Source organism: Bifidobacterium sp. (assembly GCF_022640935.1).
In the GTDB taxonomy this organism is placed as follows: Bacteria; Actinomycetota; Actinomycetes; order Actinomycetales; family Bifidobacteriaceae; genus Bifidobacterium.
Map to the genome: position 1 here is coordinate 1 of NZ_JALCCV010000017.1, position 43,875 is coordinate 43,875.

Below are 43,875 nucleotides of genomic sequence, written 5' to 3' on the forward strand. Positions count from 1 at the left end.
GTCGCTGGGATGGTTGAAAACCCGGTTCTGCCGGGTTTTTGATTATTCATGGCTCTGTAGCTCAGTTGGTAGAGCGAGCGACTGAAAATCGCTAGGTCAGCGGATCGATGCCGCTCGGAGCCACCACATGAAACCCCTCAGCCCTTGGAAATATCGGCTGAGGGGTTTTCACTATGTATTATGGTGCTGGCCGTTTTCGAATGCTGGTACGGCAGCCGTACCAGTGGAACGGGCAAGGAGACAAGTATGCGACTACTGGGCAATATTCTGTGGATCATTCTGGGAGGTCTGGCGATCGCGCTTGCCTGGGCCATTATCGGGCTGATCTTGTGCGTCAGCATCATCGGCATCCCACTCGCCGTGCAGGCCTTCAAGATGGCTGGGCTCACGCTTACGCCATTCGGCAAACGGGTCGAATACCACGGCGGCGTGGGGTCTGTGCTGGCCAATGTCATCTGGGTCATCATCGCCGGCATTTGGCTCGCCATCGGCTATGTGGTAGTCGGCATCGCGAATATGATCACGATTATCGGCATCCCCTTCGGCATCCAGTCTTTCAAAATGGCAAGACTGGCGCTCATGCCCTTCGGCGCGACCGTCATCGGCTGACGCCGCTCAGATTCAACAAGGCTGTCCTTATCCTGTTTTGCCGTTTCCCCCGAATTCTGCCGCTTGCAGCCTTTCCAAAAATCACGGGAAAATTAGGAGATGCGAAACGGTCCACGATGCTGCCAGCATTTGCGCCCATGTCGCAAGCTCGTCAGCGGCTGCCACGTGATCGCCCGCAGCTGCAGGCTGAACCAGTTGTGATCAGCTACAACTGCCGCTTGACCCAGTCGACGATATAGGGCGCGACCTCTTCGATCTGGTCGATGGCGGTGTCGAAATCCTTGGGGCCGCCGTACCACGGGTCGACCAAGTCGATTATATCCTCGCGGCCGGCCGGCGGCTTGGGCAGATTCGGGTCGAAACTGCGATAGAGATGCACCTGCGAGCGCTTGGCACTGGGAATCTGACGCAACAGGGCGCGCATATGCGAGGCCGTCATGGGCAAGAACAGATCCGTGCGGCTGATCTCATCGCGATTGATGCGGTGCGCGTAATGGTGCGCAGGAATCGCGTAGCCGCGCTGGCGCAGCACGCGCACCGCCCGTGGGTCGATGGGGTGGCTGTCCTCCTCGTCGCTCACGCCGCTGGATTCGACATCCACGCGTCCGCCCAATCCTGCGGCGTCGAATTGCGCGCGCAGGATGATCTCAGCCATCGGGGAACGGCAGATATTGCCGGTGCACACCGTCATCACGGTGTAACGGCGCCGGCCCGGAACCGCGTGCCGGTCGGTCGCATGGTCAGCCTGCTGACGATCGGTCGTAGCTGTCATAGATCCTGTTCATCCTTCTGCATCGTCAGGAAACGATAGCGGCGCACCGATCCCTCGCGTTTTTTCGGCGTGAGCCATTGCGTGGCGTCGGTGACGCGCCATGTGCCGGACTGCGCCAAGGCACCCATGTCAGGCGCATAGGCATCGGCCTCAACTTGCGCGTCGATCTGCGTGATATAGGCTTTGTTGGCGAACGGCAGCATGGTCTGATACAGCTGCGCGCCGCCAATCACCCAGATTTCGCTGCGATCCAACCCGTCGTCCGGAATCGCCTCCTGGCATGCCAAGTCAAGCGCCGATTCGAGATCAGGAACGACAGTAGCGCCCGGAGCACTGTACGACGGGTCGGAAGTCACGACGAAATTGTCACGGTTGGGCAATGGCCTGAACCTCGCGTCAAGCGATTCCCAGGTTTTGCGCCCCATGATGACCGGATGCGAGACGGTCAGCTCCTTGAATCGGCGCATGTCCTCGGCCAAATGCCACGGCATCGCGCCTTTGAACCCGATGGCGCCCGGACGGCCTTCCTTGTCGCTCGCCTGCGCCCAAATAAGGTTCACCGAGACGGTTTTGACGATGTCGTCACCCCACTCTTCGGTGTCTTGCAGCCCGGCAAAACCGGGCTCGGGTTCGTGATAGCCACTACGGCTACTGTCATGCTCCATTTCATCCACTCCTTGGGAATGTAACTGCGACACAGCATAGTGATTGGCTCAGACCGCTCTATGCCTGCAGCTAGCTGAAGGATTTCCCCGTGTTGCCCGCTCCCATGCACCGGCGCCGAGCATCCGCGCAGCCTGCTGCACCAGTTCAGACGGCGATCGGCGCCTTGATGGTTGGATGATGCTGGTATCCCACGATTTCGAAATCCTCGTAATCGTAGTCGAACAACGAGTTCGCCTTGCGAATCCTCAGCTGCGGATACGGGTATGGCTCGCGTCCGAGCTGTTCGAGCACCTGGTCGATGTGGTTGTCGTAGATATGGCAGTCGCCGCCGGTCCACACGAACTCGCCGGGTTCCAAACCGGTCTGCTGGGCCATCATCATGATGAGCAGCGAATACGAGGCGATGTTGAACGGCACGCCCAGGAACATATCGCAGGAACGCTGGTAGAGCTGGCAGGAGAGCTTGCCGTCGGCCACATAGAACTGGAACAGCGTGTGGCATGGCGGCAGCGCCATCTTCTCGACCTCGGCCGGATTCCACGCACTCACGATCATGCGCCGCGAATCAGGCTGGGTCTTGATGAGGTTCATCACATTCGCGATCTGGTCGATCGTGCGGTTGGGGTCGTCAGGCGTAGGCGCGGGCCATCTGCGCCATTGCACGCCATAGACCGGTCCCAGGTCGCCGTTCTCGTCAGCCCATTCATCCCAGATATGCACGTTGTGATCAAGCAAATACTTGATATTATGCGATCCCTTGAGGAACCACAGCAGCTCGTAAGCGATGCCCTTGAAGAACACGGTTTTCGTCGTGAGCAGCGGGAATCCTGCCGACAGATCGAAATGCATCTGCTGTCCGAAGAGCGAAACCGTGCCCGTGCCGGTGCGATCCGATTTGAGCGCGCCATCGGCGAGGATCTTGCGCACCAGATCTTCGTAGGGCGTCGGGATGTCGGTGTTCGGACGCTTGGGGATGCGAGTACGGATGCTTGCGAATTCTTCAGGTGTCAAGGCCATGAGCACCAGTCTAGCCGAAGCTGTTCGTCTCCCGACAAAATGAGATGACGCGATGACGCGCTACATTGGGCTTTGCAAGCGCGATACTGCGTCTGGGCAACGACCTCAGGAGGATGATATGGGCAAACGGCTATGGGTGGAACGTAACAAAGACGGCTCTTGGGATGCTTTCAGCGATGAAGGCGCGCACATCAAATTCGGCAAGGGCCGTGGCCAGTTCACTCCCGGCGATCTGACGAAGATCGCGTTGGCTGCGTGCGGCGCGCTGTCCAGCCGCTTCGCGATCGAGCACACGCTCGGCGAGGGCAAGGGCGCGAAGATCGTCGTGGACGGCACCTATGACGACGAGAGCGATTCCTACTTGAACTTCAGCGAGCAGGTCACAATCGACGCCACAGATGCCGGGTTGAGCGATGAGGAGGCGGCCAAGCTCAAGGAACGCGTCACCCGCCACATCGAAAAAGGCTGCACCGTGATGCACACCTACACGAAGGAGACGCCGGTGCGCATGGAAGTCACGGTGCGTAAATAGATTCCAGCTCATACTTTTTTCAAGCATCATAAAAAAGTATGAGCCACTGCAACGATGCAAAGAGGCTGGCACGGCCGATATGACCGCGCCAGCCTCTTTGCTTGATTCAAATTGCCCCGTGCAGCGCGATTTGCCGCATCCGCCTACTGCATCATCGTGTTGCGGCTTGGCGGCTGATGCATCGGGTCGATGGCCGATTCGATGGTTTCGGCCGCCGCATCGTCTGCGGCCTGCACCGCGATCTCTTCGACGCCCGTGATCTCGGACAGCTTCTGGATACGGGCCTCCTGCGCCTCCACGAACTTGCGCGGCACCACGTAGACAGGTCCGACGGAATGCTGGATCAGCCCTTGGCTCGTGGAGCCCATGATAAGCCCTGTGAAACCGCCGCGTCCGCGCGAGCCCACTACGACGACATCGTGATCGAAACTGGCCTTGGTCAGCGCGTTGACGGCGGTATCCGGCACGATCATCTTGTCGATGTGCAGATCGGGATGAGCCGCCTGCAGCGGCTTGATGCTCTCGTCCAGATCCTCCATGTATGAGTCCGTGACGCCCCGTTCGCCTTCGAGGCCTTTGATATTGGGCACTGCCAAGATCACATCGAGTGATGCACCCCATGTGCTGGCGAAATCCGCAGAGAGCTGCAGGGCCTTCAAGCCCCATTTGCTCTCGTCGATGCCGACGGCCACCCGGGTGATCGTATTGTTCAAGTGCATGACCTTGCCATCGTCATCGGTGTAGGGCACCACGACGATCGGGCAGTAGGCGTATGCCGGCAGCGAGGAACTGGTGGTGCCCAGCAGCCGTTCGGCCAGCCCGCCTTTGCCGCGGTTGCCGATGACAATGAGATTGTAGTTGCGCGAGAGCTCGACGAACACCGAGGCCGGGTCGCCGGTCACGATCAGCGTCGCCGCCTCGACGCCCTGCTCGTCCGCGATGGCCTTGGCCTTGGAGAGTATCTCCTGCGCGTCGCTGTGGGCCGCGTTGTCGTCGCCCATCGCCGTATAGGTCGCATCGAAGGACACTGCAGCATAGCTCGGCAGCGAATAGGCGCATACGATCTGCAAAGTGAGCCCCGCGTGCTTGGCATAGTTCGCCGCCCACCATGTGGCCTTGTAACTGGCATGCGATCCATCGACGCCGACGAGTATGGCTTTTTCGTTGATCATGATGAGACCTCCCTGCATTAACGGCCTGCGCTGCTGCGCGCCCGACCTCGTAACTTCAAGAATACCGCGGAACCCTTGCGCTGGACCAAGGCTCTCGTAACCATCCCGTCACAAACACACTGTGTGCTACCATCCCTCGTCCACGAATGGCCGCGTCCGCACGATGTAACAATTGCGCATCGTGGGGACGCCGTCATGCGAAGTCCCCACGCCGGCCTGCCGTAGCGTTTAGCCCTGCTGCACTCCGGAATTTCCTGTGAAATTGTTGGAATCAGGTCCGATGCAGCCCTATGCAGATCTGCAGATCTCGTTTTTGCCTTCCCGGGATTTTCCCGGACGAAGAGCTTTCAGCTACTCGAAAATAACAAAACACCGAAAAATAATACGGAAAACCACGTTACGCGCGTTGCGACACCCGGGACTAGCCGAGCCGGACGAAGCCTGTTTCGAACGGGCCAATCGGCGAAAACCGGCTACAGCACCCTACGAATGGTATATCCGTTGGGGAAGGCAACAGGGATGCTGGTATACGTTGTTCCCGCGCGGGGATTGAGGGCGTTGACGACCATGCCGTTGCCTACGTAAATGCCCGTATGACCGTTGCTGGCGATGATGTCGCCGGGCCTTGCCTGCGACAGATCGGCGATGGCCGTACCTACGTGGGTCTGAGCGCCCGAAGAGTGCGGCAGCGAAATGCCGACGCTGGCGAATACATACATCACGAATCCCGAGCAATCCCATCCCGATGGGGTGGTGCCGCCATACACGTAAGGAGCCTTGCCTACGAATTGCCCGGCAAAGGACAGTACCGAGGCTGCGCTGCGGCCATTCGGCTCTGCGACCGTGAAGCTTTGGGTCTTGGGGGCGGCTGCCAGCGATTCCCGCTGCGCGGAACGGCTCGCCGCAGCCGCGTCGGCAGCGGCACGCGCAGCCCGTTCGGCTGCCGCTCTGCGTGCAGCGGCATCTTTTTCGGCCTGTGAAGGGGTCTGAGGAACTTTGACTTCTTTGAGACCACCCCAATGGGAGTCTTTATCCACCGTGGTCGATGTAGATTCCTTCAGGAAGTCTTTTCTGGCGCCATACGCCTTGAATGAACGTGACGAAGCCACGGTATTGTCAACCGTCGCGGAGTCACCATTCGAAGACGCCATGGCACTTGGCACGAAGGCAATGAGCATCATGCCGGCCGCAATGGCCGCTACGAGGGCTGAACGAGGCTTCGTTGTTTTCATCAGGCAATACGATAACACACGATCCTTACACATCCGGACAGGTACCGGTCAAACCCCGGTGCCTCATAAGGACACGCCGGACGCGGGAGTTTCACATCACAGTCGGGAAGGACTGCAGGCAGCGTGTTCGCACGCCAACGGAAAACAGCCGGCGATTCAGTAGTGGATGATCTGATGCTGAGAGACCTGCTGCGCGCTATACGTCTTCGAATAGGTTTCGCCCTGGAAGACCGCGCCGCATTCCGATGTCACGACCGAGCCATCCGGGTTGATCTTCTCGATGATCGCCACATGCCCGTACCGTGCGTCTGCGCCATCTTGGCCAGCGGCGAACACCATGATGTCGCCCGCGTGCCGCGCCTGGTTGTCGACCCAATAGCCCAAGGCGCGCGCCGAATTGGCCCACATGTTGCCGTTGCCCATATGCGAGCCAACCGGCAGGCCGAGCTGATGGCGGCGGACATACACCCACCAAGTGCATTGGCTGAATGCATAGCTGTTGCCCGTGTCGCCGGACGCATGGTTGGGGTTGAAGCCGGCCGGAAGCGCCGAGCGATCGCCATCCAACAGCGAGGACACCACCAGGTTGTTGGCGACGGAACGCGTCATGGCGTTCACATCGATCGCGCTGTTGCTGTCATTCAGCTGCCAAGAGCCTTCGCTCTTGGCTGTGTTTTCCGAGGCGTTCGCTTTCGCGATTTCATTCAGCGGGGTGCGGTTCTGCGAACGGGACACAGTGTCGGAGGAGACGCGTTTGATCTGCGTGGTCGTCGTCGGATCTTCGGAAGTCGCGAACGCGACATCGCCAGGCTTGGCGGCAAAAGCCATGGCGGTCGCCGCTGTACCGACCAAAGCCGCTAGAGACATCGAAGCAAGGATGTGCGAGCGCCGCTGTGCGGCACGCGCCGATTCGCGCATCGCCCTGCGGGTAAGCGGAGCCACTTCGTTGATCCTGGCCGCGAGCGCATCATCGAGCTCCACTGCCATTGTTCCGGTTGAAGTCTGAACCACAGCCTGCACTGATGCGGCAGCCTTTGCTGTGTGGGCGCCATGGGCCGAGGAGAACAGCACGTGGGACGCGCCCGTCTGATTCCTCGAGACCTTGGACGCCTTATGCGCAGCATGCTTCATACGTGCCCAGCTCCTTATCGGGTTTTGGATCGCCGATCATGTTCGATGTTCGCAGACGACCCGGTACAAGCTCACACTGCACATTACAATGGGGTCTGCCCCAAGCGCCGGCATCAGCATTCCCCGCCATCGGATAGGCACGAAACCGATATTGTCGCTGCTGCGACGACGAGCCGGTAATTGCCGCATTCGCTGCGGTTCGCCACGGCATATCGGCCATGCCGCAGACCTGTCTCTCGGCGTGTCTTGCCCTGTGAGCGTCTCCGCGCTTCTTAATCCGGCGTCATCGTGCAGCGCCACTGTGGAGCGCCACTGTGCAGCGCCATCGCGGAGCGCCTTATGCATATTTTGTGCAGTTCGCTATTGAATCCCATGTCGTCCGTTGATTCGCCGGCCTTGCTACGCTGGACTGCATGGCTACTTCCATAGCGATCCCGCAATCCATGTTGCCCTCTGACGGCCGCTTCGGCTCTGGCCCGAGCAAGATTCGGTCCGAACAGGTGGACGCACTTCAATCAGCGGGGCGCACCGTGCTCGGGACGTCGCATCGTCAGGCTCCGGTCAGGCAGTTGGTCGCTTCAATTCGCGAAGGACTCGCCGATTTCTTCTCGATGCCCGAAGACTACGAGATCGTACTCGGCGACGGAGGTGCGAGCGCCTTCTGGGATATTGCCTGTGCGAACCTGATCCGACGCACGGCAGCATGCGGATCATACGGATCGTTCAGCGCCAAGTTCGCGCAATCGGTCGCGTCAGCGCCCTTCCTGGACGATCCCGCGATTTTCAAGTCCGACCCCGGCTCCTACCGTCTCCCCGAGCTTACCGAAAATGCGGATGCTTACTGCTGGGCGCAGAACGAGACTTCCACCGGCGTGGCGGCGCCTGTGCAGCGGATTGCGGGAAGCCGCGAACAGGATGCCCTGATCATCGTCGATGCAACGAGCGGCGCGGGATCGTTGCCGGTCGATGTCTCTCAATGCGATGCCTATTACTTCTCGCCGCAGAAAGCCTTCGGCTCCGATGGCGGCCTATGGCTTGCGGCGCTCTCCCCCGCAGCCATCGCACGCGCCACCGGCCTGGCCGATGATGCTGGGTGCGACGGATCGCCGCGTTGGATTCCGCCGTTCCTCTCGCTGCGCTCGGCCATCGAAAATTCTCGCAAAGACCAGACGCTGAACACGCCGGCCATCGCAACGCTCATCATGCTCGCCGAACAGGTGCGTTGGCTCAATGCCAACGGCGGCTTGGCGTGGTCTTCGACGCGTTGCGCACACTCCGCCAACACGTTGTATGCATGGGCGCAGGGCAGCGATTACGCGGCACCGTTTGTGAGCGATCCCGCAGCCCGCTCAAACGCCGTGGTCACGATCGATCTTGACGAGGCTGTCGATGCAAGTCAGGTGATCGCGGCATTACGCGCCAACGGCATCGTCGACACGGCAGGATATCGCAAACTGGGGCGCAACCAACTGCGCATCGGCGTGTTCCCTGCGGTGGAGCCCGATGACGTCGAGGCGCTGACCCACTGCATCGACTACGTCGTGGAGCGTTTGTAGTCCTGCATAGCCGTCTCAGAGCTGCGTCGACGCCATGATGAAGGAGCCGCTGGCGACGGGGCGTCTGCCGCGCGCATTGCGCATGCCGGTCATGCCCGCGGCCATCCAAGCATCCATATCGGCCGCACGCCGATCCGCGTCTACGTCCATATATGCATCGGTTACGGCGCCTGCACCGGCTGTGCCCATTGTGCCATTGTCGGCGTATTCGGCGATGCGAGCGTCCGCGGCGGCATCGACGGTCAGCCGGCCCTCCCGGGCGGGGATGAACACGGACTGCCCGCAGGTGAGCACACATTCGTCTTCGGCGCTGATGCAGTGAATCGCACCTTGCGTGCACAGCAGCACGCGCGGGCCATGATCGCCTGGAATCAGCGGTCCGCTGCCGATCTGCTCGGCCAGTCGGCTGTATCTGCGCACGAGCCGATCCGCCATCGGCCACTGCTGGTGACTCGCATCCACATGACCGTACGAAAGCATGAATTCCTCCAGCTCGGGCTTGTAGACCACTACGTCACGCATCATGAGTGTTACGAGATTGGTCGCCGCCGGGTCGATGGGCGCGGCCGAATGGCAATCGAGCGTATGCAGCAGGTTGGGAATGTCCTTGTGCTTGACGGTCATGCCTGCACGCAGCACGTTGTCCGAATTGGTCATGATTTCAGCAGCCGTCCCATGCAGGTAGGCGTGGGGCGTGCCCGCCGGGATGAACACGGATTCGCCTTCATCGAGCGCGACCGGATTCATCATCAGCAGGCTCAGCACGCTGGCATCTCCCGCAAAGGCCCGGGCCGCGATCAGCGCATAGTCGAACGCGAGACGAGATCGCGCAGTCGTGGCTTTCGCAGCCCCCGCGTGCAAGGCTTCCAGCAGGCCACCGGTGCCATGGGCGACATCATTGGAGCCAGCTGTGGCCACATCAACGTCCCTGCCGGCATCGCCTACGCTGTCCGCGGTGATCGCCGTATAGAAGGCCCGGAACACCTGACGTCTGGACTCCGGCCAGACCTTGGCGGCGATCGGCATCATTGCATCGGCGGCCGCGAAATCGTCTGAGCCGCGGCCGAGCAGGGGAAAATGAGGCTGCAACGCCTGCACCATGCGCGCGGCGATCGGATGGTCAACGAGTTTGAGGTTGCGCAGCATAAAAGGAATCGAGGCGAATCCGACCGATGCACTGAACGGCTCCACGGCGACGACCATCTCGCTTTTCGCCACCGGATCTTTGAACGAGCGCTCGGGAGAGTCGAAGGGCACCGCGGCCGCATTCTGCGCATTGTACCCGGCGCGCGCCTCGAAGCCGACCGGATGCACCTGGAGCGAGAGCGGGATGCGCGCGGATATCATCTTGAGCAAGTAGGGCAGCACCGGCCCGAAACGGTCGGAGTTGCGCTCTCCCACCATCGCCGTCGGATCGCTGCGAATGGCGTCGGGAACGCTGACAAGACCCTGCCCGGGGATGTCGAGCAGCGAAGGCCACTGCGGATGCCCGCTGAACCACATTTCGGCCAGCGGGCCGCTGCACGGCTCGGGCAATCGGCTGGAGAACATCGTCTGCAAACGGTCAAAGGAACCCCACGCGTAGCGTTTGGCGACGGGACGGATCGGGTACACAGACGATTCCTTTCTTCCCGGCGGACAACGGTCTGAATCAAGGTTACCCCTCGCAAGGCCACCATGCGAGCTACAGTGAAGATATGAAAATAGCGCCGATTATCAATCCCGACGTTCGCAAATCCTCTCCCCAGCCAGCCCAAGTGGACCTGCGCAAGGTATTCCTCATCGGCACTGGTCTGTGGGTTTTGGCGACGGCAATCTGCGCGATCCTTATGCTGGTCTTCGATTTCGCGATCCTCAAGCTGCTGATCATCTGCGCAGCCGGCATCGCGACCGGCATCGTGCTGCTGCTCTGGGAACGCTTCGACCGCCGCAATTACCGCCGCCTAGCCGACTAACCGCCTAGGCCGGAGGAACCAGGGGTTCAGCGCGCCAGCGGCAGGGAGAGCGTGAAGGTGCTACCTTGGCCGGGGGCGCTCCATACCGTCGCGCTGCCATGATGGGTGAGCGCCACATGCTTGACGATGGCCAAGCCTAATCCGATGCCCTCCCCAGTGCGCTCATTCTGGTTCGTCCCCCGGTAGAAGCGTTCGAAAACGCGCGACTGCTCGGCCTTGGCGATGCCTTGCCCGCGGTCGATCACCCGGATGACGGCCTGATCTCCTTGGCGCGAAGCCCGAGCGGAGACGCTCACCGTAGCCCCTTTAGGCGAGTACAGCATCGCGTTTTCGACCAGTTTGCGCACCGCCGCGCGAATCTGTTCCCCCTCGCCGTTGATGTTCAACGTAGTGTCGCAGTCAACGACGAGCGGCACGCGCAGTCTGCAGCTCTCCTCGGCCAGCTGGCCTACGATCTGGCCCACCTGCTCGCCCACGTTCAGCCGGTTGGCCCGTGTCGGGGTCACCGGTTCCTGCGCCTTGATGAGCAGGAGCAGATCAGAGACCATATGATTGAGCCGGCGGCTGGAAGACTTTACTTGCCGGGCCTCATGGCGCACCTGGTCAATGTCGAGATCGCCGGCCTCGAGAGTGTCGGCGAGGCGCTCCAAGTCCTGGGTCGGCGCCAGCAGTTGCTCGGACACGTTGACGATGAAGGAGTCGCGCAGCTGGGAGAAACGGATGGACTCGCTCATATCGTCAAGCAGCACGACGACGAAATGCTCGTTGATGCGCCCGACGGTCACTTTGACCCAGTTCGGCCGGCTCACACCCTGCGTATCCTGCATGCCATCGGAGGCGCTGAGGCGCTGTTCTCTGCTATGTCCCGGCGCTTGGGCCATGACGCGGATGAAGCGTTCGGGCGTGTCGGTCGTCAGCTCAAACTGCTGGCGGCCGCCTTTGCTCCGCACGGCGCGCACATGCTCAAGCACGTGATCGTCGACGATCACGTCGTCGCTGACCACGCCGAGGGCGTAGGCGTCCGGATTCGCGCGCACGACTTCGTCGTTGCCGTCGACCACGATCGAAACCGTATCGAGCATGGATATGAGCGCGGCCGTGGAATCGTCCAGGTCGTCATCCTCGTCATCGTCGTCCTGGCGATGGCCGAATCGGCGTCGTATCGCTGCTATTCGATCGCCGAGTCCCGAGTCCGGGCGGGCGAGACGGGTGATCACGGGACGCAACCAGTCCGCCACAGTATAAAGGAGTGCCGCGAGGATGGCGGCGGCGAGCAAGCCGAATACCGCAAAGATCAACACGGACGACACAGAGAAAGGCATGGCTCCATTGTCCCATACCCGGCTGCCTCATGTTCCCTACTCTGGGATTGGCGGTGCGATGCGCGTCTGGCGCTGCCAAAACGCGCCCGGCCATGGCTAATCGCGACCGATGACATGAATGGCGGATGAACGGCCCGGTGAATTCTAGGACAACAACGCGCCGGGCTGGCACGCCCGCCTCGCCAAGAAACGGCGTTGAGAATACACTGGGGGTAGTCGAGAACCTCATATCAGGAAGGCTGAATCATGCGCGTTATTTTCAACGAGGAGTTGAAGGCCGTGGCCGACGACCTCGACCATATGGCACAATCCGTGCGTAAGGCAATTACGTTGTCGGGCGAGGCGCTGATGGACGCCGATCTGGAAGCTGCGCAGAGCGTTATCGACGGCGATATCGAAATCGACGCGTTGGAGTCCAGCATCATCGACCAATGCGTGCGGCTGCTCGCCAAGCAGAATCCGGTGGCCACCGATTTGCGCGTGGTCGTCTCCTCCATGCGTTTGGCATCCACATTCGAGCGCATGGGTGATTTGGCCCGGCATATCGCCGAGGCCGCTCGCCGCACCTATCCGCTCTCCCCGGTGCCACCTGAGGCGCATGATCTGTTCGCGCAGATGCGTGACTTCCTCAACATGACGGCGGACCGCACGGCGACTATGCTCGCCGACCGCGACGCCAAAGTCGCCGAGCAGATCATCCTCGACGACGACACACTGGATGGCCTTCACCACCAGACTTTCGCGATGGTGCTTGACGACTCTTGGAAGGGCACGAAGCAACAGCTCATTGATGTGGTGCTCATCGGACGATTCATGGAGCGGCTGGGCGATCACGCGGTCTCGGCCGCTCGGCGCGTGGTGTTCATCGTCTCCGGATTCGACCCCAGCAAGGAGCCAGAGCGCGACGAAGGCGAAGACATCAGCTGAGTCCTTGGCTAAGGCCTCGGCGTGCCTAGCGAAGGCTGCTTCAGGCATGACGGGCGCAGCCGAAGGCGGACTCTGTTGTATTGGAGTCCGCCTTCGGCGTACCTGTATCTGCGTATCCGCTGAATGAATTCATCTTGCCGGTCGCAGAAAACCGCTGGCGGAGAGAATCAATATGCCCGCTCACCGGAATCAACAAACCGCTGCCGCCTGACCAGCCGGCGTAGATGCCGATTGGTCAGGCGGCAGCGGTTTATCGTCCGTTTGCCCTAAACGTCAGTCCTTTCTCGGACTCACTGCCTGACTCACTTCTTGCTTTGGCCTTGGGCGGCGACTGCGGCGGCGCCTGCGGCGGCGGCCTCGGGGTCGAGGTACTCGCCACGCGGCTTGATCGGCTTGAAGTTCTCATCCAGTTCGTACAGCAGCGGGATGCCGGTCGGAATGTTGACCTTGGAGATCTCCTCTTCGCTCAGACCATCGAGCATCTTGACGATGGCGCGCAGCGAGTTGCCGTGCGCAGCGATCAGGACGGTCTTGCCCGACTTGAGCTCGGGCTCGATCGCGGACTCCCAATACGGGGTGACGCGGGCCACGACGTTGGCCAAGGCTTCGGCCTCGGGCACCGGGTCGCCGACGTAGCGCGGATCCTTGTCCTGCGCATACGGGTCGTCGGGATCGATCTCCGGCGGCGGGGTGGCGTAGGAGCGGCGCCAGATCATGAACTTCTCGTCGCCGTACTCCTGGCGGATCTCGGACTTGTTCTTGCCCTGCAGCGCGCCGTAATGACGCTCGTTGAGACGCCAGCTGCGCTGAACGGGAATCCACAGGCGGTCGGCCTCGTCGAGGGCGATATTGGCCGTGTTGATGGCGCGGCGCAGCAGCGAAGTGAAGACGATGTCGGGAAGGACATTCTTCTCTTTGAGCAGCTGACCGCCGCGCTTGGCCTCTTCCTCGCCCTGCTCGGTCAGCGGGACATCCACCCAGCCGGTGAACTGATTGGTTTTATTCCATGCGCTCTGACCATGTCGGAGCAGTACTAATTTGTAAGACATGTTCCAATCATAAGGGCCATCGGCGACACTGTGGGCCGCATCACACTCGGCGAACGTGCGCGCTCACATTGCGATGGAAGGCATCGGCCGGTCATGCGGACTGGGATTCTTTGACGCACATGCAACACCAGACTGCGTATGCATTGTGGGACAGCGCGCATATCCTACGCATACCCGCCACAAGACGGGTTCCTCCTACATTGCGATGAGATGCAGCGTTCCGAAAGCGAATGCCACAGCCAGCGACAGGAAGCTGCATAACGGCAACGCCGCGCGATGGTTCCTGCGCTGGATGGCGAGCACAGCGCACAGGCACAGCACGCAGGTCACCGCCAGCAACGCACCGGATGCATAGAAAAGATATTGGGCACGCAGCGCAGGGGCATAATTGCACACGATCCGACCCGCGTCGTTCGTGCCGCACGCGTCCTGAGCCATGCCCTGAACATGCTGCCAGGGCACACGGGCCACGAACTCCCCAGCCAGCATCAGCACTGGGACGATAACCATCGCCTCGGCGAACCGCCGTCCCCTGCGCTCCCCCATGCGCACCATCCATGTGCGCTTGCCGTGCGCCGCGTCGTCGTCGACATCGCGCAGATTATTGACGGACAGCACCGCGACGGCAAGCAGGCCCTGCGCGATGCCGACCCAGATGATCAGATACGGCACCGTGTCGGACAACGCATATGCCGTGCCGCAGGCGGCAATAAGCCCGAAGAACACGAAGGCCGACGCCTCGCCCCAGCCGTGATAGCCATATGGATGCTCGCCGCCGACATAGAACCAGCCGGCCACGATGCACGCCAAGCCAAGCGCGGCAAGCCACCAATGGCCGGTGAGCATGATGATCGCCAAACCGCATACGCAGGCGAGCGCCGCGCTGATGCCCGCCGCGGCAAGCACCTTCTTCGGCGCGACGCCCGATGCCACAAGCCGCGATGGGGCCTGCAGGCGCGATGCACCGACTCCTGAACCAATTGGTTCCTTGGCTGGTCGGGATGGGATCTGCGATTGATACTGCGATTGGGCTCGTGACCGGGCTTTGACGCGTGCGCGATGCGCGGAATCTGCGGGGGAAGAGCCTCGCATACCGAGTTCACCATCAACGATGCTTGCGCCGCCGATGCCCCGCCCGCTGTCGACTCCGCGTTTGCCATCCGAGTAGTCATTGGCAAAGTTCGCGGCGATTTGCAGGAAAATCGCAACGCCGGCACACAGCGATGCCACCGCGATATACCAGCCCGGAGCCGTCAGGCACCGGCCGTAATCGCCTACCGGATACGGCGGGCGGCCGCCGAACACCGGGCACGGCCTATGGTCATACGATCCGCCGTATACGCCTGCGAACACGGTCTGCCACATGGTCATGACTGCCGCGATAACCGGGGCCAGCCCCAACGGCAGGGTTTTCGGTCGTGCCCCTCTGAGCCACAATCCAAGTTTCATATTCCCCACCATATACGAGATGCGCCTTCGGGAAGCCGCGCGCTTGCTCGCGCCTAGTGATTGATCGGCTTGACGAGAGGGAAGGTGATGGTTTCGCGGATCGTCGCACCGGTCAGGGCGATGAGCAGACGGTCAATGCCCATGCCCATGCCGCCGGCTGGCGGCATGCCAACGCCGAGCGCCTCCAGAAAGTCCTCGTCAATGTCCATGGCCTCCTCGTCGCCGGCCATCGCATCGCGCGCCTGGGCGACGAGCCGCTCGCGCTGCACGACCGGATCGTTGAGCTCGGAATATCCGGTGGCCAGCTCGAAGCCGCGCACGTAAAGGTCCCATTTCTCGACCATGCCCGGCTTGGAGCGGTGGGTTTTGACCAGCGGGCTGGTCTCGACCGGGAAGTCGCGCACGAAGGTCGGCTCGTAGAGTTTGTCCTCGTAGAAATGCTCCCACAGATGCTCCACGAGCTTGCCGTGGTTCTCCACGTCATCGCGCTCGACGCCGAGCTTTTCGGCGATCGCGCCAAGATGCCCGACCGAGGTGTCGGGCGTGATCTCCTCGCCCAAGGCCTCGGAAAGCGAGCCGTACATGGTGATCTGCTTCCATTCGCCACCAAAATCGTACTCAGTGCCGTCCAGCAGCGTGACGGTCGTGGAGCCGAAGACGTCAACTGCGGTCTTCTGGATGAGCTCCTTGACGAGCTTGCCGATCGTGTCGTAGGTGCCATAGGCCTGATATGCCTCGACCATGGTGAATTCCGGGGCGTGCGTGGCGTCGGCGCCCTCGTTGCGGAAGTCGCGGTTGATCTCGAACACGCGGTCGATGCCGCCCACCAAGCATCGCTTGAGGAACAGTTCGGGCGCGATGCGCAGAAACAGGTCGATGTCAAAAGCGTTCATATGCGTGGTGAACGGGCGGGCCGCAGCGCCGCCATGGATGGTCTGCAGCATCGGAGTCTCGACCTCGATGAAGTCGTGGTCGTCGAAGGTGCGGCGCAGCGAGGTCACGGCCTTGGAGCGGTTGCGCACCATATTGCGCACATTCTCATCGGCGATCATGCCGATGTACGGCTTGCGCGTGCGCGTATCGTCATTGAGCTCTTTGTGCAGCGCCGGCAGCGGCTGCAGGGCCTTGGCAGCGATACTCCATTCAGTGGCGAAAACGGAAAGCTCGCCGGTTTTCGACGCGATGACGCGACCACGAAGGTACAAATGGTCACCCAAGTCAACCAACTGCTTGAACTGCTTAAGCGAATCGGCGCCGATCTCGCGCTTGGCGATCATGCCTTGGATCTTGGTGCCGTCGCCAGCGCACAGCTGCACGAAGCACAGGCCGCCGGCGTTGCGGATGAAGAGCACACGCCCGGCGATGCCGACCATATCCTCGGTCTCCTCGCCCGGCTGCAACGTGCCGTCGTACTTGGCGCGCACATCCTCGATGCGGTCGGTCACGTCGAGATGCACCGGATAAGGCTGCAGGCCTTCCTTGAGTATCAGTGCACGCTTGGCCACGCGCATCTGCACCTGCTCGGGGTGCGCGAGCGGTCCATACGTGACGTTGCCCGGATCGATCGCCTCGTCGAGGCTCGCGCCGCCGTCGATCGCCCTGCGGATGCTCGCGTCCTGCTGCAGCAGCATATGCGCGCGCTCGACGGTGGTCATCGTGGGAGCCTGCTCGTCGGATTCCGCAGCGCTCTCAGTGTTTTCAGTCGTTTCACTCATAACGCACCACTCTAATCAACCGCCGATACACCCGTGGATGCGGCCTAAGTACGCCCGTGGATAATCGCAAAACAATGACGCAGCCTGTTTTCGCCTCGCCATATCCTCATCTACCGTGGTTGTTCATTGTTTTTCTGTTGAGTAAGGAGATTCGGCCTCACTCAGCGTGCTTTCGGGTTTTTCGCCGCGTGAGGCTCAACGGCTATCGGCTTTGCCGGATTCGTTGGTATTCCGGGCTTCTTGACGGCAGCAGGATGTTCAAATCCTCACGTAACGTGAAAAATCTTGTTTTGGCGTTGAGTGAGGCCGAATCCCCTCGCTTAATGTGGTTTCGGATGATTGTCGCGTTTAGTGATAGATGATATGGAGCGTACATATGGCAGTTTCCCCGCAGCGCATCATTGGTGAAGCTACACAGCGTCACACGACGCAAATGAAGCATCGCATCTGACCCGGTGCATCATTTGTGTCAACTGTCGACGATAATTGGCGCCAATGGTGCTGAGCACAAACGCAACCATGAAAGTAAGGCACCGGCTTCGATTTTGGGTCGATTGCGTCCTAATCGGTCAACGCTCTGGTCATAGCCCCGCCTTCACGACTTTAGCGGTCGTTCATCTCAGCTATGAACAGCCCACAGGGCTGTCCGCTTTACAGCTCAGCGCGGCTGTCCGCTTCATGGCTCGACACTCCGTTTTGTCATATCTGACACCCCGAGGTATCATGTCACCTGTTGCCAAAACGGGCTGTAGCGCAGCTTGGTAGCGCGCCTCGTTCGGGACGAGGAGGCCGCGAGTTCAAATCTCGCCAGCCCGACAAGTATGGGGAATCGTTGGAATTTCAACGATTCTCTTTTGTTTTTTTACTCTTGTCCATCATTCTTTATTCGTTATCCGGTTGCTGCGCTGCCTCTTGCCTCCTCGCTCAACTCCTTGTTCGGCACCAGCCATACGATGATGTCGATCATATCCATCCATGGGCAGCCCAGTTAGGCTAGGCCGGACCGCCCAGTTTTCGGGGAGCAGCATTGAAGAAGAGTCTGTTCGCGTTGGCTTGTGGCGCCTTCGTGTTGGGCGCGGCCGAATTCGTGATGATGGGCATCCTGCCACACGCCGCCGCCACGATGATGGTCAGCATCCCCACTGCGGGCAACTTCATCTCGGCATATGCGATCGGGGTGTGCGTGGGCACGCTGATGCTGGTCTTCGGACGCAGGATCGCGCCGAAGAAACTTGTGCTGATTTTCATGGTGCTGGCCTTCGCCGGAAACTTGCTCAGCGCTTTCGCGCTCAACGCACCGATGCTCATCATCGCACGGTTCATTGCGGGCCTTCCGCACGGCGCCTTCTTCGGCACCGCAGTGCTCATCTCCAAAACGCTTGCGAAGCGCGGCAAAGAGGCGCAGGCCGTCTCAATGACAGTGACCGGACAGACGGTCGCGAACATGCTTGGCGTGCCAGCCGGAACACTGGTGGCGGAGCATCTCACGTGGCGGCTGAGCTTCGGCGCGCTGTCGCTGATCGCCGCCGTGGCTTTCGTACTGGTGATCGTATGGGTGCCACGCATCAACCCAGTCAAGGACATCGGCCTACTCGGGCAGTTCCATTTCCTGGGCAGGCCAGGCCCGTGGCTCATTCTCGGCGCGACTTTCGCCGGGAACGCAGGCATATTCTGCTGGTGGAGTTATGTGTCGCCGTGGTTGACCTCAGTGGGCGGTTATGCGACCACAAGCGTGCCGTGGCTGATGATGCTCGCCGGATTCGCCATGGTTGTCGGCGGCATCGCAGGCGGCGCAATATCCGACCTGTGGCGGCACGCTGCCACCGCATCACTCGGCCAGGCGGCTACCTCCATCGGGCTGCTGCTCGTGTTTATCATTCCCGGCTCGCATGCGGACGCGGCGATTCTGACCTTCGTCATCGCCTTCGGGCTCTTCTTCGTTTCTTCGCCGCAGCAGCTGCTGATGACGGAATCCGGCAAGGGCGGCGCCGAACTCTTGGGAGGCGCAGCAATCCAAGTAGCGTTCAATATGGGGAACGCCGTCGGCTCGATGCTTGGAGCTGGCATGCTGAACTTGTCCGGCATGAATTACCACTACCCTGCGCTGGGCGGTCTGTTGCCGTCGCTACTCGCAGTGACGTTGCTCGTGGTCTACTCGCGCAAATATGAAACGGATACCGACGCCTTCGAGCGGCTGCGGGAGATCGAAGTATAGGGAGGTACGGGTGGCGGGTCTGCCGTTTGCCGATTCGGTTATGCCGACACCAGTCGGCTCGACTAATTGGCTGCCCGGATACCGCTCTACTTGATGATCTGGCAGAATTCGATGGTTTCACCGTTGGGACCGTAGACATTGAAGTAGCGGATTCCCTTTTGCCAGAACGAAGGGATCGACTGAATCTCAGTGTCCTTGAAATTCAGGCCCAGCTCCTTCGCATTCTTGAACGCGGCCTCGATGTCCGGGGTATCGAACGCCCAGTGGTTGATGGCACCGGTGGTCATCGGGGCCGGATCGCCCTCCCACGTTTCGATGGTCAGAAGGCCATAGCGCAAAAACGCGCAACGGTTCGTGCCGTTGTGGAACAGTCCGGCCAACGCGAACCCGAGCGTTTCGGTGTAGAACCTGATCGTCTCGTCAAGATCCCTGGCAGGCATGCCGGAATGCTGGAAGTCAGTGGTAAAACGAGTCATTGGCAGGGCCATGATGGCACTCCTTCGTATCAGTGGATTGGATATGGACTGATACGAACAGGATAGACGTTTAGCCTCACATCAAAAACCCACAACACTTCGCAAAACACCAAATCGCAATATTGAACCGCCACACGTCGCAGGTCTGTGATGGCACGGCGCGCATGCCGCCTCGAACTGCTGAGCATAGGTCGTCTACCGCTTGCAGTTCAGGCGAGGAGACGGTTGCTGACGTTTCAATCCGGCTTCGTCAGCATGCACCAAACACTCGCTCGCTCGTCTCATCGTTTATTAAGCACATTTCCGTGTGAAAGCGCACAGACTGGGATTCTCCGGAAGCTGTCTGCGTTCAGAAACAGCAGAATTTCAACGATCTCATAATGAGGGCGATGACCTTATACTTTCGCATCTGCTGAATAGACGAAAAAAGTGCTGAATAAACGCTAATTCGGGGTCGGTCGCGGTTCAGCCACCGTCATTCAACGTCTATTCAGCACTTTTTTTCGCCTATTCAGCACTTCGCAAAGTAGCCGCCGAATCGAGCACAGAGCGTTTCAGCAGAATACCGCCGTTTTCCAAAACACAACAGAGAGAATCGAGCGCACGAACCCGCCTCGTCCACTCAGATCTGCTTAATAAATTTCACACGGCAACCACACATGCCGCAATGGGAGGAAATCTTTATGCCACATCCAGCACGATGGCAGGGCAAACACTGCTGCGCTGAATTTGATTTCGCGATTGTCGAAATATGGCTTTTTGACATGGCTGGAGGCCCTTAGCGCGTACAGCAGTACGAGTCCAGCCATAGACTGGTTATCAGAATCGATCTGTTGGAAGGAACGATGATGGGCAACGGCGCACAGCTGAACGATGAGACGCATCGCGGCAATGAAGCACACAACGGCAAAAACGATGAGGCGGACATTCTCGCGGGCATCGTCGCCCACGCTATAGGCAGTGACGACATCGGGGAAGCCTTCAAAAACGATGCCAACAATAATAATGCTGACAGCGTCGACGAGAGCACCGTCGAGCAAGCTCATTTCGATGTCGACAAATTTCTCTCCGGTCTTGACGCCATCTTCGACGCGCATGATGCAGGTATCAAGGCCGAACCATATCTGCAGCAGGCGCTGGTTGACGCCGAGAATGCGGGAGATGACGCCGGGTTGCTCACGGTGCTCAACGAAACGATGGGATTCTACCGTTCGCAGGGCCGGCACGACGACAATCAGTGGATCGTCCAGCGCGCGCTCGAGCTCGGTTTGCGTATGGGATTGCAGGGCAGCGAGGCTTGGACCACGACGCTGATCAACGCGGCGACCGGGATGCGCGCCGCCAAACGATACGAACAGGCCGAGGAACTGTATCGTCAGGCGCTCGACAACGCCATGCGCACGCTGCCGCCGACCGACCGGCGCATGGCTGCCCTGCACAACAATCTTTCCATGCTCTACAGTGAAACCGGCCGACTGGCGCAGGCTCGGCATGAGCTGGAAACCGCGCTGCATATCCTTGAGTCTGCGAGTGTTGACGCAACGGCGGATATCGACGTAGCGTCGACGAATACGAATCTTGCGCTGGTGCTATTGCAAGAGACCGAGGCGGAATCGCAGGCAAGAGCACAGACCGGCGTGCAGGCAGACAACGCTGCGGGTGCCGCTGCCCAGATGACCACCGCGAAGAACCCTGCTGCAGCGGCAGGAACAAGAACCACAACGACCGCCGGCATACAGCCCAATCGTTCAGCTGACGCCACTCGCGCCACTAATGCAACCGAGGCTACCGGTCACTCCCCCGCTTCTCTGCAACGCGGGAAACTACTCGCGAGCGCTTTGGACCACGCCTCGCAGGCGCTGCGCATCTACCGAACGGGACATCTCGAACACAGCGCGCATTATGCATCGGCCCTAGCCGGTTATGCACAGGTTTGCTTTGCGCTGGGCCGTTGCACCGAGGCCGCCGATGTCTATCAACGCGCACTCGCCGTGATCGCGGAATGTTACGGCACCGATACGGATTACTACCGCATCACGGAAGCGAATCTGAGGAGCGTGCAGGAGGCGGCAGAGCAAACGCAAGATCAGGGGCCGCACCAGGCAGATATCAGTGATTCGGACAACAGCTTCGCCCCGCCGATGCCCGCCAACGCGCCGGTGCCCAACATCACTGCCATTCCAGACAGCAGGCACCAGCCTGACCGGCAATCCAACAAGGCACAGCAGCGCGAACGCATCTCTGGGCTGCGCCTGGCCCGCGCATACTGGAATGAATATGGCAAACCGCTCATTGCCGAACGATACCCAGAGTATTGCGGGCGCGTTGCGGCCGGCTTGGTCGGGCATGGCTCGGAATGCTACGGTTTTGATGACGAATTTTCGCAGGACCACGATTTCGGCCCCGGCTTCTGCCTATGGCTCGCCGATGACGATTATGCGCGCATCGGCGGGCGCCTGCAGGCCGATTACGACGCGCTGCCGACAGAATTCATGGGCTATGGGCCTCGCGAGTCCACTGCGCGGGCGGGCGGGGCAAGCCGCCGGGTCGGCGTGTTCGCCATCGGCGACTTCTTCGAGCGTCTGACCGGATACCGCCAGGCGCCTGCCGCCAGCAAGCCGCACGAATGGCTGCTGCTGGACGAGTCCACGCTGGCGTCGGCGACCAACGGCGAGGTGTTCGCCGACCCGCTCGGCATGTTCCTCAAGTCCCGTCAAGGCTTCAAGCTGATGCCCGAAGATGTGCGACTGGCCTTAATTTCCCGCCGTCTGGGCATGATCGCGCAAGCCGGGCAATACAACCTTCCCCGCATGCTGGCCCGCGGCGACGGCGCGGCAGCTTGGCTGTCAATTGGCGAATTCGTCGATGCGTGCTGCTCGCTGGTGTATCTCATCAACCAGCCGGTCACCGTGGGCTATCTGCCGTATTACAAATGGCGGTTCGCGGCGATGCGCAGGCTCAGCGGCCGCATGGCGACACGACTCGCCGACGTGTGCAAACAGCTCGAAGACATGCTGCGGCTTTCGTCGTCGGCATGTTTCGGCGGCGCAGGATTCGGCGAAGGCGGCAAAGGCTCTGCCCAGGCGCAAAGTGAAATTCGCAATATCGTGGATCATATCTGCGTTGAAATCGTGCACGAGCTCAACGCCGCAGGGCTAAGCGATTCGCCGGAATCGTTCCTCGAGTGGCAACGCCCCTACGTCGAGGAGCATATCGAGTCGGATGCGGCCGTGCTGCACAGTCTGTGATGGCGGATCATAATACACGGGCATATCGAATCCATGCGTCAAATGCCAATACCCTATACAGATAAGGAACGATGATGGAAAGCAACGAACTTGCAGAGACCGTTGTGCGGCATGAGTGGCAGCAGTTCCAGCAGACCGACAACGAGGGCGGGCGAGCCGCATGCCAAGGTAACTGGCCAATGTTTCACCAGATGCGGCTGAGTCAGTTCCTCACTTGGCCTGCGTCGCTGCTGAGCAGCTACGCGAAGGATCTGGACGAGGCCGACCGCATCGGGCGCAATCTGGTCACCGAAAAATATGGCCGGATGATGGCTTCGACTGCGCCAGATGAATACCGCAGGAACATAGAACCATATATTCCCGAGCTGTCGGACGGTCGCATCGAGACACAGGAGCACGTCATCGCCACGCAGGTGGATTGGGCCTCGGATTTCCGTACGCGCTATCCCAAGCTCGGCGGCGGTATGCGCGTGCTGCGCACCGCCGAGGACGCGCCGGATTCGACTTCGTTCGAAACCTATCTGCGCGGCGAGCTCGGCACATATTCGCACACCACTTTCGAGTTCTACTGCGGTTTTACCGAGGAGCTGAAATCGCAGGGCCGCAACCTGACCGAGGAGACCGTGCTCAATACCGTGCTGCTCGGCGGCTTCGCGAGCCTTGATGAGGCCGAAGCGCTACAGTAGGCGCGTGCATGTTGTAAAAAGCGCTGTGAAGCGAATATCCTCGATCGCGGCCGCATCAGTCGTGCTGCTGGTGCTGTGCGCGCTGCTCGGCGCTGCGATGACGCCGAATTGGCGCGTCGATCCCCTCGCCGATGCAGCCGACGCATCTGATTCATCTGGCGCAGCCGACTCAGCCAAAAACGACGGCAGCGACGGCCGCATCACCGTCAAATCGTCTGACACCGCGATCGCAGCGCGCGGGCTGCACACGAGTCAAGAGGGCAGGTACAAGGTCAAGGAAACCCATCTGCGCATTCGTCTCACTGCGTCGGTCAACATCCATGCGCTGCTGCGCGAGCCCGTAGGCGCCGCCGGCAAACGCCCGGGTTGCCTGTTCCTCCACGGTGCGGGGACCGGGAAGGCTTCCGCGGTCTACGGCGATCTTTCCTGGGCTATGGCTTCTGCCGGCATCGTCACGCTCGTGCCCGATAAGCGAATAGACAACTACACGACATTCCAGCGCGACTATCCCGGCATGGCGCGCGATTACGCCACATCGCTCGCGGTGCTCAAGAGCCGCGGCAACGTCGACGCCTCGCGCGTCGGCCTCTATGCAGAATCGGAAGGCACATGGATCGCCAGCATCATGGCGCGCGACCATCCCGATCTCGCGTTCATGATCCTGACCTCCCCGCCTGTCGTCCCGGGACGCAGGCAGATGGCGATGGCGGCGAGCAATTACATGACCACTATCGGTGCCCCGAGGCCGATGGTGCAGGATGTCAGCAAGTTCATCGGCATGGATTTCTCAATGCTCGGGCTGCACTACGCGGACTTCCCGGCCGAGCGATATCTCAATGCGCTTACTATGCCGCTGCTGGTGAACTACGGCACCGAGGACCTCTCGATGCCCATCGAACAAGGCGCGGCGATGCTGCGCGCGGCGGCGCACTCGGTCGGCAACGACAATGTCACCGTGCGCTATTACTCGGCGAACCATCAGATGCGCGTCGGCGCACGCACCTCGAAACCCGGGCTGCCGCTTGACAGACATTACACGCATAATCTCGAAGATTGGATCAATGCAGTGGCCAGCGAACCAGTTTCCGGCGCGGGGACCTCTGACACGGCAGTTTCCGGCGGCAACGTTTCCGGCACATCAGTTTCCGGCACGTCGCCAATCGGCTGGAGCACCCCGATGATCGCCGGTACGCAGCCTCACCAACGCCTTGCCGTGCCGCAAACCACCACTCCCGGGCTGGTTCGCTCCCTGCAAGCATTGCTCGTGCTGCTGGCGATGGCGCCGCTGTGCCTGCTCGTAGGCATTATCGGTTCGCTCGTGCTTACCTTGGCCGGTCTGCGCCGCAGAAAACAGGGTCGCGGTGGATCTTTCGGCACTGGCATAGCCGGCCTGCTCGCGGCGAATGCCATCGCCGTCGTAGCGAGCACGGCTGGGCTGTTGGCGTATCTTTCCAAACTCGTTTCAGACACGCTTGTGCTGCGCGACGACGCTGCGACATTGTCCACAGGGTGGATGGCATTGCGGGCGCTCGCCGTGCTCAGCGTTGTCGTCTTCGCATGGCTATTGGTTCGTCTGGGTGAGAACCGATTGATATTACCGGCTTCGCACACGCCTGAGCATCTGCATACGGGCACGCAGAATTCGCAGGATTCGCCATCCGTCGCCATGCCGTCGGGCACAACACCAGTCGCCACGCCGACAGTCGTCAAGGCAGCAGTCGCCGCCTCTGGCTTCGGCCATCGCCTGGTCTTCGCCTCCCTGACGATCAGCGCAACTTTTTCCTTGGCTTCGCTGGCCTTCTGGGGATTGTTCGCGATGTGAGCATTGGCGCGGCTCCATGCAGTTCTTTCGGAATCAAACACCATACATATAATTTCCTTGCTGTCAGAACGTGCGGGGAGAGGGCGAGCAACAGCGCAGTGACCAAGGCGGCGGTGACGACGAGGGCGCAGAAGGAGAATCGCCACGAAACCGCAACAGGGAAGGCACCGGCCGATATGTCTGCGGCTGCGCGACAGACAGACCTGACGTCGCGCGCCCCATGGCGCGTTTGGTGCCGCCGGAAGTGACCAGCTGCGGGATCGACGCCCAGATTTGAGGCGCGCCGAATGTTGCCGCGCAGCCTGTCGGGAACCGCAGAATAGCCATGAACCAGAAGCCTTGGACGAGCCCGACGAAGCTGGCAAGACACTGAACGATGCATGCCGGCCAAAAGCATATGCCTGCGCTCAGCGCCCCGATCCGGCAACGGCCCGACGACGAGTGCGCACAGCGCATACCCGAGCGCATATGCGCTGACCAGCCAGCCGGAGACGCGCGCGCCGACGCCGATCCGGCAGCAGCGAGGCCACAAGAAACGTGTCGGTGCCAATAATGAACATAGTGGCGAACGCGAGCCGTCCGAATACGGGGACCGCTCGGATTCGCCACATGACAATGACGCTGCCATCATGCCGGCTTCGACGTCCTGGCATCTTCCGTATCCGAATGCGAGCCGCTCCGGCGCAGCAGGGACACAAGCGCCCAGATGAGGGCCACCGTGATGAGGATGACGCCCAGTATGGCGCACACGACTGCGACGGCCACACGGGCGTTCGCCACCGGGTTGATGACTGCGTCCATCGGGAAGAACAGCCCGAATGCCCCGATCACCGCTCCCAGCACCAGGCCGAGCGTCCCAAAAACAATCGTCGGCACGCTCGGACCCGTTTTCATCACGATCGGAGCGAGCGGCTGCGGCTCGCGCGGCACCCGCACATACGGCTGCCCCTGGTGATGGCGGTGCGGATTCCACGGCGCCTGTTCGCCTTGCGTGTCCTGCGGAGCGTAACCCCCCTGCGGGAGGTCATAGCCTCTCGGCGGCTCGGTCGCATACAGCGGCACTGAAGCCGAAGCCTCCTGTGCAGCAGCAGATATAGGCTGGTCGCCGATTCCCTCGGGCATGGTCTCGGACTCGGACTCGTCCATTGCAACGCTTCCATCGATGGATTCCGCCCGAAGTTCCATGGGCTCTTCCTCTGTGTTTTTACACTCAGTGTTTTTACACTCTGTGTCTTTACACTCTGTGTCTTTACACTCAGTGCCTTTGCACTCAGTGCCTTTGCACTCAGTGCCTTCATACTCAGTGTCACCATTCACAGTGCCACCATTCACAGTGTCACCATTCTTCTGCACTGCGGTGAGCGGCTCTGTAAGTCGCTCGGTCCCGGTTTCCGCTTCACCGTCTTCGTCTTCATGCGCACTGGGCCATACAGTTTCATCAGCGCCGTCGCCTTCACGGGCGCCGGTCATCTCAGTTCCATCGGAACCCTCGGTCGCATCAACCGGTTTAGCAGCAGGATTCTCCGTCAAACCGGGCATGCTCATCGCGCCAAGAACCTCAGCCGTCTCATCACCCACGCCGTCTGCATCGGCAGGCCCAGCAACGGCGGGCTCAGCAGGCGTGGCACCAGCATCGTCATGCACACGATTCTCATAGGCCGGCATCAACCTGGTATCCATGAAATCCTGTGCAGAGGCCTGCGCGAAATTCTCGGTTTCATCATCGTCGCGATTCGCATTCGGCGTCGTATGCTGCTCACTCATGGCTGTTCTCCTTAGCTGATGCGAATTGCGGCGCATCGGCAGCCGCCAATTGCGAAATAGAAGTTTGCGATCGCTCTTCCGTTGCATGTTCGGCATCGCCATGCACTCGCACATCGCCATTCGCGCCGGCAACGAGTGAAGCAATTGCCCGCGTCAGCGATCCGCGCTGCCCGGCGCTGCGGGAGGCGGCCCCGTTGACTCCGGATTTAGGCTCGGAAGCGTAGCGCACAGATACTTTGCCCTCGATTACGGACGTGGCATTGATCCATAGCTCCGGACCATTGGCTGGCCTTTTCGCATCATCGAAAAGCCAGGCGTAATTGCTGTCATCCTCGTCTGTCGCGTATTGCATGAACTCGAACAGGCTCGCGCTCGTCGACAGCCTGTTGACGGCTGCATATCGATTCCCGATGGAATAAACAGAGCTATAGTAGCCCTTGTTCCCGTTCCCGAAACTATACGAGCACCCGTCAGGCAGCGTGATCGACACCTGCGTGCGGTAGGCGGTGAGATTGATCATGCCAACGGGGCATTGCGAGGTTACGGTTTTGCCGCTGGCGAGCGTGAGATTATGATGCTTACGCCCCTGCGCGTAATCGCGCAGATCGATGGAGGCATGGCTACGGTCATAGTCGTCGCCCACAAATGCGACGCCGTTTTTCAGGATTGCCATATCACGCTCGCCCGAACCGAACGAGCGCGGATTGCGCCCGGAAGCCGTGGTGTACGAGGCGTCGACAATTCTCATGTTGTTGAGATTGTAGGTATAGAATCCGCCGAAGACCGCGACGCAGACCGTGACGAGCCCCGCCAGCAAAGCCACGGGGATCAAGCCTCCTGCGCGCCGGCCCATGAGCCCGAGTACCAGAATCGCAAGACCCAGCAGCAGGCATACTCCAGCGCACCACAGCACCGCCATTTTCACGATATCAGCAAGATAAAGATCCGCATTCAGCCGAATTCCCAGCAGGACGGCCGCCGAGACGAAAATCACCCCGAGCACGACGGCGACCATGCCGAAGCCGGCGGGTTTGCGCCTCGCATACCGCGGCGCAGGAGGCGTCACCGACCTGCGGTATGTTGCCGTAGCCGAGAACGGGGCAGGGCCGGGCGCCCGACCAGCGGCGGGGCCCGCAGGCCTGCCATCCACTCGGCCGTTCCTAGAGCCGGCGGCACTTGGTGTCGCCGTCGATTGCCGGGCGGTGGAGGCGGCGGCATAATTCGTTGGGGATGCGTTGGCCGTACCCCTGTCGTGCTGGTTGTGATGGCGACTGCCCGCAGTGCCGGTTTGGCTGTAGGACCCAGATAAGTGAGTGGCAGAACCTGGCACCGGGCCAGGCTCGGGATCGTATGCGAAACCTGCAGGTGCAGATGTGCCATTGGCCGGGTTAGGGCCGGACCACGGCTGTTGGCGTGCTCGTGAGCCTGGTTGCCCGGAACTTGGCGGAGTTTCCGGGCCGGGCTGCGGCTCCGGCCCGGACGGCGCGTCTCCCTGCGACCCTGAACCAGACGCCGGACCTGTCCAGTCTGAGGCGCGCGCCGCCATGGTTTCTCGATGCGCGAGATTGTTGATCAGCGCCAACAGCAGGGCTGTGGCGAGCGCATTAACGACCAGCCCATACCCCCGAAAGAAAAACACGATGACAAACATGATCAGCGGCCCGAGCATCGGCCAGCGCCACTGCCCGTTGATGAGATCCTCGACGATGATGTGCCCGTCCTGCTCGTCAGGCAGCAGCAGCCACGCGGCGGCGTAGAGCGCCAGACCGAAGCCGAAAGCTGCGATGGATGCAAGCATCAGCGCGCGCACAAGAACCGGACTCCACCCCGCCCGATTCGCCAGCCCGGCGCACACACCACCGATCCAGCGGTCCTCGCCGCGCATGATCCGGCTTTCGCGGATCCATCGGAAGAAGTGCCGAGGATGATTGGCTGCTGATTGCCCATATGGATGCGGCTCAGGCCCATAGTGACCGTATTGTCCATACTGGCCACCTTGACCGCTGTATGGGCCGCCCGCCGGGCCGCCCGGATTGCCGGAGCCGTGTTGGCCGTTTTGCTGCCCGCCGTGGAACCCATACGCGTCTCCTCGCTCATCAGAGGTGTGCTGCCGATTCCATTGGTTTTGCCGACTCTGCGCATAGTCCGCGTGCTGATCGTGCGGCTGCGCCGCGTTATCTGAATTGCTCATGCCTCTATTACATCAAGCGCATGGGCCCGTCCGTATCGGGGAACACCCTGATTGTCCCCTGAATTCCCTGCGCGCCGCTCCCTAAGAGACCCGGCAGGCGGCACAATAGAGGCATGACATCATACGAGGCGCGGCCACATAATGGCTCACCCGGACGGCATGGGCCACAGCCGAAGGGCGCGCAAACGACCCGAGACCCGCACGAGCCGCTGCGGTCCTCGCCCTTGTCCGCGCCGAAGCACCCCGCGATGCTGCCGTTGATGCGCCCGAAGCACGGCCGGGTGCTGTGCGGCGTATGTCTGGGCGTGTCCAAGCACTTGGGGCTGGTCGTGTGGAAGGTACGAATGGCGTTTCTCGGCTCGACGCTGCTGTTCGGCGCCGGATTGATCGCCTATGCATTCCTGTGGATTTTCGTGCCGGTCGGCGATCCGCAGGGCGCAGCCGCGGCTATGCTTCGGGACGCCGAAGACGCCAGCGCGCAGCCGCTGTCGCGCGGGAACCGCTCGTACACTGGCCAACCGCAGAGCAATGCCGCTGCTGACGCAACCTCACACCATCGCGGCGGCGGACAGGACACCCACGATGAACAGGGCGATGCGCCGGATTCATCGGAAAGCCTGTTGATGGCCTTGCGCCGCGCTCCGAAGCCGTCGCTGATCGCTTTCGCGGGCTTGGCGATGGTGGGAATCAGCATCGTGACGCTCGTCTCCGGCATCGCCTTCGGAACGATTGCCGCTACGCTGTTCGCGCTCGCCGGCATCGGCATCGCCTGGCTGCGCTATAACGCATCAACCGGCCAGCTGCGATCCATGATCATCGGGCTGGCGATGCAGTTCTTCGGCTATGCGATTTATATTCTGACGTCGATTGCGCCCGGCTCTGATTCGCCTGGTATTCCCATGATTCTTCTCGCCGGGCTGGCAATGCTCGCGGGAACCGGCGTGTCGATTGTGCCGTGGCTGCATTCGCTCATCCGCGATGTCGGCACCGAACGTGCGCTCAAGGAACGCGAGGAGGAGCGCGCCGACATGGCCGCTCACCTGCACGACGGCGTGCTGCAGACCTTGGCGTTGATTCAACTGCACAGCAAGGAGCCGACTGCGGTGTTCGCGCTGGCACGCCAGCAGGAGCGCGAACTGCGCGACTGGCTTTATCAGGAACGCACGCCGCCCGAACGCTCGGTGAGCCGGGGACTGAACGATATCGCCGCGCAGGTCGAGGACGAGCACGGCAAACCGATCGAAGTGGTGAGCGTGGGCGACGCCCGGCCCAGCGCGCAGACCGACGCGTTGCTTGATGCCACGCGGCAGGCCTTGGTCAACGCGGCCGTGCACGGCGGCGAGCCGATTTCCGTATACTGCGAGGCCTGCAATGGCACGGTCGAGGTGTTTGTGCGCGACCATGGCGCCGGGTTCGAGGTGGATTCCGTGCCGGCCCATCGGCTCGGCATCAGGGAATCGATCATCGGGCGCATCACGCGGCGCGGCGGTACAGTGGAGATCGTGTCGAAGCCGAATTGGGGAACCGAAGTGCGCATGCATATGCCGGTCGCCTGCGTGGGCGACAAGGATGGCAGCGGGAATAATGGCAATACCGGGAACGACTCTGATGACGGTGCGATTGGCGCTGCCAACGGCAACGGGGTTGTCAACGCGGGCAACGGCGACGCGACCGCCAGCGGACTTACCGTCAATCATCAATTATCCGGAGATGTAGGGAATGATAAGGGACGGCGATGAGCGATATCGGCAACGAGCGCACGGGCGACAGCAATTTTTCGAACGACGAGTCTATGGGCGCCGAATCGTCCACGGGGCGCGGCGGCAAAGATCTCAGGCATATCCGCATCGCCGTCGTCGACGACCATGAAATGTTCCGCGCCGGTGTCATCGCCACATTGCAGCCGTATTTCCGGATCGTCGGGCAGGCGGCCGACGTCGAAGGCTCTATCGCGATGATCGGCCAGACCTCGCCCGACGTGGTGCTGCTTGACGTGCATGTGCCCGGCGGCGAAGGCGGAGGTGGTGCGGAGATCCTCGTCAAATCGCAGCCGCTCTCCCCGGGTTCGGCATTCCTGGCACTTTCCGTCTCCGATTCGCCCAAAGACGTCGGCTCCGTGATCCGCGCGGGCGCCCGCGGGTATGTTACCAAGACGATCACCGGGCAGGATCTGATGAATTCGATAGTCCAGGTGTACGAAGGGTACGCGGTGTTCTCGCCCAAGCTCGCCGGATTCGTGCTCTCCACTTTCCAAGGCGTCGCCCCGGCAGCTCACGATGACGAACTCGACCGTCTTTCGGCGCGCGAGCAGGAGGTCATGCGCCTTATCGCCCGCGGATACACCTACAGGGAAGTCGCCGGCGAGCTGTTCATCTCGGTCAAAACCGTCGAAACCCACGTCAGTTCGGTGCTGCGCAAACTCCAGCTCTCCAACCGCTCCGAGCTGACCCGTTGGGCCGCCGATCGCCGCATCGTGTGAATCTGTTGCCGTCTTCGCTCACATTTCTCATATCTATACGTTTGCCAGCTCACTACGCAACTGCTCGGCGTTCTGGAAGAGCATGCCTCGCCAGCCGGCTCGCTGCGCGATTTCGATGCTGCGCGCATTGGCGTCAACGAACAGCACGCTGCCAGGGACGAACCCGAGCTGGCCGAAACGCCTATTGGCGCGACTGATGAGCGCAGGATCAGGCATGAGCAGCCCTTCGCGTGCGGAGATGACGCTGCCAGAGAGCAGCCCAAGCTCAGGAAAAACCTCGCGCGCCAAGTCGCAATCCACGGCTGCCGCATTCGCCAACGTCCAGACGCGAATTCCCTGCGCACGCAAATCGCGCAGCGCAGCGCCCATGTCGGTAACCATGGCACACAAGGCGAGCCGCCGCCGTTCGAGATACACGCGCAGCACCCACGCCACGGCAGGCCCGTGGTGGCGTTCGTAGTCCGCGAGCACCCGCTCCTCGTCCCACCCACATGCCAGCATCGCGTCGTAATAGTCGAAGCCCCAAAGGTCGGCCGGGTCGAGCACCATGTCGATCACGCCGGAAGGGTACTGCCCGGCCAGCGCAAGCCGTGGCTGTCGGTCCACGAGCACTCCGTACCAACCGAATACCACATCGGTAATGCGCGAATCAGTACGCAAATACGCCGAAGCACCCAGGCTATTCACTCTTCGCTTCCCTCATGCCCTCGCTCATTCCTCGTCCTCGGGCAGCAGCTCGGCGTCTTTCACGCCGCTGATGCGGGCCAGCGAGCTCACCATATCCCCAGTCACCTTGCCTTGCACCCGTATCTCCACCGCCACCATGCCGCCGGAATCAGCACCGGATTGAGATTCGACATTGCGCGAGGAGACCACTTGCGTCTCGAAGCCTTCCTGTTCGAGTTCAAGCAATGAGGAGCGCAGCGAGCCCTTACCATTGCGATAGGTCAGGCGGATCGTCGCATGGAGTTCCCGCCGTGTCAGGCGGTGGGCGAGCGGCGCGACGCCCAGCACCACGAGAAAATACAGGAACGCCGTCAATATGCCCAGCGAAAACAGGTTGGCTGCCGCTGCCATGCCGATCGCGGCGGATACCCAGATGCCGGCCGCCGTGGTCAGCCCGCGGACGTTGTCGCGGTGCACGAAGATCACGCCGGCGCCGATGAAGCCGATGCCGGAGACCACTTGGGCCGCGATGCGGGAAGGATCCCAGCCACTATTCGGCCCCGCAAGCGCACGATATCCATAGAAAGAGACCATAGTGAACAGCCAACTGCCGATGCCGACAAGCACATTCGTGCGAATGCCGGCCGCCTTGTCATGATATTCGCGTTCGAAGCCGATCAGACCGCACAGCAGCACCGTCATCGCGGCCGAGCCCAGCTGGCTCCATGTGGGCAAGTCAAAGAGCTGAGTCATCGCGGTTCTCCTTCGAAAACATGGTCCCCATATTTCACAAAGGGACAGACATGGCAGCATCTTGACCAGTCTATAGGGCACGATCGCAGAACTAACCCTCAACGTCCAAGCCAGGCATTTCCGGCTCGCCTAGATTGTATGACCCACTCGGCCTCTGTGGCCCTTTTGCATCCTTCGCGGCGGCGGAGAACCTCACATAGCCGGAGTGATACATGGTGAAGCGCGCCCACGGGGCGACGGAGACCGCGGTGCCGCTTTCGAAAAGCCTCCCGTCGGCCTCCCGGGCTATGTCGTAAATCGATGCCGTGGCGTTGCATTTCAGCGACTGTTTTGCGCACTCCCCTAGTCATCCAAGCCCCGAAGTCTTTGGACCCGCACTGCGCGCGGCGGGAATGCCGTCGATCTCAAGCCAGTAGGTGCCGGGAGTCGGGATCATGAGCATGGTCGGTCCCAGCGTCTGCGCCGTGCCCAAGGCCGGCGAGAGCCCGGAAGTCAGCGCGCTGTTGCCGTGGGCTTCGGCAGTGACGATGATGCCCTGCCCACCGGTATACGTTCGCGCCGCGCGCGCCGCGGGATCATTGCCTTCCGAGCCGGTGCACTGGAACATCGCACGGTCGAGTCCACCGGGCATGGCTGTCAGGATGTCCTCGCCGTAATTCAAGGCGTTCTCGTGCAGATAGCGAGTATGCGTGTTGAGCAACGATGCCTGGTTCGCGATAGCTTCGACTACGCGCGGATTGCCGTGCCCCACCGATACGACATTGTTGTACACGTCTGGATATTCGACGCCATCCGCATCCCACAGGTGCGAGCCGACGCCTTTGACCAGATGCACAGGCTTGCGGTAGAACAGCCGGTACGCCGGCCCCAGCACCTCGCGCTCTTCCGTCAGCTTGCGCGTCTCGGGATCCAATTCCTTCGCCGTTTCGGACCGGAAGCTGGTGATGTCCACCATCGTTGAACGGGTTGCCGTTGTCGCGCTCTATTCCTTCTGCCATCGATGTTCGAGGGTTTGATGTTCATGTGAATTAATTTCTTGCGTTCCACGCCGTATACGCCTATGAACGGAGGAGATCAGCTCATTTCGGTGACGAACGCCGACCGATGAGCGTGAAAAGCGTCTGGGCCGCCACCAGACACATGCCGATGAAGATCTTCGGGCGCCGCAGCAGATCACGCACGGATGACGGACCGGATATCATATACTCTCCGGCCAGCAGCCGCAAAGGATGCCGCACGCGACGTGAAACCAAGTCGCCGTAAGTCAGCAGCCGGGTTTCGTATTGCTCGGGTTTGTCCTCTTGGAATACGAACAGGCGCAACGCGCGATCGGCGGCCTTCGGCCCGTAGGAGCGGAACCCACAGGTCGGCGCGTAGCCCAAGTCCACGCCGTCAATATGCCCGATGAAATTGTTCTTGTGGTCATGCCCGCAGAACAGGGCGAAGTAGCCGCCCGAGGAGCGAATGCGCTCGACTTCGCCAACGGCCCGTTCCGAACAGCATGGGCCTTCTCCCAGCGTGGAGCCCGGCCGGCAGACCTCAGAGTTGATGACGTAGCAGGAATCCGAGAACGCCCGATAGCCTTCGACGGCATAGGGCGTGAACGGCGACGCCTTTTTCAGGCACTGGTAGAAATCCTGCGGCGGAATGTGCTGGAAAACGATGGCGGGCACGCGCGGGCCGGTGCCGCTGACGGCGTCCTCGGCGCTGGCAAGCCACTCGACCGCCGCATCGCTGGGAGAGCCGTAGCCGCCGCCGGGCTCGAAATCGCCGGAATTGACCATCATGATGCTCATGGCGGTGCGCTTGCCATCATGCGAAGCGATCGGCAAGGCGAAGGTTCCGGGCTCGCAAGCCAGCGGGCCTGCAGCCGATGCGGCACCGTCTTCGACCTTGGGATTGAGGCATCCCGCGAATTCGCGGTACATATCGTCCTGCTCGTCGGGAAGGATCCCACATTGGAAATCATGATTCCCGTAGGTCGCTGCAAAGGGGATTCCCCGCGAGACGATAGGCCCCAGGAATTGCGAGAACGAATGGCGGATCTTGGCGCGCGTGCCCGCCATGCTTTCGCCGCCATCCGCTATCGCATCGTCGATTCTGCCGGCAGGCCCGTTGCATTCGGCAAGCAGCTGTTCGACGCGCATGGGCAGCGGAAGCCGGGCGCCGGGCTCGTCGCCGCGCCTCGCCATGAACGTAGGAGCATAGGCCGCATCGTAGCCGCGCACCTGATCGCCGGTGAGCACCACGAGATCAGGATCGGCCGCTATGACCGCCCGCTCGATCAGCGCCACGGTATCGGAATCGACATCAGGACCGTCTTGAACGTCTGCCAGCTGGAGCACGCGCAACGTCCCGTTCTCGCGGAAACGCAAGGCGTGCTGGATTTTCTTCCGGGAATTGCGCCGGCGGCTCGGCTGCCGGCGACCGGATTTGCGTCCGCGTTGGGGTTTCGCAGCTGATTCAGCCGGCTGCGCCGATTCAGACAATCCCGGTGCATCGGCTGGGTCTGCCGACGGTTCAAATTCAGTCGATTCGGACAGTTCGGACGATATCATTGCGCTTCCCTTTCCGCTGCGCTGTCTTCGGCCCAGCGCAGCCCTATCGGCTCGGCGACCACGGCTTCGGACCTGATCGCCACGCGGACGCGCTCATGCGAGTGGTAGTTGGCTCGGCGCATGCTGCGAAGCCAGCAGCATGGCTCCGGCCCTCGCCGTCGTGCGTTCGATGGAGTCGCGATAATTTTCGCTCAAGACCTCGAAATCGCCTTGCGGATCGGGTGTGAGCATGACATTTTCCGGCCTGACGTACACCTTCGCTAAAGCGTTCTCCCAGCGCCCCTCAGCGCGGAGCTGGGCCGATCTACCGGGGGCGTCCCAATGGAAACGCGTGAATCCGTACGGTGGGTTCCAGCTGCGCGATTGCCTGTGGAACGGCGCCGCGCACACGCCTTGGAACAGCCGGAACGGGGCGGGCGAGCCCTTGGCACGACCGCTGAAGGTCACGAGGCTCACGCACGGTTCTGCACGAAAAAGAAGATTGCAGCATGATTTCGTCATGCCTGTGTGTGCTATACCCCACGCAATCGCAGGTCTTGCCTCCGCGGATTGCGCAGAATGCTGAAATCGCGTCATTAAATTTGCGCAACACACAGGTCCACACAGGTATTTTCATTATGTGAGGCGTTACCGGAGGACTGCAGCGGTCTATCCGCATTGCGTGAGGCGCTGTTATGCGGAGCTTCGAGTATCAGCCGGCCGAAACCGCCATTTTCAGCCGGCTCTGCCCGGAAGTCACGAGATTAACGTCTCACACAACGTAGGCACACGGGGAAGATGAGAATCCCACACTAGAAATACGAAAAACACAGAAAAATGTCTTGCGACATGCATGACAACACATGCCGCAAGACATCACATTCGCGGACAGGGCGGGATTCGAACCCGCGGTGGGTTGCCCCACAACGGTTTTCAAGACCGTCTCCTTAGGCCGCTCGGACACCTGTCCACTGTGCCCCGCACGCAAAGCACAAATCGTAACTATAACCGACGAAACCGACATCGGGACGCGATTTCACCGCATGGGCCAAACCGCGCCCAAGTCATGAAACCTTAAAAAGGGAGCCGCCTCACGCCTCCCACGTTCTTGGCTCGATCACCTCGCGGCCGCCCATATAAGGACGCATCGCCGCAGGGATCTCAATCGAGCCATCGGCCTGCTGGTGGTTTTCCATGATCGCGACGAGCCAGCGCGTAGTGGCCAGCGTGCCGTTCAATGTGGACACCGGCCGGGTCGAACCGTCTTCGAACCGTTCGCGGATGTTGAGGCGCCGCGCCTGGTATTCCGTGCAGTTCGAGGTGGACGTCAGTTCGCGGTAGCGGCCCTGGGTCGGCACCCATGCCTCGTTGTCGAACTTGCGGGCCGCAGAAGAGCCGAGGTCGCCGGCAGCGGTGTCGATGGTGCGGTAAGGCACCTCGACCTTGTGCAGCATCTCCTCCTCCATCGCGAGCAGACGCAGGTGCATGTCGCGGGAATCCTCCTGCTTGCAATAGACGAACATTTCGACCTTATCGAACTGATGGACGCGGATGATGCCGCTCGTATCCTTGCCCGCGGCGCCGGCCTCGCGTCGGTAGCAGCTGGACCAGCCCGCATAGCGCAGCGGGCCGTTGCTCAGGTCGAGAATCTCGTTCTCGTGCATGCCGGCGAGCGCCACTTCGGAGGTGCCGACCAAATACTGGTCGTCGGGGTCGCGAAGCCTGTAGATCTCATCGGCGTGCGAATTGAGGAACCCGGTTCCGGCCATGATCTCGGGGCGCACCAGCGTCGGCGTGATGGTCAGCGTAAAGCCTTCGGATTCGGCCTGGTCGACGGCCATGGTCAGCATGGCGATCTGCAGGCGCGCGACTGCGCCGCGCAGGAAGTAGAAGCGCGAGCCGGAGACTTTCGCGCCGCGGCGCATATCGATGCCGGCGACGCCAAGGCCCAGCGTCAGGTGATCCTTCGGATCGAAGCCTTCGGCCGCAAAGTCACGAATATCGCCGACTTTCTTGACGACGACGTAATCGTCCTCCCCGCCTTCGGGCGCCTCTGGCTCTACGATATTCGACAGCTTCCACATCGCGGTGGTATAGGTTTCGGCCGCCTCGTCGGATGCCGCTTTGAATTGCGACACGGACTGCGACAGCTCTTTGGTGCGCGCGATAAGCGCCGCCTTCTCATCGCCTTTCGCCGCAGCAACTTGCTTGCCAAGCGCCTTCTGCTCGGCGCGCGCCGCCTCGAACTCCTTGAGCGAAGCTCGCCGCGACTCGTCGGCCCCCAGCACTTCATCCACAAGCTCCACGGATTCCCCGCGTTTGCGTTGTGATTCCTTCACTATATCGGCATGATCGCGTATGAATTGGATATCAAGCATGGCTTCAAGAGTAATGCCGCAAGCCGACACGCAGACGAGGATGTTGCATCGCATGCCCGCTTTGCATTCAATTGCGTACTCGCTGTCTCGCAACGCATGGCTGGTTTTCATGCATAATCGCCCGGCAGCACGCATAATTGCAGGCTTTCGTGCAGGAATCGTCGACGTCCTATTCGCGCAGGGCGTTTCGCGCCGCGAACGCGCACAATAGAAAACATGCCTACCACTGCGCTCATTGTCATCGTCTGCATCGTCGCCGTTATCGCACTCATTGTCGCGGCCGTGCTTGGCGTGCGCGCGTATCAGCGACGCCGCATGACGAAGAGGCTTGCGCAGCGCGACAGGGATCAAGTGCATTACGCGTTCATCATCAATCCTTCCAAGCCGCAGGCCGCCGAGCTGCGGCCGCATATCGAGGAGTTTTGCAAACGCAAGAAGCTCACGCAGGTCGAGTTCATCGATACCCAGCTAGACAAAGACGGTCGCGCCTGTGCGCTTGAAGCGCTTGATCATGGCGCCGACGTGCTAATCGCGGTGGGCGGCGACGGCACCGTGCGCACGGTGGCGAGCGTTGTCTCGGGCACCGAACATACCCTGGGCATCATCCCCATCGGCACGGGCAATCTGTTCGCACGCAATATGGGCATTCCGATCGATGACGTCGACGCTGCCCTTACGGTGGCCACTTCGCATGGCTCTCGGCAGGTCGATATGGGCCGGCTTTCACTGCTCGATCATCCGCAGGACGAGCGCGGGCATGCATTCCTGATCATCGCCGGCATCGGCTTTGACGCGCTCATGATCGACGACACCGATCCCCAGCTGAAGAAGAACATCAGTTGGCTGGCATATTTCGTCAGCGGATTCCGCCACTTGTTCTCTCCCAAATACCGCGGCACGGTCACGATGACCGGCACGGATGGCGAGATCCACAGCTCTCCAACCGTGGCTTTCCGCACGTTCCTGGCTGGCAACTGCGGGCAGATCCCGATGGTTTCGCTTATGCCCGAAGCCACCTATGACGACGGGCTGCTCGATTTCGAGCTGATCGACACGTCGGGCGGCATCATCGGCTGGGCGAACCTGTTCGGCGATGTGGTGCATCAGACGATGACGGGCAAGCCGTCGCAGAGCCCGCTCTCGACCAATTCGACCCTCGATCAGATCCAAGGCGTCAGCGCGGAAATCACACTGGAGCGCAAGGCGCTGGCGCAGGTCGATGGCGATATCGTAGGAGAAACCAAGCATCTTCGTTTCGATGTGGACCATCGTTCGCTGCGCGTGCGCGTGCCGCAGCTGGATGGACCGGATGCAGGCGGCGGCACCGGCGCATCGAGCGAAAACACAGGCCCATCGCCACAGCAATAAATGAAGGCCGCAAGACGGACAACGAAACTGCCGACTGACTGCCGACTGACTGCCGACTGACTGCCGATCGCCTGTCAGCTCATATCGGCGGCGACGCGGGCCACATGCAAGGTCAGATACGCGACTTCGTCGTCGGTAAGGCTCGCGTTCAGCCGCAGCTGTATGACCGCGGCGATTTTCCACGCGCAGGACTCGGCATCCGCATAGGCCTGGCGGATCGAATTCACGATCGGCTCCGGTTCGTTGGCAAGCTGCCGATTCTGACTGATGCGCACGAACAGATAGCGTAGATGGGTGATGAAACGGCCGACGCTCACGCTGTGCTGGTCGATTGTGATCGAATAAGTCTGCTCTACGATCGAGAGGATCTGCTGGATGATGCCGGTCATCTTATAGGTATATGACAAGTCGCCTGTCGAGAATCCGGCGTTGACCAAATGCAACGCGAATGCCACCGCTTCCTTTTGCGGCAGCGCATTATCCAAATGCCGGTTGAGCTCGTTCAGCAACTGTTCCGCCACCGTGTATTCACGCGCGTACAGCGAACGAACCTCGGCCTGCAATGGGTAGACGATGTTATCTGAATGGCGGGCTCGTCGCAAGGCGCCTGCCACATGATCGGCCAACGACATGACCAAGGTGGGCTGGGTCTCGCATTGCTCGGCGAGGCCGACTTTGGCCATGGCATCGGTGACCAAACGAATGATTTCCGGTGGAATCTCGGAGAGCAGCTCCGCGAGATGATCCGGGTCGCGTCCATCGGAAGGAACGAAGGTCCTGATCACTTTCGCGTCGTCGACCCGCTGGCCCGGGTGTGCCTTGAACCCCAAGCCACGCCCGGTCAGGATCACCACGCCATCCCCGCGTTTGGCGAGAACGACATTGTTGTTGAACACGCGAAGTATCTCCAAGAACCTTCCTTCCCGCCTCTGCACTACCGCACGAACCAGTAACTGGACTGACGCACTGATGCGCCGGCCGCGCACGGAACCCATCATATCGGGAAGCGTGCGCAGCCAGCGCATCAGCATGATCAGACTCACCCAGCGCATGCGACATCTGCCGTGTCAGCAGTGCCGCGTGCGCCTTCGTGCCCGGTGAGATCAGTGCACGATGTCCAGCACGGGGTCGCCCGCCTGTACATCCTTGCCGGTCTGCGGCGTCACGCTGCCAAGCGCGGCGGTGTTCGTGACGGTGATGAGCGTCGTGGTGCTGTACCCTGCCGCCTTGACCTTATCAAAGTCGACTGTGACCAGTGTATCGCCAACGTTAACGCGCTGGCCGTTGGCCACGGCGACAGTGAAACCGTCACCATTCATCTGCACCGTGTCGATGCCGACATGGACCAGCACCTCCACGCCGTCATCCGTCGCGATGCCGAAGGCGTGACCGGTTTCGGCCACGGTGCGCAGCGTTCCGGACACCGGAGCGACGATGGCCGAACTCGTCGGTTGGATGCCGACGCCCTCGCCCAGCGCCCTGGAAGCGAATACCGGATCGCCGGCGTCATCCAGCGAGACGACATGACCGGAGACTGGAGCGGCGACAACGGTTGTCGCGGTAGCCGTTGCCGTAGCGGCCGCAGCAGCGGCAGCCGGGGCGGCGGCAACAGCCGGGGCCGGAGTGGCGACGGTGGCCTGAGCCGCGTCAGCAGCAGCGGCGGCCTTGACGGCAGCCTTCTCTTCCGGCGTGCGGTAGTCGAAGAAGATGATGCCGAACATTGCGACGCAGAAGGCCACGGCGATCGAAATCGCATAGACCCAAACCTGGCTGAAGATCGGGATGGTCAGCAGAGACGTGAAGGCGAAGCCGTTCGCGGTAACGCCATGGACTGAGGCGCCCTTGACCACGGAGGGGAAGAGCCAGCCGAGGACAGCGATGGTCACGCCACCGGCTGCGCAGCCGGGCAGCATACGGCTGTAGACCTTCTTGTAGCGAAGATGGATGCCGTAGAGGCTGGGTTCGGACACGCCGCCGAGCAGGCCGGCGAGCAGCGCGCCAAGCGAGAGCTGGCGCATGTCCTTGTCCTTATCGCGGATGGAGAGGTACAGCACACCGGCGGTGGCGCCGAAGCAAGCGAAGTTCCATGTGCCCATCGGGCCTTGGATGAAGTCGTAGCCGAGCGTGTTGAGGTTGAGCAGCATCAGGGCGTTGAGCGGCCAATGCAGGCCGAGCGGCACCAGGAACGGGTAGAGCATCGGGATGATGATGGCGAGTACGAATGGCACGTAGTGATTCAGCCATGCCAGGCCGATGCCGAGATAGTTGCCTGCGAAGACGCCGAGCGGGCCGATGAGGTAGGCGCTCAGCGCGCCGACGATCACCATGCACAGGAACGGCACGAAGACGATCTGCACGCTTTCGGGGATGATCTTGTTCAGGCCCTTGTACACCAGCGCCAGCACAGCGGCCATGAGCAGCGGCACGAACACGTTGCCGCTGTAGTCGTTGAGGATCATCGGCAGGCCGAAGACCTTGGCCGTGCAGATCTGGGTTCCCAGCGCCTTGTTCGGCACGCAGGAAATGGCGTCACTCCAGCCCTGCATGGAAGTAAGATCCACGCCAGTGACGGCCGAAACGGCCTTGAGGGAAATGCCCTTGCCTTTGCCCAGGAACATGCTCATGAACTGCGGGGTCATGAGCATGCCCATGATGGCGCCACCGAGCCAGGGATCGACCTTGAGCTTCTTGGACGCATTGTAGGCGATCATGATAGGCAGGAAGTAGAACACGCCCTTCCAGATGGCCTCAATGAAGACCAGACCGGTGCTCGTCTCGGATCCGTCGATGACGTTGATTGAGATGAGCAGGTTGATCAACGCGATGAACAGCGACGCGCCGAGCAGCACGGCTAGGATCGGGCGGAACGAATCGGACAGGTATTCGAAGAAGGAGTTCACCCAAGCGTTCTTGCTCTTGCCTTTGGCATGAGCCTCGGCCTTGACGTCGGCGTTCGTCTCGGCCGCACTGGCCTCGACAGTGCCGCCAGCGCGTCCTGCCATCTCCGGCAGTTCCATGACCTCCTCATATACGGTGGCGACTGCGCCGCCGATGACGACTTGATAACGGTTTCCGGACTGTGGAACTGCCCCCAGCACGCCCTTGATGCCCTCCATACGTTTCTGGTCGACCCTGCCGTTGTCGAACAGTTCGAAACGCAGTCGCGTGGCGCAGTGCGTCAACGTTTTGACGTTCTCGGCGCCGCCGATAGCAGAGATGATCTGCGATGCTCGTGATTCAGCCATCTCAATCCTTCCTTAGAATCTCTCGATTGTTGCCAATCTTTGTTGCAAATCCTCGCAAGGTTGCGGGAATAAAAAAAGACCTGAGGTATAGATAGCCCACTATCCGTACCTCAGGTCTTGCGTCTTCACTCGAGTTGCAACCCTGCAATGAATCTTCTCAAGTGTAGATCGTCCCGCGCCTATCGGCAAGTCGGAGTGTCGAACCGTTAGCCAGACGGCCTGGTAGGCCGTCCGCAGGTTCAGCTGTCCTCAGGTTCAACCGAGTGACCACCAAGGGCGCAGGGCTGAGCCATAAAGCAGGCAACGCGGCGCATTGCCTGTAGACGAAGTGAGGCTCCGGCAAGGAGCCGAAGGGCGGTGCCTCGGGCTGAGCTACGACCAGAGCGCAATCGGATCAGAAATCCAGCCACCCCAACCATCGAAGCGTTGGGCAACCGCCCTACCCCGAGAAGCACGCGAATCGCGGCACAGTGGCACAATGGTGGCATGGTTGCAATTAATGCGGGCAAACCCGCCACCCCAGCTGATCTGATCGATGTTGATGAAGTCGTCGGCAAATATTACGACTGCATCCCCGACCCCGCGAACCTCGAGCAGCGTGTCTCCTTCGGTACCTCGGGGCACCGCGGCTCCTCGCTGAAGACCTCTTTCAACGAGGCCCATATCGTGGCCATTTCCCAAGCCATCGCCGAATACCGCAAGTCCGCCGGCGTCACCGGGCCACTGTACATCGGCCGCGACACGCATGCGCTTTCCGCGCCGGCACAGAAAACCGCCATCGAAGTGCTGGTCGCGAACGGCGTGCGTGTGCGCATAGACTCGCGCGACGACGTCGTGCCGACGCCGGTTATTTCGCAGGCCATTCTGACTCATAATCGTGCGCAGGACGGCACGCAACGCTTCGCCGGCGAAGGATTGGCCGATGGCATTGTCGTCACCCCGT

The 43,875-nt window shown here is 61.1% G+C and carries 34 protein-coding genes, 3 tRNA genes and 1 pseudogene; 15 read left to right on the forward strand and 23 right to left on the reverse strand.

Annotation, left to right across the window (positions count from 1 at the left end; all coding sequences use genetic code 11):
- The first annotated feature begins 50 nt into the window (after positions 1-50).
- Together LKG04_RS05330 and LKG04_RS05335 are read left to right on the forward strand one after the other, a co-directional pair.
- Positions 51-126: transfer RNA gene (locus LKG04_RS05330), tRNA-Phe, on the forward strand.
- A 120-nt stretch (positions 127-246) separates the two neighbouring features.
- On the forward strand, positions 247-609 hold the full coding sequence (locus LKG04_RS05335; protein ID WP_291761393.1) for a YccF domain-containing protein: 363 nt from the start codon (positions 247-249) through the stop codon (positions 607-609).
- Between the two features lie 205 nt (positions 610-814).
- Here the strand turns inward: LKG04_RS05335 and LKG04_RS05340 are convergent, their stop codons facing one another.
- The 3 genes from LKG04_RS05340 to LKG04_RS05350 form a co-directional block, all read right to left on the reverse strand.
- The gene (locus tag LKG04_RS05340) at positions 815-1,300 is read right to left on the reverse strand and encodes a low molecular weight protein-tyrosine-phosphatase (protein WP_291761437.1); all 486 of its coding nucleotides are present in this window, start codon (positions 1,298-1,300) and stop codon (positions 815-817) included.
- Between the two features lie 77 nt (positions 1,301-1,377).
- Positions 1,378-2,046: a dihydrofolate reductase gene (locus LKG04_RS05345; RefSeq protein WP_291761391.1), complete on the reverse strand. Its 669-nt coding sequence runs from the start codon at positions 2,044-2,046 to the stop codon at positions 1,378-1,380.
- A gap of 145 nt (positions 2,047-2,191) precedes the next feature.
- Positions 2,192-3,064 carry a thymidylate synthase gene (locus LKG04_RS05350; protein WP_291761390.1) on the reverse strand — a complete coding sequence of 291 codons (873 nt, stop codon included), beginning with the start codon at positions 3,062-3,064 and terminating at the stop codon, positions 2,192-2,194.
- A gap of 118 nt (positions 3,065-3,182) precedes the next feature.
- Here LKG04_RS05350 and LKG04_RS05355 point away from each other — a divergent pair, with 118 nt between their 5' ends.
- Positions 3,183-3,596: an OsmC family protein gene (locus LKG04_RS05355; protein ID WP_291761435.1), complete on the forward strand. Its 414-nt coding sequence runs from the start codon at positions 3,183-3,185 to the stop codon at positions 3,594-3,596.
- 143 nt (positions 3,597-3,739) lie between these two features.
- Here LKG04_RS05355 and LKG04_RS05360 read toward each other — a convergent pair whose 3' ends face one another.
- From LKG04_RS05360 to LKG04_RS05370, 3 genes are all read right to left on the reverse strand, one after another.
- A complete protein-coding gene (locus tag LKG04_RS05360) occupies positions 3,740-4,768 on the reverse strand; it encodes a universal stress protein (RefSeq protein ID WP_291761388.1) in 1,029 nt (342 codons plus the stop codon).
- Between the two features lie 473 nt (positions 4,769-5,241).
- The gene (locus LKG04_RS05365) at positions 5,242-6,003 is read right to left on the reverse strand and encodes a C40 family peptidase (RefSeq protein ID WP_291761433.1); all 762 of its coding nucleotides are present in this window, start codon (positions 6,001-6,003) and stop codon (positions 5,242-5,244) included.
- 153 nt (positions 6,004-6,156) lie between these two features.
- The gene (locus LKG04_RS05370; protein ID WP_291761386.1) at positions 6,157-7,131 is read right to left on the reverse strand and encodes a CHAP domain-containing protein; all 975 of its coding nucleotides are present in this window, start codon (positions 7,129-7,131) and stop codon (positions 6,157-6,159) included.
- Positions 7,132-7,544: 413 nt separating this feature from the next.
- On the opposite strand from LKG04_RS05370, the gene serC reads away from it, so the two are divergent.
- Positions 7,545-8,687 carry a phosphoserine transaminase gene (gene serC, locus LKG04_RS05375; RefSeq protein WP_291761384.1) on the forward strand — a complete coding sequence of 381 codons (1,143 nt, stop codon included), beginning with the start codon at positions 7,545-7,547 and terminating at the stop codon, positions 8,685-8,687.
- Positions 8,688-8,702: 15 nt separating this feature from the next.
- On the opposite strand, the gene LKG04_RS05380 is transcribed toward serC, so the two are convergent.
- Positions 8,703-10,301, reverse strand: a complete 1,599-nt coding sequence (locus tag LKG04_RS05380; protein ID WP_291761382.1) for a type I phosphomannose isomerase catalytic subunit — start codon at positions 10,299-10,301, stop codon at positions 8,703-8,705.
- Between the two features lie 83 nt (positions 10,302-10,384).
- Here LKG04_RS05380 and LKG04_RS05385 point away from each other — a divergent pair, with 83 nt between their 5' ends.
- Complete coding sequence (locus LKG04_RS05385) at positions 10,385-10,642, forward strand: DUF2530 domain-containing protein (protein ID WP_291761380.1); 258 nt, start codon at positions 10,385-10,387, stop codon at positions 10,640-10,642.
- Between the two features lie 26 nt (positions 10,643-10,668).
- Here the strand turns inward: LKG04_RS05385 and LKG04_RS05390 are convergent, their stop codons facing one another.
- Positions 10,669-11,964: a sensor histidine kinase gene (locus tag LKG04_RS05390; protein ID WP_291761378.1), complete on the reverse strand. Its 1,296-nt coding sequence runs from the start codon at positions 11,962-11,964 to the stop codon at positions 10,669-10,671.
- Between the two features lie 246 nt (positions 11,965-12,210).
- Between LKG04_RS05390 and phoU the strand changes: the two genes are divergently transcribed.
- Positions 12,211-12,891, forward strand: a complete 681-nt coding sequence (phoU, locus tag LKG04_RS05395) for a phosphate signaling complex protein PhoU (RefSeq protein ID WP_291761376.1) — start codon at positions 12,211-12,213, stop codon at positions 12,889-12,891.
- Between the two features lie 302 nt (positions 12,892-13,193).
- Here phoU and LKG04_RS05400 read toward each other — a convergent pair whose 3' ends face one another.
- From LKG04_RS05400 to lysS, 3 genes are all read right to left on the reverse strand, one after another.
- Complete coding sequence (locus LKG04_RS05400) at positions 13,194-13,940, reverse strand: phosphoglyceromutase (RefSeq protein WP_291761373.1); 747 nt, start codon at positions 13,938-13,940, stop codon at positions 13,194-13,196.
- 195 nt (positions 13,941-14,135) lie between these two features.
- Positions 14,136-15,389, reverse strand: coding sequence for a 1,4-dihydroxy-2-naphthoate octaprenyltransferase (gene menA, locus LKG04_RS05405; RefSeq protein WP_291761371.1), 1,254 nt, complete (start codon positions 15,387-15,389; stop codon positions 14,136-14,138).
- A 53-nt stretch (positions 15,390-15,442) separates the two neighbouring features.
- Positions 15,443-17,104: a lysine--tRNA ligase gene (gene lysS / locus LKG04_RS05410; protein WP_291761369.1), complete on the reverse strand. Its 1,662-nt coding sequence runs from the start codon at positions 17,102-17,104 to the stop codon at positions 15,443-15,445.
- A gap of 742 nt (positions 17,105-17,846) precedes the next feature.
- Here lysS and LKG04_RS05415 point away from each other — a divergent pair.
- Positions 17,847-17,920: transfer RNA gene (locus LKG04_RS05415), tRNA-Pro, on the forward strand.
- Between the two features lie 211 nt (positions 17,921-18,131).
- Positions 18,132-19,319 carry an MFS transporter gene (locus LKG04_RS05420; RefSeq protein WP_291761367.1) on the forward strand — a complete coding sequence of 396 codons (1,188 nt, stop codon included), beginning with the start codon at positions 18,132-18,134 and terminating at the stop codon, positions 19,317-19,319.
- 86 nt (positions 19,320-19,405) lie between these two features.
- On the opposite strand, the gene LKG04_RS05425 is transcribed toward LKG04_RS05420, so the two are convergent.
- Positions 19,406-19,807 (reverse strand): VOC family protein, encoded by a 402-nt coding sequence (locus LKG04_RS05425; RefSeq protein ID WP_291761365.1) that lies wholly within the window; start codon positions 19,805-19,807, stop codon positions 19,406-19,408.
- A gap of 836 nt (positions 19,808-20,643) precedes the next feature.
- Here LKG04_RS05425 and LKG04_RS05430 point away from each other — a divergent pair.
- The 3 genes from LKG04_RS05430 to LKG04_RS05440 all read left to right on the forward strand — a co-directional run bounded on the left by LKG04_RS05430 (position 20,644) and on the right by LKG04_RS05440 (position 25,551).
- Complete coding sequence (locus LKG04_RS05430) at positions 20,644-23,043, forward strand: DUF4037 domain-containing protein (protein WP_434734852.1); 2,400 nt, start codon at positions 20,644-20,646, stop codon at positions 23,041-23,043.
- A 71-nt stretch (positions 23,044-23,114) separates the two neighbouring features.
- Positions 23,115-23,729 carry a DUF4125 family protein gene (locus tag LKG04_RS05435; RefSeq protein WP_291761361.1) on the forward strand — a complete coding sequence of 205 codons (615 nt, stop codon included), beginning with the start codon at positions 23,115-23,117 and terminating at the stop codon, positions 23,727-23,729.
- A gap of 25 nt (positions 23,730-23,754) precedes the next feature.
- Positions 23,755-25,551, forward strand: coding sequence for an alpha/beta hydrolase family protein (locus LKG04_RS05440; protein WP_291761359.1), 1,797 nt, complete (start codon positions 23,755-23,757; stop codon positions 25,549-25,551).
- A gap of 627 nt (positions 25,552-26,178) precedes the next feature.
- Here the strand turns inward: LKG04_RS05440 and LKG04_RS05445 are convergent.
- Positions 26,179-27,315: a hypothetical protein gene (locus LKG04_RS05445; protein WP_291761357.1), complete on the reverse strand. Its 1,137-nt coding sequence runs from the start codon at positions 27,313-27,315 to the stop codon at positions 26,179-26,181.
- The gene (locus tag LKG04_RS05450; protein WP_291761356.1) at positions 27,308-29,506 is read right to left on the reverse strand and encodes a PspC domain-containing protein; all 2,199 of its coding nucleotides are present in this window, start codon (positions 29,504-29,506) and stop codon (positions 27,308-27,310) included. Before LKG04_RS05450 ends, LKG04_RS05445 begins: the two co-directional genes overlap by 8 nt.
- Positions 29,507-29,754: 248 nt before the next feature.
- Between LKG04_RS05450 and LKG04_RS05455 the strand changes: the two genes are divergently transcribed.
- Both LKG04_RS05455 and LKG04_RS05460 read left to right on the forward strand, forming a co-directional pair.
- Complete coding sequence (locus LKG04_RS05455; RefSeq protein WP_363300901.1) at positions 29,755-31,245, forward strand: ATP-binding protein; 1,491 nt, start codon at positions 29,755-29,757, stop codon at positions 31,243-31,245.
- Between the two features lie 53 nt (positions 31,246-31,298).
- The gene (locus LKG04_RS05460) at positions 31,299-31,985 is read left to right on the forward strand and encodes a LuxR C-terminal-related transcriptional regulator (RefSeq protein ID WP_291761432.1); all 687 of its coding nucleotides are present in this window, start codon (positions 31,299-31,301) and stop codon (positions 31,983-31,985) included.
- A 33-nt stretch (positions 31,986-32,018) separates the two neighbouring features.
- On the opposite strand, the gene LKG04_RS05465 is transcribed toward LKG04_RS05460, so the two are convergent.
- The 7 genes from LKG04_RS05465 to serS form a co-directional block, all read right to left on the reverse strand.
- Positions 32,019-32,672: a hypothetical protein gene (locus tag LKG04_RS05465; RefSeq protein ID WP_291761352.1), complete on the reverse strand. Its 654-nt coding sequence runs from the start codon at positions 32,670-32,672 to the stop codon at positions 32,019-32,021.
- Between the two features lie 24 nt (positions 32,673-32,696).
- Positions 32,697-33,404 carry an MgtC/SapB family protein gene (locus tag LKG04_RS05470; RefSeq protein WP_291761350.1) on the reverse strand — a complete coding sequence of 236 codons (708 nt, stop codon included), beginning with the start codon at positions 33,402-33,404 and terminating at the stop codon, positions 32,697-32,699.
- A gap of 346 nt (positions 33,405-33,750) precedes the next feature.
- Positions 33,751-34,359 (reverse strand): aminotransferase class III-fold pyridoxal phosphate-dependent enzyme, encoded by a 609-nt coding sequence (locus tag LKG04_RS05475; RefSeq protein ID WP_291761348.1) that lies wholly within the window; start codon positions 34,357-34,359, stop codon positions 33,751-33,753.
- Positions 34,360-34,483: 124 nt separating this feature from the next.
- On the reverse strand, positions 34,484-35,962 hold the full coding sequence (locus LKG04_RS05480; protein ID WP_291761346.1) for a metallophosphoesterase family protein: 1,479 nt from the start codon (positions 35,960-35,962) through the stop codon (positions 34,484-34,486).
- Between the two features lie 93 nt (positions 35,963-36,055).
- Positions 36,056-36,418 carry a hypothetical protein gene (locus LKG04_RS05485; protein ID WP_291761344.1) on the reverse strand — a complete coding sequence of 121 codons (363 nt, stop codon included), beginning with the start codon at positions 36,416-36,418 and terminating at the stop codon, positions 36,056-36,058.
- A gap of 408 nt (positions 36,419-36,826) precedes the next feature.
- Positions 36,827-36,911, reverse strand: a tRNA-Ser gene (locus LKG04_RS05490).
- 121 nt (positions 36,912-37,032) lie between these two features.
- Positions 37,033-38,319, reverse strand: a complete 1,287-nt coding sequence (gene serS / locus LKG04_RS05495; RefSeq protein ID WP_291761342.1) for a serine--tRNA ligase — start codon at positions 38,317-38,319, stop codon at positions 37,033-37,035.
- 216 nt (positions 38,320-38,535) lie between these two features.
- Here serS and LKG04_RS05500 point away from each other — a divergent pair, with 216 nt between their 5' ends.
- Complete coding sequence (locus LKG04_RS05500) at positions 38,536-39,687, forward strand: diacylglycerol/lipid kinase family protein (RefSeq protein ID WP_291761341.1); 1,152 nt, start codon at positions 38,536-38,538, stop codon at positions 39,685-39,687.
- Between the two features lie 74 nt (positions 39,688-39,761).
- Here LKG04_RS05500 and LKG04_RS05505 read toward each other — a convergent pair whose 3' ends face one another.
- Entirely contained in the window at positions 39,762-40,598 is an 837-nt protein-coding gene (locus LKG04_RS05505; RefSeq protein WP_291761430.1) for a PRD domain-containing protein, read from the reverse strand.
- Between the two features lie 192 nt (positions 40,599-40,790).
- Positions 40,791-42,932, reverse strand: a complete 2,142-nt coding sequence (locus LKG04_RS05510) for a glucose PTS transporter subunit IIA (RefSeq protein WP_291761339.1) — start codon at positions 42,930-42,932, stop codon at positions 40,791-40,793.
- A 486-nt stretch (positions 42,933-43,418) separates the two neighbouring features.
- On the opposite strand from LKG04_RS05510, the pseudogene LKG04_RS05515 reads away from it, so the two are divergent.
- Positions 43,419-43,875, forward strand: a pseudogene (locus LKG04_RS05515) (phosphoglucomutase, alpha-D-glucose phosphate-specific); the annotation flags it as partial.

Coding starts and splice junctions, on each gene's coding strand:
- LKG04_RS05335 (WP_291761393.1), top strand. CDS start 247: ATGCGACTACTGGGCAATATTCTGTGGATCATTCTGGGAGGTCTGGCG.
- LKG04_RS05340 (WP_291761437.1), bottom strand. CDS start 1,300: ATGACGGTGTGCACCGGCAATATCTGCCGTTCCCCGATGGCTGAGATC.
- LKG04_RS05345 (WP_291761391.1), bottom strand. CDS start 2,046: ATGGAGCATGACAGTAGCCGTAGTGGCTATCACGAACCCGAGCCCGGT.
- LKG04_RS05350 (WP_291761390.1), bottom strand. CDS start 3,064: ATGGCCTTGACACCTGAAGAATTCGCAAGCATCCGTACTCGCATCCCC.
- LKG04_RS05355 (WP_291761435.1), top strand. CDS start 3,183: ATGGGCAAACGGCTATGGGTGGAACGTAACAAAGACGGCTCTTGGGAT.
- LKG04_RS05360 (WP_291761388.1), bottom strand. CDS start 4,768: ATGATCAACGAAAAAGCCATACTCGTCGGCGTCGATGGATCGCATGCC.
- LKG04_RS05370 (WP_291761386.1), bottom strand. CDS start 7,131: ATGAAGCATGCTGCGCATAAGGCGTCCAAGGTCTCGAGGAATCAGACG.
- serC (WP_291761384.1), top strand. CDS start 7,545: ATGGCTACTTCCATAGCGATCCCGCAATCCATGTTGCCCTCTGACGGC.
- LKG04_RS05385 (WP_291761380.1), top strand. CDS start 10,385: ATGAAAATAGCGCCGATTATCAATCCCGACGTTCGCAAATCCTCTCCC.
- LKG04_RS05390 (WP_291761378.1), bottom strand. CDS start 11,964: ATGCCTTTCTCTGTGTCGTCCGTGTTGATCTTTGCGGTATTCGGCTTG.
- phoU (WP_291761376.1), top strand. CDS start 12,211: ATGCGCGTTATTTTCAACGAGGAGTTGAAGGCCGTGGCCGACGACCTC.
- LKG04_RS05400 (WP_291761373.1), bottom strand. CDS start 13,940: ATGTCTTACAAATTAGTACTGCTCCGACATGGTCAGAGCGCATGGAAT.
- menA (WP_291761371.1), bottom strand. CDS start 15,389: ATGAAACTTGGATTGTGGCTCAGAGGGGCACGACCGAAAACCCTGCCG.
- lysS (WP_291761369.1), bottom strand. CDS start 17,104: ATGAGTGAAACGACTGAAAACACTGAGAGCGCTGCGGAATCCGACGAG.
- LKG04_RS05425 (WP_291761365.1), bottom strand. CDS start 19,807: ATGGCCCTGCCAATGACTCGTTTTACCACTGACTTCCAGCATTCCGGC.
- LKG04_RS05430 (WP_434734852.1), top strand. CDS start 20,644: ATGGGCAACGGCGCACAGCTGAACGATGAGACGCATCGCGGCAATGAA.
- LKG04_RS05435 (WP_291761361.1), top strand. CDS start 23,115: ATGATGGAAAGCAACGAACTTGCAGAGACCGTTGTGCGGCATGAGTGG.
- LKG04_RS05445 (WP_291761357.1), bottom strand. CDS start 27,315: ATGAGTGAGCAGCATACGACGCCGAATGCGAATCGCGACGATGATGAA.
- LKG04_RS05450 (WP_291761356.1), bottom strand. CDS start 29,506: ATGAGCAATTCAGATAACGCGGCGCAGCCGCACGATCAGCACGCGGAC.
- LKG04_RS05455 (WP_363300901.1), top strand. CDS start 29,755: ATGCTGCCGTTGATGCGCCCGAAGCACGGCCGGGTGCTGTGCGGCGTA.
- LKG04_RS05460 (WP_291761432.1), top strand. CDS start 31,299: ATGGGCGCCGAATCGTCCACGGGGCGCGGCGGCAAAGATCTCAGGCAT.
- LKG04_RS05470 (WP_291761350.1), bottom strand. CDS start 33,404: ATGACTCAGCTCTTTGACTTGCCCACATGGAGCCAGCTGGGCTCGGCC.
- LKG04_RS05475 (WP_291761348.1), bottom strand. CDS start 34,359: ATGGTGGACATCACCAGCTTCCGGTCCGAAACGGCGAAGGAATTGGAT.
- LKG04_RS05480 (WP_291761346.1), bottom strand. CDS start 35,962: ATGATATCGTCCGAACTGTCCGAATCGACTGAATTTGAACCGTCGGCA.
- serS (WP_291761342.1), bottom strand. CDS start 38,319: ATGCTTGATATCCAATTCATACGCGATCATGCCGATATAGTGAAGGAA.
- LKG04_RS05500 (WP_291761341.1), top strand. CDS start 38,536: ATGCCTACCACTGCGCTCATTGTCATCGTCTGCATCGTCGCCGTTATC.
- LKG04_RS05510 (WP_291761339.1), bottom strand. CDS start 42,932: ATGGCTGAATCACGAGCATCGCAGATCATCTCTGCTATCGGCGGCGCC.